At 35.2% G+C, this 57,671-nt stretch carries 55 protein-coding genes, 1 tRNA gene and 2 pseudogenes (2 of these 58 cut by a window edge); 26 read left to right on the top strand and 32 right to left on the bottom strand.

Features of this window, described 5'->3' with window-relative positions; translation table 11 throughout:
- The 3 genes from MG292_RS06070 to MG292_RS06060 form a co-directional block, all read left to right on the top strand.
- Positions 1-800, top strand: partial view of a DEAD/DEAH box helicase gene (locus MG292_RS06070; RefSeq protein WP_264533608.1) — the 3' end only. Its footprint begins 1,051 nt before the window's first position; the window shows 800 of its 1,851 coding nt (coding positions 1,052-1,851); its start codon lies beyond the left edge, outside the window; its stop codon occupies positions 798-800.
- A gap of 86 nt (positions 801-886) precedes the next feature.
- Positions 887-1,654 (top strand): carboxypeptidase-like regulatory domain-containing protein, encoded by a 768-nt coding sequence (locus MG292_RS06065; RefSeq protein ID WP_264533609.1) that lies wholly within the window; start codon positions 887-889, stop codon positions 1,652-1,654.
- Between the two features lie 37 nt (positions 1,655-1,691).
- Positions 1,692-2,423: a hypothetical protein gene (locus MG292_RS06060; protein ID WP_264533610.1), complete on the top strand. Its 732-nt coding sequence runs from the start codon at positions 1,692-1,694 to the stop codon at positions 2,421-2,423.
- A 57-nt stretch (positions 2,424-2,480) separates the two neighbouring features.
- Here the strand turns inward: MG292_RS06060 and MG292_RS06055 are convergent, their stop codons facing one another.
- Complete coding sequence (locus MG292_RS06055; RefSeq protein WP_264533611.1) at positions 2,481-3,944, bottom strand: aminoacyl-histidine dipeptidase; 1,464 nt, start codon at positions 3,942-3,944, stop codon at positions 2,481-2,483.
- Between the two features lie 100 nt (positions 3,945-4,044).
- Between MG292_RS06055 and MG292_RS06050 the strand changes: the two genes are divergently transcribed.
- From MG292_RS06050 to MG292_RS06040, 3 genes are all read left to right on the top strand, one after another.
- Positions 4,045-5,106 carry a DUF3810 domain-containing protein gene (locus tag MG292_RS06050; protein ID WP_264533612.1) on the top strand — a complete coding sequence of 354 codons (1,062 nt, stop codon included), beginning with the start codon at positions 4,045-4,047 and terminating at the stop codon, positions 5,104-5,106.
- A 122-nt stretch (positions 5,107-5,228) separates the two neighbouring features.
- On the top strand, positions 5,229-5,732 hold the full coding sequence (locus tag MG292_RS06045) for an RNA polymerase sigma factor (protein ID WP_264533613.1): 504 nt from the start codon (positions 5,229-5,231) through the stop codon (positions 5,730-5,732).
- Positions 5,729-6,343: a hypothetical protein gene (locus MG292_RS06040; RefSeq protein ID WP_264533614.1), complete on the top strand. Its 615-nt coding sequence runs from the start codon at positions 5,729-5,731 to the stop codon at positions 6,341-6,343. The genes MG292_RS06045 and MG292_RS06040 overlap by 4 nt, the downstream gene beginning before the upstream one ends.
- A gap of 28 nt (positions 6,344-6,371) precedes the next feature.
- Here MG292_RS06040 and MG292_RS06035 read toward each other — a convergent pair whose 3' ends face one another.
- Positions 6,372-7,181 (bottom strand): lysophospholipid acyltransferase family protein, encoded by an 810-nt coding sequence (locus MG292_RS06035; protein ID WP_264533615.1) that lies wholly within the window; start codon positions 7,179-7,181, stop codon positions 6,372-6,374.
- Between the two features lie 85 nt (positions 7,182-7,266).
- Positions 7,267-7,911, bottom strand: coding sequence for an NUDIX hydrolase (locus MG292_RS06030; protein ID WP_264533616.1), 645 nt, complete (start codon positions 7,909-7,911; stop codon positions 7,267-7,269).
- A gap of 92 nt (positions 7,912-8,003) precedes the next feature.
- Here MG292_RS06030 and MG292_RS06025 point away from each other — a divergent pair, with 92 nt between their 5' ends.
- Positions 8,004-8,447, top strand: a complete 444-nt coding sequence (locus MG292_RS06025) for a DUF4268 domain-containing protein (protein WP_264533617.1) — start codon at positions 8,004-8,006, stop codon at positions 8,445-8,447.
- Here the strand turns inward: MG292_RS06025 and MG292_RS06020 are convergent.
- The 11 genes from MG292_RS06020 to MG292_RS05970 form a co-directional block, all read right to left on the bottom strand.
- Positions 8,444-8,857, bottom strand: a complete 414-nt coding sequence (locus MG292_RS06020; protein WP_264533618.1) for a hypothetical protein — start codon at positions 8,855-8,857, stop codon at positions 8,444-8,446. The genes MG292_RS06025 and MG292_RS06020 overlap by 4 nt on opposite strands.
- 10 nt (positions 8,858-8,867) lie before the next feature.
- Positions 8,868-9,812: an NAD(P)H-dependent flavin oxidoreductase gene (locus tag MG292_RS06015; RefSeq protein ID WP_264533619.1), complete on the bottom strand. Its 945-nt coding sequence runs from the start codon at positions 9,810-9,812 to the stop codon at positions 8,868-8,870.
- Positions 9,813-9,818: 6 nt separating this feature from the next.
- Positions 9,819-11,420, bottom strand: coding sequence for a S8 family serine peptidase (locus tag MG292_RS06010; RefSeq protein WP_264533620.1), 1,602 nt, complete (start codon positions 11,418-11,420; stop codon positions 9,819-9,821).
- Positions 11,421-11,473: 53 nt separating this feature from the next.
- Positions 11,474-12,661 (bottom strand): tRNA 2-thiouridine(34) synthase MnmA, encoded by a 1,188-nt coding sequence (mnmA, locus tag MG292_RS06005; protein ID WP_264533621.1) that lies wholly within the window; start codon positions 12,659-12,661, stop codon positions 11,474-11,476.
- 59 nt (positions 12,662-12,720) lie between these two features.
- Positions 12,721-13,422, bottom strand: coding sequence for a toxin-antitoxin system YwqK family antitoxin (locus MG292_RS06000; protein ID WP_264533622.1), 702 nt, complete (start codon positions 13,420-13,422; stop codon positions 12,721-12,723).
- Between the two features lie 81 nt (positions 13,423-13,503).
- Positions 13,504-15,408, bottom strand: coding sequence for a membrane protein insertase YidC (gene yidC / locus MG292_RS05995; RefSeq protein ID WP_264533623.1), 1,905 nt, complete (start codon positions 15,406-15,408; stop codon positions 13,504-13,506).
- 43 nt (positions 15,409-15,451) lie between these two features.
- Entirely contained in the window at positions 15,452-17,065 is a 1,614-nt protein-coding gene (locus MG292_RS05990) for a CTP synthase (protein WP_264533624.1), read from the bottom strand.
- 144 nt (positions 17,066-17,209) lie between these two features.
- Positions 17,210-17,449 (bottom strand): DUF3820 family protein, encoded by a 240-nt coding sequence (locus tag MG292_RS05985; RefSeq protein ID WP_264533625.1) that lies wholly within the window; start codon positions 17,447-17,449, stop codon positions 17,210-17,212.
- Between the two features lie 7 nt (positions 17,450-17,456).
- Positions 17,457-18,641 (bottom strand): ABC transporter substrate-binding protein, encoded by a 1,185-nt coding sequence (locus MG292_RS05980; protein WP_264533626.1) that lies wholly within the window; start codon positions 18,639-18,641, stop codon positions 17,457-17,459.
- Positions 18,642-18,743: 102 nt separating this feature from the next.
- Positions 18,744-20,273 (bottom strand): glutamine-hydrolyzing GMP synthase, encoded by a 1,530-nt coding sequence (gene guaA / locus MG292_RS05975; protein ID WP_264533627.1) that lies wholly within the window; start codon positions 20,271-20,273, stop codon positions 18,744-18,746.
- A 58-nt stretch (positions 20,274-20,331) separates the two neighbouring features.
- Positions 20,332-21,024, bottom strand: a complete 693-nt coding sequence (locus MG292_RS05970) for a hypothetical protein (RefSeq protein WP_264533628.1) — start codon at positions 21,022-21,024, stop codon at positions 20,332-20,334.
- 217 nt (positions 21,025-21,241) lie between these two features.
- Between MG292_RS05970 and MG292_RS05965 the strand changes: the two genes are divergently transcribed.
- The 6 genes from MG292_RS05965 to MG292_RS05940 all read left to right on the top strand — a co-directional run bounded on the left by MG292_RS05965 (position 21,242) and on the right by MG292_RS05940 (position 27,063).
- Entirely contained in the window at positions 21,242-21,631 is a 390-nt protein-coding gene (locus MG292_RS05965) for a RidA family protein (protein ID WP_264533629.1), read from the top strand.
- A 123-nt stretch (positions 21,632-21,754) separates the two neighbouring features.
- Complete coding sequence (locus MG292_RS05960) at positions 21,755-23,002, top strand: chloride channel protein (RefSeq protein ID WP_264533630.1); 1,248 nt, start codon at positions 21,755-21,757, stop codon at positions 23,000-23,002.
- A gap of 70 nt (positions 23,003-23,072) precedes the next feature.
- Entirely contained in the window at positions 23,073-24,077 is a 1,005-nt protein-coding gene (locus MG292_RS05955) for a DHH family phosphoesterase (protein ID WP_264533631.1), read from the top strand.
- 3 nt (positions 24,078-24,080) lie between these two features.
- Positions 24,081-24,698 (top strand): gliding motility-associated peptidyl-prolyl isomerase GldI, encoded by a 618-nt coding sequence (gene gldI, locus MG292_RS05950; protein WP_264533632.1) that lies wholly within the window; start codon positions 24,081-24,083, stop codon positions 24,696-24,698.
- A 13-nt stretch (positions 24,699-24,711) separates the two neighbouring features.
- Complete coding sequence (locus MG292_RS05945; RefSeq protein ID WP_264533633.1) at positions 24,712-25,830, top strand: peptidylprolyl isomerase; 1,119 nt, start codon at positions 24,712-24,714, stop codon at positions 25,828-25,830.
- A 24-nt stretch (positions 25,831-25,854) separates the two neighbouring features.
- Positions 25,855-27,063, top strand: coding sequence for a peptidylprolyl isomerase (locus tag MG292_RS05940; protein ID WP_264533634.1), 1,209 nt, complete (start codon positions 25,855-25,857; stop codon positions 27,061-27,063).
- 179 nt (positions 27,064-27,242) lie between these two features.
- On the opposite strand, the gene MG292_RS05935 is transcribed toward MG292_RS05940, so the two are convergent.
- Positions 27,243-27,680, bottom strand: a complete 438-nt coding sequence (locus MG292_RS05935) for a hypothetical protein (RefSeq protein WP_264533635.1) — start codon at positions 27,678-27,680, stop codon at positions 27,243-27,245.
- Between the two features lie 259 nt (positions 27,681-27,939).
- On the opposite strand from MG292_RS05935, the gene MG292_RS05930 reads away from it, so the two are divergent.
- Together MG292_RS05930 and MG292_RS05925 are read left to right on the top strand one after the other, a co-directional pair.
- The gene (locus MG292_RS05930) at positions 27,940-28,632 is read left to right on the top strand and encodes a DUF6629 family protein (RefSeq protein ID WP_264533636.1); all 693 of its coding nucleotides are present in this window, start codon (positions 27,940-27,942) and stop codon (positions 28,630-28,632) included.
- Entirely contained in the window at positions 28,592-30,091 is a 1,500-nt protein-coding gene (locus tag MG292_RS05925) for a PAS domain S-box protein (RefSeq protein WP_264533637.1), read from the top strand. Before MG292_RS05930 ends, MG292_RS05925 begins: the two co-directional genes overlap by 41 nt.
- Positions 30,092-30,095: 4 nt before the next feature.
- Here the strand turns inward: MG292_RS05925 and MG292_RS05920 are convergent, their stop codons facing one another.
- From MG292_RS05920 to MG292_RS05875, 10 genes are all read right to left on the bottom strand, one after another.
- Positions 30,096-30,452: a hypothetical protein gene (locus MG292_RS05920; protein ID WP_264533638.1), complete on the bottom strand. Its 357-nt coding sequence runs from the start codon at positions 30,450-30,452 to the stop codon at positions 30,096-30,098.
- Between the two features lie 51 nt (positions 30,453-30,503).
- Complete coding sequence (locus MG292_RS05915) at positions 30,504-31,682, bottom strand: AIR synthase related protein (protein ID WP_264533639.1); 1,179 nt, start codon at positions 31,680-31,682, stop codon at positions 30,504-30,506.
- A gap of 149 nt (positions 31,683-31,831) precedes the next feature.
- Complete coding sequence (locus tag MG292_RS05910; protein ID WP_264533640.1) at positions 31,832-33,220, bottom strand: DUF4153 domain-containing protein; 1,389 nt, start codon at positions 33,218-33,220, stop codon at positions 31,832-31,834.
- A 52-nt stretch (positions 33,221-33,272) separates the two neighbouring features.
- Entirely contained in the window at positions 33,273-33,563 is a 291-nt protein-coding gene (locus MG292_RS05905) for a winged helix-turn-helix domain-containing protein (RefSeq protein WP_264533641.1), read from the bottom strand.
- Between the two features lie 8 nt (positions 33,564-33,571).
- On the bottom strand, positions 33,572-34,186 hold the full coding sequence (locus MG292_RS05900) for a hypothetical protein (RefSeq protein ID WP_264533642.1): 615 nt from the start codon (positions 34,184-34,186) through the stop codon (positions 33,572-33,574).
- A gap of 119 nt (positions 34,187-34,305) precedes the next feature.
- Positions 34,306-35,187 (bottom strand): bifunctional 5,10-methylenetetrahydrofolate dehydrogenase/5,10-methenyltetrahydrofolate cyclohydrolase, encoded by an 882-nt coding sequence (locus MG292_RS05895; protein ID WP_264533643.1) that lies wholly within the window; start codon positions 35,185-35,187, stop codon positions 34,306-34,308.
- A 128-nt stretch (positions 35,188-35,315) separates the two neighbouring features.
- Positions 35,316-36,674, bottom strand: a complete 1,359-nt coding sequence (ffh, locus tag MG292_RS05890) for a signal recognition particle protein (RefSeq protein ID WP_264533644.1) — start codon at positions 36,672-36,674, stop codon at positions 35,316-35,318.
- A gap of 148 nt (positions 36,675-36,822) precedes the next feature.
- Positions 36,823-38,601: an arginine--tRNA ligase gene (gene argS / locus MG292_RS05885; RefSeq protein WP_264533645.1), complete on the bottom strand. Its 1,779-nt coding sequence runs from the start codon at positions 38,599-38,601 to the stop codon at positions 36,823-36,825.
- A gap of 264 nt (positions 38,602-38,865) precedes the next feature.
- Positions 38,866-39,873, bottom strand: a complete 1,008-nt coding sequence (locus MG292_RS05880; protein WP_264533646.1) for a 3-oxoacyl-ACP synthase III family protein — start codon at positions 39,871-39,873, stop codon at positions 38,866-38,868.
- 80 nt (positions 39,874-39,953) lie between these two features.
- Positions 39,954-40,886, bottom strand: a complete 933-nt coding sequence (locus tag MG292_RS05875) for an ABC transporter ATP-binding protein (RefSeq protein ID WP_264533647.1) — start codon at positions 40,884-40,886, stop codon at positions 39,954-39,956.
- A 137-nt stretch (positions 40,887-41,023) separates the two neighbouring features.
- Here MG292_RS05875 and htpG point away from each other — a divergent pair, with 137 nt between their 5' ends.
- Together htpG and MG292_RS05865 are read left to right on the top strand one after the other, a co-directional pair.
- Entirely contained in the window at positions 41,024-42,907 is a 1,884-nt protein-coding gene (htpG, locus tag MG292_RS05870; RefSeq protein WP_264533648.1) for a molecular chaperone HtpG, read from the top strand.
- Between the two features lie 255 nt (positions 42,908-43,162).
- Positions 43,163-43,942, top strand: coding sequence for a hypothetical protein (locus tag MG292_RS05865; RefSeq protein WP_264533649.1), 780 nt, complete (start codon positions 43,163-43,165; stop codon positions 43,940-43,942).
- Between the two features lie 107 nt (positions 43,943-44,049).
- Here MG292_RS05865 and MG292_RS05860 read toward each other — a convergent pair whose 3' ends face one another.
- Positions 44,050-46,155 carry a TonB-dependent receptor domain-containing protein gene (locus tag MG292_RS05860; protein WP_264533650.1) on the bottom strand — a complete coding sequence of 702 codons (2,106 nt, stop codon included), beginning with the start codon at positions 46,153-46,155 and terminating at the stop codon, positions 44,050-44,052.
- Positions 46,156-46,614: 459 nt separating this feature from the next.
- On the opposite strand from MG292_RS05860, the pseudogene MG292_RS05855 reads away from it, so the two are divergent.
- From MG292_RS05855 to MG292_RS05820, 8 genes and pseudogenes are all read left to right on the top strand, one after another.
- Positions 46,615-47,029, top strand: a pseudogene (locus tag MG292_RS05855) (DUF2721 domain-containing protein).
- The gene (locus MG292_RS05850) at positions 47,029-47,925 is read left to right on the top strand and encodes an EamA family transporter (RefSeq protein ID WP_264533652.1); all 897 of its coding nucleotides are present in this window, start codon (positions 47,029-47,031) and stop codon (positions 47,923-47,925) included. Before MG292_RS05855 ends, MG292_RS05850 begins: the two are co-directional and overlap by 1 nt.
- A gap of 1 nt (position 47,926) precedes the next feature.
- The gene (locus tag MG292_RS05845; RefSeq protein WP_264533653.1) at positions 47,927-48,529 is read left to right on the top strand and encodes an alpha-ketoglutarate-dependent dioxygenase AlkB family protein; all 603 of its coding nucleotides are present in this window, start codon (positions 47,927-47,929) and stop codon (positions 48,527-48,529) included.
- A 31-nt stretch (positions 48,530-48,560) separates the two neighbouring features.
- Positions 48,561-49,382 (top strand): sterol desaturase family protein, encoded by an 822-nt coding sequence (locus tag MG292_RS05840; RefSeq protein WP_264533654.1) that lies wholly within the window; start codon positions 48,561-48,563, stop codon positions 49,380-49,382.
- Between the two features lie 84 nt (positions 49,383-49,466).
- Positions 49,467-49,745: a DUF2805 domain-containing protein gene (locus MG292_RS05835; RefSeq protein WP_264533655.1), complete on the top strand. Its 279-nt coding sequence runs from the start codon at positions 49,467-49,469 to the stop codon at positions 49,743-49,745.
- Between the two features lie 55 nt (positions 49,746-49,800).
- Complete coding sequence (locus MG292_RS05830) at positions 49,801-50,739, top strand: alpha/beta hydrolase (RefSeq protein WP_264533656.1); 939 nt, start codon at positions 49,801-49,803, stop codon at positions 50,737-50,739.
- A gap of 54 nt (positions 50,740-50,793) precedes the next feature.
- The gene (locus MG292_RS05825) at positions 50,794-52,653 is read left to right on the top strand and encodes a M61 family metallopeptidase (protein WP_264533657.1); all 1,860 of its coding nucleotides are present in this window, start codon (positions 50,794-50,796) and stop codon (positions 52,651-52,653) included.
- 111 nt (positions 52,654-52,764) lie between these two features.
- Positions 52,765-53,478 (top strand): DUF4369 domain-containing protein, encoded by a 714-nt coding sequence (locus MG292_RS05820; protein WP_264533658.1) that lies wholly within the window; start codon positions 52,765-52,767, stop codon positions 53,476-53,478.
- A gap of 99 nt (positions 53,479-53,577) precedes the next feature.
- Here MG292_RS05820 and MG292_RS05815 read toward each other — a convergent pair.
- From MG292_RS05815 to idi, 6 genes and pseudogenes are all read right to left on the bottom strand, one after another.
- Positions 53,578-53,651, bottom strand: a tRNA-Thr gene (locus tag MG292_RS05815).
- 76 nt (positions 53,652-53,727) lie between these two features.
- Positions 53,728-53,994: a hypothetical protein gene (locus tag MG292_RS05810; RefSeq protein ID WP_264533659.1), complete on the bottom strand. Its 267-nt coding sequence runs from the start codon at positions 53,992-53,994 to the stop codon at positions 53,728-53,730.
- A 56-nt stretch (positions 53,995-54,050) separates the two neighbouring features.
- Positions 54,051-55,019 (bottom strand): annotated as a pseudogene (locus MG292_RS05805) (type I phosphomannose isomerase catalytic subunit).
- Positions 55,020-55,042: 23 nt separating this feature from the next.
- Positions 55,043-55,510, bottom strand: a complete 468-nt coding sequence (locus MG292_RS05800; RefSeq protein WP_264533660.1) for a peroxiredoxin — start codon at positions 55,508-55,510, stop codon at positions 55,043-55,045.
- Complete coding sequence (locus MG292_RS05795) at positions 55,510-55,920, bottom strand: 6-pyruvoyl trahydropterin synthase family protein (protein WP_264533661.1); 411 nt, start codon at positions 55,918-55,920, stop codon at positions 55,510-55,512. Before MG292_RS05795 ends, MG292_RS05800 begins: the two co-directional genes overlap by 1 nt.
- A gap of 10 nt (positions 55,921-55,930) precedes the next feature.
- Positions 55,931-56,458, bottom strand: coding sequence for an isopentenyl-diphosphate Delta-isomerase (gene idi / locus MG292_RS05790; protein WP_264533662.1), 528 nt, complete (start codon positions 56,456-56,458; stop codon positions 55,931-55,933).
- A 151-nt stretch (positions 56,459-56,609) separates the two neighbouring features.
- Between idi and MG292_RS05785 the strand changes: the two genes are divergently transcribed.
- On the top strand, positions 56,610-57,671 hold the 5' portion of the coding sequence (locus MG292_RS05785) for a bifunctional methionine sulfoxide reductase B/A protein (RefSeq protein WP_264533663.1). 30 nt of this gene lie beyond the right edge of the window; only the first 1,062 of its 1,092 coding nucleotides appear in the window; the start codon lies at positions 56,610-56,612; its stop codon lies off the right edge, out of view.

The following is a 57,671-nucleotide window of genomic DNA, read 5'->3' as shown; positions in this document are numbered from 1 at the left end:
TGCGTAAGATTTCTTCTATCGAAAGAATCATCAAACAAAAATTTGAAGAAAAAACTATTCCTTCTGGAATTGAAATCTGCGAAATCCAATTATTACATTTAGCAAACAAAATCAAAGATACCGAAGTAGATCACGAAATTGACAACTACCTTCCGGCTATCAACGAAGTTCTAGAAGGATTATCTAAAGAAGAGTTAATCAAAAAAATGGTATCGGTAGAATTTAATCGTTTCATTAACTACTACAAGAAAAATCGAGACCTTTCTACACAATCTGCTGGTTCAGACCGAAGAGAAAGAGATGGAGCTTCAAGAGAACATAACAATGGTGGAGCTACTCGTTATTTTATAAACATTGGTGCAAGAGATGATTTTGATTGGATGCAATTGAAAGATTTCTTGAAAGAAACTTTAGAGCTAGGTCGTGATGATGTTTTCAAAGTAGATGTAAAAGAAGGATTCTCTTTCTTTAATACCGATGCTGAACATACAGATAAAGTGATGGAAGTACTTAACGGATACAACTTAAACGGAAGACGAATCAATGTAGAAATCTCTAAAAATGATGGTGGCGGAAGACGTGATCACAATGGTAGAAATTCAGGTGGATTTGGCGGCAGAAGTTCGGGTCCAAGAAGAGAAGGAAACTTTGCTCCAAGACGTGAAGGAGGATTTAGAAGCGAAAGAGGTTCGGCTCCAAGAAGAGGAGAAGGAAGAGAAAGCAGAGTTTCTGAAAGAGCACCAAGACGTTCTGAAAGCTTTGGCGATTCGTCAAGACCAAGAAGATCAAGAAGAGATTAACTAGTATTGTTAATTTTCTTATAATTATAGAAAAACTACAAAATATTCCCAACTGATTTATTACTTTTAAAGTCTTAAATCAGTTTATGAAATATTTTGTAGTTTTCTTTTTTATACTGCTTTCCGTACATCTTAGTGCACAAGAAGTAGAACCCTCCCAAAAAGTATCGGGAATTATTGTCAATGACAATACAAATGAACCTCTATCTAATGTTAACATTATCAATCTGAATAAGGTCCGTGGTGCTACATCGGATGCCAATGGGCGATTTGAAATCAGCGTACAAGTAAACGATACACTACACTTTACAATTTTAGGATTTCAACCGCTACGAGTTAGGGTAACCAATGACTGGATTAAAAATAAAAGTACCCGAATTCAATTGACCGAAAAAGCCATTGCTTTAGAAGAAGTTATCATTCGTCCTTTTAACTTAACTGGTTATCTTGAGGTGGATTCTAAATTAATTCCTACCAAAGAAAATTTCCGTTACAGCATTTCTGGTTTAACCCAAGGCTACGAAGCTGGAGAATATTCTCCCAATGCCTTTGGACGTGTCATGGGTTCTATATTTAATCCGGCTGATATGTTATACAATTTCTTCGGAAAAAAGCCTAAAGAGCTCAAGAAACTGAAAGAAATGAAAAAAGATGATACGGTTAGAAAACTTTTAGAATCCAAATACGATAGAGAAACAGTTACCGCTCTTTTAGGAATTGACACCAAAGAAATTTCGGAAATTTTACAACGTTGCAATTACTCGGAATCTTTTATCCAAACAGCAAACGATTTACAAATACTAGACGCCATAAGCGGTTGTTATGAAGAATATAAAGTTTTGAAAAAGAAATAATAACCCAACACTAAAACTACTCCCTCTCCCAATTCTTATGAAATTAAATAATCTTTTTATTTTAGTGCTGATCAATTTAAGCTCCTATTCAATTGCGCAATTAAAACCTTTAAATGTAACATTCTACTATCCTAAAGATTCTACTACCTTCAATCATGATTTTTTAAACGAACTAGACTATCAGTACGAAAGAGAAAAATTTGGAAAAACCACAATGATTATCCATTGTGAATCTGAAGTAGGTCATTTTGAATTTATTTTTAAAAAGAAAATTTTAAGTTTAGAACATTTTGGCGGGGACAGTACCAATGTGTATGGAATAAATGGTAAAATCACAAAAGAATACAACGAACCTTTTACTATTTCAAAGCATAACCTATACGCTTTTGTACTATTACATGATCACGGTGGAATTATCGAAAAAATTAAATTTCAGGATTTTGGCAATGAGGTCTATTGGCCTGAATTTGATTATTCTAACTGCTTTATAAGCGATGAAAACAAGGATGGTATTCCTGAATTTTATCTGACTTATTTAGGTGAAAGTGATGGTTTGGATCCTAAACCGTACAAACAAATTATTTACACCTATTTTAAAAACAGTCTAAAAAAAGAATTTATCAAATCCAAAGCAACTGCCTTTTATCCTGCTGGAAATCCAGAAAATACTTATCAAATTGAATACGATTCAAATTGGAAAAAATTCCCTAAATCCATTCAAAATAAAAGCATTTTAGTTCTCAAAAAACATCGAGAAAAATACAATTAAAAACACAAAGCCTCATCTATAAAACAGATGAGGCTTTGTGTTTCTTCTTTATAATAATTACTTCACTGGAATAGAAGCTAAAATCTCCACTAAAAATTTCCAAAATTTCTGAGCCGAAGAAATACTCGCTCTTTCGTCAGGGGAATGCGCACCGTGAATGGTTGGTCCAAAAGAAATCATATCCATTTCAGGATAATTAGCTCCTAAAATACCACACTCTAAACCAGCGTGACAAGCGACTACTTTGGCCTTTTCATTATTTTGTTTTTCATAAATTGAAGTCAGTACATCTAATATTTCTGATTTAGCATTTGGTGTCCAACCTGGATACGAACCCGAAAATTCCACTTCACAGCCCATTAGTTCAAAAGCTGAACGCAAGGCGTTAGCCAAATCCATTTTGGCCGATTCCACAGAAGAACGTGTTAGACATTGCACCGAAAGTTGGCCATTACCTAAAACTACTTTTGCAATATTATTTGACGTTTCTACCAAATTATCAAAATCGGCACTCATGCGATATACACCATTATGAGCGGTGTACATTGCGCGAACAAAATAAAATTGGGCAATAGAAGGCATGACTTTTGCCGGAGCTGTATCTAGTTTTTCGAAAACAATATCCAAATTAGGTTCAGTACTTTGTAATTCCAATTTAATTTCATTCACGATTTGCTGCATGTCAAATACAAAAGCCTCATCATATACCTCTGCAATAGTAACTTGTGCCACACTTTCACGAGGAATAGCATTACGCAAACTTCCTCCCTGGATGGAAGCTATTTGCAATCCAAAATTATCAAAACCATCAAACAACAAGCGATTCATAATTTTGTTAGCATTCCCTAATCCTTTATGAATATCCATTCCTGAATGGCCACCATTTAACCCTTTAACAGTAATCGTATATCCTACAGAACCTTCTGGCGTTGGCTCTTCATCATATTCAGCCGTAGCTGTCACATCAATTCCGCCTGCGCAACCAATGTCGATTTCATCATCTTCTTCAGTATCTAAATTTAAAAGGATTTGCCCTTGTAAAATTCCACCTTTTAAGTTCAAAGCGCCAGTCATTCCTGTTTCTTCATCAATAGTAAATAAGGCTTCAATAGCGGGATGCGGAATATCTTTACTCTCCAAAATTGCCATAATTGCAGCAACACCAAGTCCATTGTCTGCACCCAAAGTTGTACCACGAGCACGAACCCAATCGCCATCCACATACATATCAATTCCTTGGGTATCAAAATCAAAAACAGTAGCTGCATTTTTCTGATGTACCATATCCAAATGCCCTTGAAGCACCACTGGCTTTCTATTTTCCATTCCCGGAGTCGCAGGCTTTCGTATAATTACATTGCGAATATCGTCTTCAAAGGTTTCCAATCCTAATTGGTTTCCAAAGTCTTTCATAAAGGCAATAACTCGTTCTTCTTTCTTAGAAGGGCGCGGTACCGCATTCAAATTAGCAAATTGATTCCAAAGTACTTTAGGTTCTAAATTGCGTATTTCTTGGCTCATATAGTGTATTCTTTTTTAAGTATCAAACGAGCAAAGTTACAAAGTTTAAATTCGTTATGAATTGATATTGTGATTATATTTACATCGTAAAATACATTTTGTGAAACGCCAAAATCTACTTTCCTATTTTCTTTTGATTCAAATCATTTTGATTCCATTTCTTGGTCTTTTCCATGAAATGGTGGAACGATGGTACAGTAACGGACTCTATCCAATCATTTCAAAATCACTTCGAATGCTATTTGGGAACATTCCTTTTTCAGTTGGAGATCTGCTGTATTTTGTATTGATTGTATTCGGGATAAAATGGATTTGGACCAATCGAAAGTCTTGGAATACCCATTGGAAAAATAATATACTAAAAATAGTAAGTTGTTTTTCAGTGATTTATTTTGCGTTTCATTTGCTTTGGGGTTTTAATTATCATCGCCAACCTCTTTTTGAGAAAATGAAAATTGAACGGGACTACACTGATGCCGATTTATTGCTTTTCACCAAAAAATTAATTGCTAAAACGAATGCTATTCAGTTGGAAATAACACAAAATAAAAATTCGAAAATTGTATTTCCGTATTCGCAAGAACAAGTTTTTACAATGAATTTGAATGGTTATCGAACACTTGCAAACGAATATCCTTTTTTCAATTATTCTGAACTAAGCGCTAAAAAATCACTCTTTAGCTTGCCACTAACCTATATGGGTTTTGGTGGCTATTTGAATCCGTTTACCAATGAAGCCCAAGTGAACTACTTACTACCAATGTACCACTCGCCTACTACAAGTTGTCACGAAATGGCACACCAAATGGGTTATGCCAGCGAAAGTGAATGCAATTTTATCGGATTTATGGCATCGGTAAAAAACAAGGACTTGTATTTTAAATACTCCGGATATAGTTTCGCTTTGCGGTATTCTTTAGCCAATTGGCAAGTACGAAATAAAGCTGTTTACAAGCAATTAGTCCAAACTGTTCATCCCGGTATTTTACAAAATTATAAAGAGAGCAATGACTTTTGGAAAGCTTATGAAACTCCAATCGAAACAGGATTCCATTTGTTTTATGATACTTTTTTAAAATGGAACCAACAAAAAGACGGAATGGAAGGCTATAGTAAATTTGTGAACTTAATGGTCAATTATTACAAAAACAAACCCTTGTGAAATTAACAATGTCAAAAATCAAATTCAATATCAATTGCAAAAATTAAATGCAAAAATTGCGTCTTTGCGTCTTTGCGGTGAAATGATGTAACATAATCCCAAAATATACTACTAACCCCAATATGAAATCGGACTTAGAACACTCTTTTGTACAGCAACTGCGAGAGAATCAGAATATAATCCACAAAATATGTAGATTGTATACTGAGGATGAAGACGCGCACAAAGATTTGTTCCAAGAAATTACAATTCAGCTTTGGAAAGCCTATCCTAAGTTTAGAGGCGACAGTAAATTTTCAACTTGGGCGTATCGTGTTGCTTTGAATACTGCCATTACTCTATACCGAAAGACGAAGCGTTCCATAAACACAGTAGGCTATGAAGGCAATTCTCACTTTGTCCCCGAAGTTCAATACAATTACGAAGAAGAAGAACAACTCAAATTATTATACCAAGCCGTTTACCAATTGAATGACATAGAAAAAGCCCTCATTTTTATGTATTTGGAAGACAAAGATTACACTGAAATTGCCGAAACCTTAGGGATTAGCGAAGTGAATGCTAGAGTAAAGATGAACCGAATTAAAGGAAAATTAAAAAAACTATTAAATCCTAAAGGAATATGAAAGAGCTGGATTTACTAAAGAAAGACTGGCAAAAGAATGCAACTTCTTTTGAACAATTGAGCGAAAAAGATATTTATGCAATGATTCACAAAAAATCATCTTCAGTAGTGAAGTGGATTTTAATTGTGAGCATTTTAGAATTTGTTATTTTGAATGGGATCGGATTGTTATTAAGTGATGATAGAATGAAAGCTATAAATAGTAATCACCCTTACTTGCATATTGTTGACATTACAAATTATATCGTAATAACAAGTTTTATTTTTCTATTCTATAAGAACTATAAAACGATTTCTTCACTTGATTCATCCAAAAAACTAATAACTGGCATTTTACGAACAAGAAAAATTGTAACGTATTATATCTTTTGGAATATTATTATTGGTGGAATTGTGGGTGTTTACACTGGGATTGCCTCATTTAATGACGGATATAATTCGGCTAACCCATCACAATACAAAAAAGTATTAGATGAAAATAACTTTTTAGCTATTGGATTTATAATGATTGTTACTATGTTAGGAATTTGGTTGTTCTACAAACTTCTTTACGGCAATTTCCTAAAGAAATTAAAAGACAATTACGAAGAACTTCAAAAAATAGAATCATAAAAAAAGAGGCAATTGCCTCTTTTTTATACTAACATTCCCAATTTCGTAGCGAATTTAAACGTTCTTGCTCTTCGATCTCTTCAGCTGGAATTACTTTCAAGAAAGAAGGATGCTGCTCAATTGCATATTCTACTTTTTCAACAATTTCGTCAATGGTATCGTTTTCATAATCAATTGCTAAAGGTTCTTTGATGATAAATGATTGTAAGATGCCTTTCTTTTTCATTCGCAATCCTTTTTTATCAAATGAGCGTCTAAAGCCATCAATTACAATAGGCACTACAATTGGTTTATGCTGCTTAATAATATGTGCTGTACCTTTTCGAACTGGTTTAAAAGATTTGGTAGTGCCTTGTGGAAATGTAATTACCCAACCGTCAGCTAACGCAATTTTTATATTCTCCGTATCGTTTGGATTCACTTCTCTTTTCTCGGTCACATCAACCCCTTTAGATCGCCAAGTACGCTCTACAGTAATAGCGCCTACATACGCCAAAATTCTAGGTAATAAGCCTGCTTGCATGGTTTCTTTTGCAGCGACATAATAAATATTCATTTTAGGTTGCCATAAATACCCTACATTTTTAATGGAATCGGTACGACCACTCAAACTCGCATTGAACACATGAAACATCGCCACTACATCAGCAAAATAGGTTTGATGATTGGAAATAAATAAAACATTGGTATCTGGCAAGCTCTTAATTATTTCAGAACCTTCTATTTGCAATTCGTTAAATCCTCTGTAACGCCTGTGAGTCAAACATCCTAAAACTCGGATGAGCCACTTTTTAATAAATAGGATATGACCAAAAGGATTTCTCTTTAACAATCCCATAAATAAATTGTATTTTTAAATATTTAAAAAAAACAAACATACAAAATTTATTTTTGGGTGCAAATGAACCACTAGCCAGAAAAAATTATGAATTAAAAGCACTCACAAAGACTTCTTTCAACTCACTCAACATCATCGCAGTAGCTCCCCAAACAATATGACTTTCTATTTCAAAAGCAGGAACGTCAATTGAATTTGCATACGAAGTTTGCATCTGAGTAGTTACAATTAGGGTGTCACTCAAAAAAGTAGCTAACGGAAGTTCAATAATTTCTGCGACTTCTAAAGGATCTGGGCTAAATGTGATTTCTTCACTGCAAATTCCTAAATAAGGATACACCATAAAATTACTCGGCGGAATATACACTTCCGTAAATGACTTTACAATCTCAATTTTATCAGGATGAATGCCCACTTCTTCATACGTTTCTCGAATTGCAGTAGCTGCAAAATTCGCATCCTCTTTTTCGTACTTGCCCCCTGGGAAAGCGATTTGGGCAGAATGCACGCCTTTATACGAATTGCGAACAATCAAAACTAAATGAGTGAGTCCATTTTTTGGATAACACAGCATCAATACCGCAGCAGTTCTTGGATTTTTGTTTGCAAAAGAGGGGTTTTCCAAATTAGCCAAACGTTCCAAAGGAGCCATTTTAGCATGCGCTGCCGTTGCAGGGAGATTGGCTACAATTAATTTAGGAACAAACTGTAAAAATTCTTGAAAATCCATAATCAAAACCTATTTTTGCAGGAACAAACAACATATAAATATAGTTTAGAAAAAGCAAGTACGCAAACTTTCTGGTACCAAAACAAAAACCTATGTACAGTAAAGAGGAAGCTCAACGATTGAAACGCGAATTTTGGATTGCCTTCGCCGAAAAATATCCTAGAAAATGGCTGTTGTATGATACCAAAATCAAAGATTTTGCATTTAAATTTTATGTTGACAATAAAAAAGCACAAGTCCTTATCGACATTGAACCTCGCAACGACGAAAAGCGAATCGCCTACTTTGAAAAATTAGAAACTCTAAAAAACATTCTAGAAGAAGAGTTTGTATCTGATTTGGTTTTTGAAAAAAATTACTATTTGGAAAACGGTAAAACTATAAGCCGAATTTGGGTAGAACAAAACGGAGTAAGCGTTAGTAATCGGAATTATTGGGATACCATTTTTGACTTTTTCAACGAAAAAATGACCGCTCTAGAATTGTTTTATGCCGAATACGACGAATTCATTAAGGATATTGAAATCGCTAGTTAGTTTATATTAAATATATTGTACACTATAATTTGGTCACCGTAATTGATATATAACTGTTTCCTATTATCTTGTTTTTTTCTCACAATAAGTGATAGTGTACAATCCACTCCATCATTGTCTTTACAAATAAAACTATACACAATATCGGTTTCATTCTCAGTAACAGGGATATATTCCACAATTTCAAACAATTGAATCACTTGAGAATAAATCACAATTCTATTCTTATTGGTATCCAAAGAAACCATCATTTTTGACAATTCTAAATCAGACCAATTACCCCATTTTCCTTTTTCATTTTTTTCTAATACACTAAATCCAGAAGTACTAAATTGGTACACCTGCCCATAGGATTGTTGCCATCCTAGACTTAGGAAAAGAAAAAATAGATATCCAATTATTTTATTCATTCGTTAGAATTTAAAATGTCCATTGTGCGCACTCTTTTTGTGCCAATTGAAATTCAGTAATGATGTTTTCAAAAATTGTACTAACGGGTTGAATTTCATGAATCAAACCTGCAATTTGACCAATCTCCAATTCGCCATCGTCCAAATCGCCTTCAAACATACCTCTTTTTGCTCTAGCTCGACCTAACAATTGGATTAATTCTTCTTTGGTAGCGCCTTTAGCATACAATTCTTGTACTTCTTGGTAAAATTTATTCTTAATCAAACGAACAGGAGCCAATTCTTTGAGAGTCAATTGGGTGTCTCCTTCTTTGGCAGTAATAACCGTATTTTTAAAATTATCGTGAGCCGAAGACTCCACCGAAGCTACAAAACGACTACCCATTTGTACTCCATCAGCACCTAGCACCATAGCAGCAAGCATTCCTCTACCGGTAGCAATTCCTCCAGCAGCAATCAGTGGAATTGTAATTTTTTCCTTGATCATCGGGATCAAAGTAAGTGTAGTAGTTTCTTCTCTACCATTGTGTCCTCCCGCTTCAAATCCTTCTGCTACCACAGCATCTACACCCGCATCTTGAGCCTTTAGGGCAAAAGTAGAGCTACTCACTACATGCACAATCGTTATACCATTTTCTTTCAAATAAGGCGTCCACGTTTTGGGATTTCCTGCCGAAGTAAAAACAATTTTTACTCCTTCATCAACGATAATTTTAAAAATTTCTTCCACATTAGGATACAACATCGGTACATTTACCCCAAAAGGTTTTGAGGTAGCTTTTTGGCATTTCCGAATATGTTCTCTCAATACTTCAGGATACATAGAACCCGCACCAATTAATCCTAAACCACCCGCATTACTCACAGCACTGGCTAATTTATAGCCACTGTTCCAAATCATTCCTCCTTGAATAATGGGATATTTAATGTTAAAAAGAGCTGTTATTCTATTCATACCAAATTATTTTTTAATGATTTTACCCGACTTAGAAAATCCTTCTGATTCGAATGTATAAAAATAAATTCCTTTTGGCAAATCGGCTACAGAAAGTGTAACAAATCGATTAGCCACTTCTTGTGATTTTATTTTTTGTCCCAAAATAGAGTAAATGCCTATGGTTCCAATAGTTTTATTTTCTGGCAAATTAAATTGGATCACATCTGCACTGGGGTTGGGATACACTACAAAATCGTCTTTGGTCAATTGTCCATTGGCTAAAGCCAAACTAAAATCGGGTATTCCATAGCCAAATTGAGTATTTGGGCTACCATATCGATCCGCTGAAGCTTGAACCAATTGTCTAATTTCTTGATTGGTTTTATTTGGAAAAGCTTGCCAAAAACTAGCTATCATTCCCGCCAAAATAGGTCCTGAAAACGAGGTTCCACTGGCCGTGACTATATTCCCATACTCATCTGAAAGCACTGCCGCTTGACCTTGCGCCATAACATTGGGCTTGACCCTACCATCATAAGAAGGTCCAATTGAACTAAAACTGGCCAATACTTTTGAAGCGGTAACTGCACCCACTGCAATTACATCCGTTGCTTCTGCGGGTGCACCTACATGTGGTTCTAAAGTACCACCTTCATTCCCTGCCGATGCCACTACAATCATCCCTCTTGAAAAAGCAATATTAGCACCTTTAGAAATGAAATTTGTATTTCCCGACATATCAGCATAAGTGTGACTATAATTCGGATTGTCATAACCAAAATAACCTAAAGAAGTATTGATTACATCCACACCTAAACTATCAGCTTTCTCAGCAGCTTCCACCCAAAGTGATTCCTCAATGGGATTTTCAGAAGCGGTGTCTTCTGTAATAAACAAATAATAAGACGCATCGGGAGCAGTTCCCACCAAAGCGTTCTCTTTGTAGCCACCCATACTGGAAAGTACCATAGTGCCATGATGATTTCCAGAATAATAATTAGCAGAACGATGTACAAAATCATAACCTCCTAGAATTTTATTATGATCTCGTAAGCGTTGAAAAGGTTGCGCAGTATTCACCCCTGGAAAACCCGCATCCATAATGGCAATAATTTTATCTGAAGCCGTATAATTTTGTTGATGTAAAACTTGCCCATTTAGCATCTGGATTTGATTAGCCGAAGAGCCATAAGCAAAATCGACTTGTGTTTCCAATTTATTGCTAACGGCCTTAAGTTTTGCAGTACTAATCAATTTAGCTGTTGGATTTAACGAACGATTCGCAAATACTACTTTTTCAACAACTGCAAGATTTTTTAAAGCATTGATTGCAGTAACTGTGCCTCGAACATGCAAGGCATTCAACCATTTGGACTGAGCTTTTACCGTAATTCCGTTAGCGGATTTAATTTGGTTGATGTATAATTTAGGAATAGGGACATCTTTAGAGTCCAAAGGAATGTTTTGTCTGACTCTTCTATCTAAAGCTCTTTGCGAAAGCATTTGCAAAGGCGCATCAAAATACGTTTGTGTATTGGGTTTGGCAGTAAAATAAACCCAAGCATCTTCTTGTGAAAATCCTACTGAAGTGGTTAGCAATAAAAGAAATAGACAGACGATTCTCATAGATGACTTCTTTAACCATTCTAACGCAATTATTTTAAATTGGGTATACTAAACTAAGAAATTACTCCAGAACCCACTAATTCCTCTCCTAAATGCCAAGCTACAAATTGTCCTTCGGTAATCGCCGACTGCGGTTCTTCAAAAGCGACATACATACCAGTTTCAAATTGGTACAAAGTGGCTTTTTGTAACGGTTGTCGGTAACGAATACGCGCCATTACTTCCATCGATTCGCCTTTGGCTAAAGCCAAATCAGTACGAACCCAATGCAATTCTGAATTAGCAATAAATAACGCTTTTCTAAACAATCCTGGATGTTGGCTCGTCAAACCTGTATAAATGGTATTCGTTTCGACATCAGTTGCAATGATAAATAAAGGATCGATTGTTCCTCCTACATTGAGTCCCTTGCGTTGCCCGATGGTAAAATAATGAGCGCCTTGGTGTTTTCCCACTACTTTTCCCATTTCAGGAGTATATTTAATTTTAGTCGATTCAAATGCCAAACGTTCTTCTAACGAAAGTCCTTCGGGCTGAATGGACTGATACACGGGATGATTCTTGTCAATTTGAACAATCACACCTTCTTTTGGCTGTAATTTTTGTTGTAAAAATTCAGGCAAACGTACTTTGCCAATGAAACACAACCCTTGAGAATCTTTCTTTTCGGCAGTAATTAAATCCATCTCCGCCGCAATTTCACGCACTTCAGGTTTGGTTAAATTTCCGATAGGAAATAAGGCTTTTGCCAATTGTTCTTGCGATAACTGACATAAAAAATAAGATTGATCTTTATTAGTATCGGCACCAGCTTTCAATTGATAAACAGTTGTACCGTCCACCTCTATTTCACTTTTTTGACAATAATGTCCCGTAGCTACATAATCGGCATCCAGACTTAAAGCGATTTTCATGAAAACGTCAAACTTGATTTCGCGATTACACAATACATCGGGATTTGGAGTGCGTCCTTTTTCGTATTCATTGAACATGTAGTCCACGATTTTTTCTTTGTATTGTTCGCTTAAATCAACCGTTTGAAATGGAATTCCTAGTTTTTCAGCTACTAAAAGCGCATCGTTACTATCCTCTAACCACGGACATTCATTAGAAATAGTCACCGAGTCATCGTGCCAGTTTTTCATAAAAAGCCCAATCACTTCATAGCCTTGCTGCTGTAATAAATACGCAGCAACACTTGAATCAACACCTCCTGAAAGACCAACAACTACACGTTTCATTTCTAATTAATTAGGATTAAATGAGATGCAAAGTTACGAAACATTTGCTTGAATTGATTTTATTTAGTTGAGGAGATTTTCGATTTTTGAGACAAATCTGTACTGGATTTTTTAACCAATTTACCGTTTTCCAAAACTTCCCAAATTCCTGTTTTTAACCCTTTGGTAAACATTCCTTTTGCAACAACAGTTCCACTATCATTTCTAAAAATAGCTAATCCGTCGTACTCGTTATTCTTAAAGAACGATTCTTCTAAAACAATCCCACTTTCGGTATACTTTTTATAAGCACCTTGCTTTAGGTTATTCACGTAATTAATTTGTTCGGCTATTTTTCCATTAAGAAAATACACCGTTCGTACACCTTCTAATTTGCCGTTTTTGTAATTTTCAGTTGTCATTACAGCTGGTGAAGCATAATGATAGTATTTCCACTCCCCTTCAAAAAGTTTGTTGACTACTCTTCCTTCGCTCACTTTGTTTTTATTTTGATCATAAAAAATAGTGTAAGCCGAATTGTCTTTGGGGTTAAATTCACGCGTGGCAATCACATCTCCTTTTTGAGTGTCATCAAAAAATTGAAACACACCCACTTCTTTTCCATGTTCAAAAGTCCCTTGATAACGAGGTCTTTTTGATTCTTCATACACGCCTTTCCAAAGGCCGTGTTTCAATCCTTTAGCATCTAGCTTATTGTACTCATTTTGAGCGTGTAAAACGCTAAAAAGGAGGGATACTAAAAATACTATTATACTTCTCATATTTTATTATACTACGGAATTATTATACTGAAAATTAGTGTTGCAAAAAAAATCCCGAAATGAATCGAGATTTTTTTGAAATTATTTTTTGTTGCGTTGCGCTTTCTGAGCTTCGGCTTGTTCCATTGCTTCTTGCAGTTTTTGTTGGAACTTACTTGGTTTCTTTGGCGCTTTCAATTTATTCTCTTCAATTTGAGCGTGAATTTTATCACTATCAATAAAATACTTTTTAATTACAATCATAATTCCGATAGTAATCAAGTTCGAGATAAAGTTATACAAACTCAATCCCGCTCCATAACTATTAAAGAAAATCAACATCATCAATGGCGAAATATAGATCATGTATTTCATCATCTTAGCCATATCAGGCATCCCTTCTTGCTGTGGCGCTGCCATTTGTTGGTCACCTGAAGTCATTTTCATGTAGAAGAAAATTGCAATCGCGGCTAATATTGGAAATAAACTAATATGATCGCCATACAATGGAATTCGGAATGGCAATTGTACTACTTCGTCAAACGAAGATAAATCGTCTGCCCAAAGGAAACTTTTTTGGCGTAACTCTATAGCTGATGGGAAGAATTGAAACGAAGCATACATAAACGGCAACTGAATCAAGGCTGGAATACAACCTGCCATCGGATTTACTCCCGCTTTGTTGTATAGCTTCATCGTTTCTTGTTGTTTCTTCATTGGATCTTTTTTGAATTTTTCACCCAATTCAGTAATCTCAGGACGCAGTACTTTCATTTTAGCTTGAGACAAAAATGACTTAAACGTAATTGGCGACATGGCAATTTTAATCAAAATCGTAAACACGATAATTGCAATACCTAACCCTAAAAACGAACTAATAAAACCAAATAACGGTATAAAAATAAATTTATTAATCCACCCAAAAATTCCCCAACCTAGTGGAATAATTTTCTCTAAATTTTTATCGTATTTTTTTAATGTTTTATAATCTGATGGTCCAAAATACCAATTCATTTTATAATCCAATTCACCATTTGTGAAAGCCAAAGGCACATACGCCTTAAATTGTTTGGTAAAAGTAGTATCTACTGCTTCATCATTTACTAAGTTAGTCGAATGTAATTTTGAGGTAGCAAAGGGTGTATTAGTTAATAAAATAGAGCTGAAGAAATGTTGTTTAAAAGCGATATAATTCACTTTCTCAGGAGTTTCCTCTTTGTCCTTTCCCTGACCTACATAATCAATTTTGTCGCCTTCATACTCAAAATATATTTCTGCGTAACGGTTTTCATATGAAATACTCTTTTCATTTCTAAAAGTTTTCATATCCAATTCCAAATCCAAAGGTTTAGCGGTATTTAACACCTGATTCAATCCTTGGGAGCGCAAGTCAAACCCAACCATATAATCGTTTGGTTTCAAAATGTATTTGTATTCCAAATATTCATTAGCTCCTGCTTTCAATTTCATAGAAAGAATTTGATCTTCTCCTAACTTTGATAGACTAGGTTCAAAATACAAATCTTTGGTATTCAAGGCTCTGTTATCTCTTGTTTGTAATGTAAGATTCAAATTAGCATTATTATTTTTAATCAACTCGACTAACTGACCCGAACCTTTTTTAAATTTTTCGTATTTCTTTAGCACTGCCTCAACGATAAATCCTCCTTTGTTGGCAATTTTCAATCGTACCAAATCATTTTCAATAGTTGTGAAATTGTTTTTAGCAGAAGGCAATGTTGCTGAATAGGCAAAATTTCCTAAGTTTTTTTGCAATTGAGCCAATTGAGTTGAATCACCAGTAGTAGCAACAGCTACAGCAGCTTTTTCAATTGATTTTTGAGCTAATTCTTGAGCCTTAGCCGCCTTGGCAACCAATTCTTTTTTCGCTTTCTCAGCAGCTATTACTTTTGGATCAGGTTGATTTTGATACATAATCCAAATCAAGATTCCGAAAATCAATACAAAACCAATTATCGAATTCAGGTCTAATTTTTTTTCTTCCATTATACTTTTAAAATAGTTATTGTTTTTAAGAAACGGGGTTCAATTATTTTTTCTTTGCTTTTACTGCCGCTGCCACAAAATTTACGAAAATAGGATGTGGATTAGCTACTGTACTTTTATACTCGGGGTGGTATTGTACTCCAATAAAAAATGGATGATCTTCAATTTCTACAATTTCTACCAATCTGGTTTGTGGATTCGTTCCAGAAGCTAGCAATCCTGCTTTTTGCAATTGATCTAAATACGCACTATTGTATTCATAACGGTGACGGTGGCGTTCTGAAATAGAAGTTGTTCCGTAAATTTGATGAGCTAAAGTACCAGCTTTAATATCACAATTCCAAGCACCTAAACGCATTGTACCTCCTTTATCTGTAACTGTTTTTTGCTCTTCCATCAAGTTAACCACAGGATGAGGCGTTTTATCGTTCATTTCGGTCGAATTAGCATCTGTAAGTCCTAATACATTTCTTGAGTATTCAATTACTGACATCTGCATTCCCAAACAAATTCCGAAAAATGGAATTTTATTTTCACGCACATAGCGCACCGTTTCAATTTTTCCTTCAATACCCCTTTCACCAAAACCAGGCGCTACCAAAACAGCGTCCAATCCTGCTAATTTTTCTTTAACATTCAAGGCATCAATATATTCCGAATGAAGAGAAACTACATTAACTTTGGTTTCGTTAGCTGCTCCTGCGTGAATGAAGGCCTCCAAAATAGATTTGTAACAATCCTGCATTTCTACATATTTCCCAACCAAACCTATATTCACAATATGTTTTGGACTTTTTAATCGCTTCAAAAACGTATTCCAATTTTTTAAATCGGGAGCCGCTTTCTTAGGTAAATCTAATTTCTTCAAAGCCACAACATCCAATCCTTCTTCTAACATTAAGTTAGGCACTTCATAGATAGTAGAAGCATCAATCGATTGAATCACAGCTTCTCTTTTTACGTTACAAAACAAAGCTAATTTATTGCGAATTTCGTCCGAAATCTCATGTTCTGTTCTACACACCAAGATGTCTGCTTTGATTCCGCTTTCCATCAACGTTTTCACCGAGTGTTGCGTTGGTTTTGTTTTTAACTCTCCGGCTGCAGCCAAATACGGCACCAAAGTCAAATGAACTACGATTCCGTTATTTTCACCCAATTCCCAAACTAATTGACGCACTGATTCGATATAAGGCAACGACTCAATATCACCCACAGTTCCACCAATTTCAGTTATGACAATGTCGTAATCACCTGACTTACCAAGCAATTGCATTCTGTCTTTAATTTCATTAGTAATATGAGGAACCACCTGAACCGTTTTTCCTAAAAATTCTCCTCTACGTTCTTTTTCAATTACCGAAAGATAGATTCTACCAGTGGTTACATTATTCGCTTGAGAAGTGGGTACATTCAAGAAACGCTCGTAGTGTCCTAAATCCAAATCCGTTTCTGCACCATCATCCGTCACATAACACTCTCCATGCTCATAAGGATTTAGCGTTCCTGGGTCCACATTGATATAAGGATCGAACTTTTGAATGGTCGTTCTATATCCTCTTGCTTGTAATAATTTCGCCAAAGATGCCGCTATAATCCCCTTCCCTAAAGAAGAAGTTACACCGCCAGTAACAAAAATATATTTCGTTTGATTCATTCTGATTTAGTTTGTATTGTAGTTGTGTAAAAAACGTCGCAAAAATACAATTATAAATTGAGAAAATGCGAATTTAAAAAGGTGAAATTATGAAATTTTAAATTTGCATTAGACCTATTTATAAATCGATAATTTTATAGATTTTTACTCCTTAAATGGTTTTGAATACTGCTTTTTAATATTGCGAATTAAATCTTCTAAGCCGTTCAGTTTTAATTCATAAACCAACTGCAATTGCTGCCCTAATTCCCCTTTAGGAAAACCTTTGTTATTATACCAAACCACGTAATATTCCGGCAAATCAATCAAATGCCAACCTTCGTATTTCCCAAAAGGCATTTTGGTATGCGCTAGTTTAATGAGTTGTTTTTGATCGTTTTCCATATTGGTTTTACTTTGCCTCTTTAACTGTCATATCAGTATCGTAATACAAAATATACAATCCTTTGTTAGCATAACCTCCCGTTTCATTTTTAAAATAATCAAACCTACTCTCTACTTGTTCGGTTACTTGGTTAGAGGCACTCTCTAAAAAACTACTCGCTTGTGACAACCGCTTCAAAGCATCAAAAGTCACATCAAAACCTCGAGTAGCAAAAGTATTTGGCGTTACTTTATTTTTGAGTTTGTAATTTTTTTCAAAAACGGTAGCTTCTAGACTATTGTTTTCTCGCGTCATTGATGGATACAATAATTTTAGTTTTATCAAATCAGAAAACTCAATTTCGTCAGTTTCCAAAGTTTCATTAGGCTCCAAAATCACCAATTGGATTGCACAATCTTTTAGCTTTGATAAAAGCAGTTTTAAGGTTGCCTTAATCAAAACCGTACTTTCCGTCTCTAGCACAACATAATTTATTCTGTCTTTTTGCAATTTACTCGACAAACTTTCCGGAATTAATGCTCCCATCTCAGTTAAATTGACTAATCGAACATCTTTTTGAGTGTCTTGAATGTATTTTTTAACCGATACTTTCTTCTTATCCACCACTGCAATGACGTTTCCGTTTTTGGAACGCATAAAATCAAAAATAGCGGAACGAAGTAACGAAGGAGATGTAATCGTTTGAAACAAATTAGGATATGATTTTCCTATTTCTTTTGACAATGGTGAAATGACCGCTACTTGATTTGCACTTAACAGTTCAGCTGTTTTCTCTACATTCGATTGATAAAAAGGTCCTATGATTGCATTGTAATTTTCCAAATGATGGTCTGCAATAAGTTTGGTTACATTAGAATTACTTTTAGTTTCTTCTGAGTCAAAAATACTGACATCTACCTTGATTCCGAGTTGTTTAGCCGAGTCAATCGCCATTAATGCGCCCGAATAAAAATCCAAAGTCATGTTCAAAAACTTGTCTTTTTTTAAACGATTTACTACCGAATTAACAGTGTCGTTTTGTACTCTATTCAAATTAAAAGGCAATAACAAACCCAGTTTCTTTGTTTGATTTACCGAAGGTTTTTCTAACTGTAAGTTAACACTCTGATTTTGAGTTGTAGGGATTTCTTGCGCGCTAATTACATTAGCAAACAAAAGAGCAACACTACATATTTTGAAAAAACAGTTCATTTTATTTTGTTTTAAAACAATTCCTTAATAACAATCGAACGGTATCAAATTTATAACAAAATCTGATACCGTTTCAATTACAACTTTCAATTTAAGTGCTAATTATTCCCACTCGATTGTGGCAGGTGGTTTTGAACTAATATCATATACCACACGGTTCACTCCTTTTACTTTATTAATAATTTCATTCGAAATTTTCATCAAGAAATCATACGGCAAATGTACCCAATCTGCCGTCATACCATCAGTAGATTCTACAGCACGAAGCGCCACTACTTTTTCGTACGTACGCTCATCGCCCATTACTCCGACACTATTTACAGGCAATAAGATAGCTCCCGCTTGCCAAACCTTATCGTACAATCCCCAAGATTTCAATCCTTCAATAAAAACCGAATCTACATCTTGTAAAATTTGCACTTTCTCTGGTGTAATATCCCCTAAGATTCGGATAGATAATCCTGGTCCTGGGAAAGGATGTCTTCCTAATAATTCTGGATCAATTCCTAAAGTAGCCCCAACTCTTCGTACCTCATCTTTGAAAAGCATACGCAAAGGTTCTACAATTTGTAATTTCATATAATCTGGCAATCCACCCACATTATGGTGTGATTTAATCGTTGCTGAAGGTCCTTTTACTGAAACCGACTCGATTACATCTGGATAAATTGTTCCTTGTGCCAACCATTTTACATCTTCAATCAAATGCGACTCGTCATCAAAAACTTCGATAAATACACGTCCGATGATTTTACGTTTGGTTTCTGGATCACTCACTCCTGCCAATTCAGCCAAGAAACGATCGCCAGCATCTACTCCTTTTACGTTCAATCCCATTCCTTTGTACTGATTCAATACATTTTGGAATTCGTTTTTACGAAGTAAACCGTTATTAACAAAAATACAATACAAATTTTGACCAATTGCTTGGTTCAATAAAACCGCTGCAACCGTTGAATCTACTCCACCTGAAAGACCTAAAACTACTTTATCATCTTGTAGTTTTTCTTTCAGTTCGGCTACCATATCTGTAACAAAAGCATTAGGAGTAAAGTTTTGAGGTACCTCTGCAATGTTAACCAAAAAGTTTTCTAACATTTTTGTTCCTTCTGTCGAATGGAATACTTCTGGGTGGTATTGAATCGCATAGGTTGTTTCACCTTCAATTCGATATGCTGCAAATTCTACATCGTGTGTACTAGCTAATTTAACTCCATTAGTAGGTAATGCCTTAATACTATCACTATGACTCATCCAAACTTGGCTGTTGGGAGAAATTCCTTGAAAGAAAACTTCATCTTCTTTAATAAAAGACAAATTGGCTCTTCCATATTCTCTGGTGTTAGAAGCAGCAACTTCTCCACCACTAAAGTGGGCTAAATATTGCGCTCCATAACACACCGCTAACATCGGTAATTTACCTCTGATTTGAGACAAATCAGGATGTGGCGCATCTTCTGAACGAACAGAAAAAGGGCTTCCACCTAAAATTACGGCTTTGTATGGGGATAAATCTGTTGGGAAATTGTTGTAAGGAAAAATTTCGCAGAATATATTTAATTCGCGAACTCTACGCGCAATAAGCTGTGTGTATTGCGACCCGAAATCTAAAATAAGTACGTTGTGTTGCATGCGCAAAAATACTTTTTAAATTCGGAATTGAAAAATGGATTTTGAAAAAAATATTTTTTTATTCTTTAACTAATAAAATCGTTGCTTTAAAGCCTGTGCCAAGGTTCCATTGGCTTGCATTAATTAAGCTACCTTTATCATCATACACCCTGAATTCAGCCGTATTAGGCCCCGATGTTCCTTGATTTAACGCTTCGAAATCAATTTTATTAAACCCTTTTTCCAATACAATTTCAAAACCTTTAAACACCCCTTCAAGCACCACTTGAGATTCAATTACCTTATCATTCAAATACACCCTAATAATGTCACCATCAACATATTCAGCATCTCTGTAAAGGACTTTTGCTTTTTCGGATTTAGTTTTAAAATCACCAAGATTTTGATTTCTACGGTACACAATCGCACCAGGATCTTCGTCTTTTTTATTTAAACGTGCTTCCACTTCGGCTCCCGGTTTAATAAATTCATTTTTTTGAATCATCGAAAAAGTTTTCGACTGACCTAATTGAAAACTTTTTGACTGAGTTGGCTTAGTAAACTGAGCTTCTGGACTATTAAAAACATTAGGAGCCTTAATAGATGGAATATCAGAATTAGAAGGTATTACTTTTTTAGGTTCGGGAGCTTTTTTGGGAGCTATCGGAAACTTGGCCGCAGGAATTGCCTTGAACTTAGCACTAAACTCACTCTGAGCCTGTCCTTGCCATATACATCCTATAATTGCAATAAATACTACTAATTGTTTCATTGTAAACCCGTACCTAAAACTTGCACTTCACAAAAGTAACATAAATCTCTTTCATGATTACCGCATTAGAAATTTCTTAACAAAATACCCTTCAAAATTTCTAACAAATCATTTTAAAACATCGCATAATCTAACCATTTTTATCTTAAAACTAGCCCTATTATTAGTCGCATTATCGTAAATTGCAACACTTAAATTAAGCATTAAAACTATCAAAATGAAAAGAGAAAATATCTTGACAGGCTCACCATGGGAAGACAAAATGGGATATTGTCGTGCTGTTCGCATTGGGAATATCATTGAAGTATCTGGAACTGTTGCTATTGTCGATGGCGAAAAAGTAAAAGCTGACGACGCACATGCACAAACTTTAAATATTTTAGAACGTGTAGAAAAAGTATTAGAAGACTTAAATGTAAGCATGAAAGACGTCATTCGTACTCGTATTTTCACTACTGACATCAACTCTTTTGAAGCCGTTGCAACAGCTCACGCTACTTTTTTCAAAGACATTAAACCTACTACTGGTTTTTATGAAATCAGCAAATTAGTGGCTCCTGAATATTTGGTAGAAATTGAATTTACAGCAGTAGTTGCTGAAAAATAAGAATATATCTTCCAAAAAAATAGCGCCGTAACTAATTTGGTTACGGCTTTTTTTTATGCCGTTATTCAATGATTACTGAATTTAAACTATTTTTGAACCACATTTCATTCACTAAACCCGAATATGAACCTACCAAAAACATTTCATCTTTCTCTACAATGGCTGATTATTTGTGCTTTGATAGGATTGTTTTCAGGTTCGGCATCTGCTTTCTTTTTAGTGGCATTAGAGTGGGTCACTCAAATTAGAGAACATCACGCTTGGATCATTTGGTTATTGCCAATCGGAGGTTTGATCATTGGTTTGTTATACCATTATTATGGTGCTTCGGTAGTCAAAGGCAACAATTTACTTTTAGAAGAATATGAAAATCCACAGCAACCCATTCCTTTCAAAATGGCGCCTTTGGTACTTATTGGCACTTTAATCACACATTTGGGTGGAGGTTCAGCGGGTCGAGAAGGCACCGCAGTACAAATGGGTGGCGCTATTGCCGACCAATTTTCGAACTGGTTTCAACTAGACAAAAACGACCGAAAAACCATTCTTATTTTAGGAATTAGCGCAGGGTTTGCTTCTGTTTTCGGTACGCCTTTAGCGGGTGCTTTGTTTGCTTTGGAGGTGATGTACTTCAGTAAAATCAACCTTAAAAGTGTGATTTTGTCTTTTGCCGTGGCTTATGCTGCTTATTACACGGTGGAATTTTGGCAAGTACAACACACGCATTACAGTATTGCTACCCTTCCTGAAATGAATGGAATCCATTTGCTTTGGACTATCGGAGTAGGAATTCTTTTTGGCTTAGCCGCCTTGTTATTTTCCAGAACAACTCATTTTTGGAGTCGATTATTTTCAAGACACATTCCATATTCACCGATTCGGCCTCTAATTGGCGGAACTGTTTTAGCGGTAATCCTTTTTTTCATCGGAACGACTAAATACATTGGTTTAGGCGTTCCCGAAATCGTGAAAGCCTTTTCAACTCCGAACGAGTCCTATGATTTTCTCTTAAAAATACTCTTTACAGGTTTTACATTGGGCGCTGGTTTTAAAGGAGGCGAAGTAACGCCACTTTTCTTTGTGGGAGCTACCTTAGGAAGTGCTTTGTCTGTTATAGTCCCTCTACCAATCGCATTGTTAGCAGGCATGGGATTTGTTGCCGTTTTTTCTGGAGCTACACACACTCCTATTGCTTGCACGGTTATGGGAATGGAATTGTTCGGAATTGAAGGTGGTATTTTTATAGGAATTGCTTGTTTATCAGCTTATTTTGCTTCGGGTTCTATTGGAATATATCATTCGCAAATTGTGAAAGGACCTAAATACCATTTGTACCAAAAAATAAATCGCTTTCGATTGGATCTTTTCTAAACATGTGAAAATTAGGTTAATTATTTAAATGATTTTTCGTTTAAATTAAAAAAATGTAATTTCGCAATCTATGAAAAAACAAGACATTCAAGCGATTCAGGAACTATTAGCTACTCCTAAAAAAATTGCAATAATTCCACACCGCGGACCCGATGGAGATGCCATGGGTTCTACCCTAGGTTTGTACCATTTTTTACTTAAAAACAACCACCAACCTACTGTGATTTCCCCCAACGAAATGCCTCATTTTTTAGAGTGGCTTCCGGGAGCTAACACCGTAAAAATATACGAAAAAGACAAAGCTTGTTGTACCCAAATTTTAGAAGAAGCCGAAATCATTTTCACTTTAGATTTTAATGCTTTACACCGTACAGGAGAAATGGAAACGGTATTATGTACTCTCAATGTGCCTTTCATCATGATTGATCACCATCAATTTCCTGATGATTATGCTACCTATACCTACTCTGACACTAATTTTGGTTCTACTTGCGAAATGTTGTACAACTTCATTTCTTATTTAGGCAAGAAAGCAGACATTGACGAAAACATTGGAACCTGTATTTATACTGGAATTTTGACTGATTCAGGTTCGTTTCGTTTCCCAAAAACCACCGGAACCACGCACCGAATCATTGCTGATCTAATTGATTTAGGAGTAAAAAACACCGTGATTCCTACCTTACTTTTTGACAATAGTTCATTTGGACGTTTGCAAATTTTAGGTCGTGCCTTGCAAAACATGAAGGTGTATACCGAGCATAAAACAGCTTACACCTATTTGACACAAGACGAGTTGGATTCATTTGACCACGTTAAAGGCGATACTGAAGGTATTGTCAATTACGGATTGAGCATTAAAGGAATTATTTTTACAGCGATTTTCATCGAAAATAAAGAAGAAAAAATCATTAAAATATCGTTCCGTTCACAAGGTGATTTTGATGTCAATCAATTTGCCAGAGACCATTTCAACGGAGGAGGCCATATCAATGCTGCTGGAGGAAAATCCGAAACCTCGATGGAAGATACCATTCAGAAATTTGAAGATTTAGTCAAAAACTTACCCATCTAAATCATGAAAAACTTAAAAAACACAATTACTGTACTTCTATTACTAACAGTAATTACAAGCTGTCATAAGAACCAAGAAGCAAGAAAACCAATTTCTCACGCTTCTGGGACTTTTATGAAACAATCTGTGAATCGCAACAAAAAATTAATCGCGGGAGAAGAAGCTGAGATTGCAAGAGTAATTCGTCAAAACAAAAAAATCAAATTTATCGCTTCAAAAAAAGGGTTTTGGTATTCGTATGCTACTGTTAATATCGAAGATACACTTACCCCTAAAAAAGGAGATGTTGCTTTATTTGACTATGAAGTAAAAGATCTAAAGGGGCGCGTGATTTATTCGAAAAGCGAATTAGGACCTCAAACCTATTTTGTTGACAAGCAAAATATTATGACTGGTTTGCGTGAAGGAATTAAATTGATGCATCGCAAGGAAAAAGTCAATTTCCTTTTTACTTCACACATGGGCTACGGCTATCATGGTGACAATAAAAAAATTGGAATGAACAAACCGCTTTTGTGCATTGTTACCCTTCGTGATTTTATGTCGGAAGCCAATTACGATGAAAAAATGAAAGCCGAACCCAATCCGATTTCCAAAACTACAAACGATTCTTTAAACTAAATATTAATTTAAAATGAAAAAAAGCTTTTTATTTGCCTTAGCCATTATTGCTTCTTTTTACTCTTGTAAGGAAGAAAACAACAATTTACCGGATGGTTTGTATGCTAAAATTGAAACCAACAAAGGAGAAATTATCGTTCAATTGGACTATGAAAAAGCACCAATTACTGTAGCCAACTTTGTCACTTTGGCAGAGGGTAAAAACGAATTTGTTACCAATGAAAACATTAAAAACAGACCTTTTTATGATGGTTTGAAATTCCACAGAGTAATTGAAAATTTCATGATTCAAGGCGGGGATCCACTTGGAACAGGTTCTGGCGATGCGGGTTACCGATTCAAAGATGAAATTACCGATTTACGTTTTGATAAAGGTGGTGTTCTGGCTATGGCCAATAACGGTCCTGCAACCAATAGCAGCCAGTTTTTTATCACCCATATTGAAACACCTTGGTTAGATGGAAAACACACTATTTTTGGTCACGTAGTTGGCAACGGAATGGAAGCTGTAAACAAAATTCTTCAAGATGATTATATGAGTAAAGTAACCATTATTAGAAATGGAGATGACGCTAAAAAATTTGATGCTGTAAAAGTATTTCATGATTACTTTACTGTTGAGGCTGAAAATCAAAAGAAACAAGCCGCTATTGATGCAGAAAACAAACGCATTTTTAACAAAAAATACAAAACTGTTATCGATGCCAAAGTAAAATACTTTGCTGCTTTAAAAGCAAAAGCTACAAAAACAAAATCAGGCTTAGAATATGTTATTACTAAAAAAAGTGGTGGTACTAAACCTAAAGCTGGAACAGGAATATTCATCCATTATGCTGGCTTTTTAGAAAACGGAACGCTATTTGACAGCAGCATCGAAAGTATATGCAAAACCTTTGGAACGTTTGATTCTAACAGAGCTGCACAAAATGGCTACCAACCTATTCCTTTTCAAGCAGGTAAAAAAGACGGCATGATTCCTGGTTTTATCGAAGGAATTGAGCAACTTTCGTTTGGAGATAAAGCCGTGATTTTTATCCCATCAAAATTAGGATATGGAGAAGCGGGTGCTGGAGGAGTGATTCCGCCCAACGCCAATATCATTTTTGAAATTGAATTACTAAAAGCACAATAAATAGACTTAATACAATCAGAACAGATGAAATTTAAATTTTTAGCATTCTTATTTTTAGGAATTTTAAGTGTCCAAGCACAAAAATTAAAAAAAGGACTTCCAGCAAAAAAACCGGCCATTTCACAAATGGCGAGTCCAAAAACAACAGAAGGAATTTTTGCCAATATTGTAACCAATAAAGGAACTATTGTAGTACAATTAGAATTCCAAAAAACACCCGTTACTGTAGCTAATTTTATTAGTTTAGCAGAAGGAAAAAACGCTTTTGTAACCGATGAAAAATTAAAAGAAAAACCATTTTATGACGGATTGAAATTTCACCGTGTCATTAAAGACTTCATGATTCAAGGAGGTGATCCTGCTGGAAATGGTTCGGGCGGACCTGGTTATTCATTTAAAGATGAGTTTACCGATTTAAAACACAGCAAAGGAGGAATCCTTTCTATGGCTAATTCAGGACCAGCCACTAACGGAAGTCAATTTTTTATTACACACAAAGACACCCCGTGGTTAGATGGTGTTCATACCGTTTTTGGGCAAGTTACTCAAGGAATGGACGTAGTGAATAAAATTGAGCAAAACGATGTTATTACTAAAGTGACTATTACCAGAAAAGGCGCTTTAGCTGCTAAATTTGATGCTGTTAAAATCTTCTCTGATTACTATGCCAATAAAGCTGAAGACGCCAAAAAACAAGCCGCCATTGACGCTGAAAACAGAGCCAAACAAGCGGCTATCCAAGCTGAAAATAGACGAATTTATTTAGAAAAATACGGCAATGTTATCAAAGAAAAAGCAACGTATTTAGCAACTACTAAAGCTACAGCTACTACCACTGCTTCCGGCTTGCAATATGTTCTTTTGCAAAAAGGAACCGATGTAAAACCTGTTGCAGGAAGTACAATCTATTTTAAGTATGCTGGTTATTTTGAAGATGGAAACTTATTTGATAGTAACTTCGAAGACGTTGCTACAACTTTTGGGCAATTCAATCAAGCACGTGCCGATCAAAATGGTTACCAAGCTTTCCCATTTGAAGCAGGTAAAAAAGATGGTATGATTCCAGGATTTTTAGAAGGATTGAGTTTAATGAACATTGGAGATAGAATGTTATTATTCCTTCCTGCTAAATTGGCTTATGGAGAAAGAGGTGCTGGAGGAGTAATTCCACCCAATACTAATTTAGTTTTTGAAGTGGAAATTTCAGATAAGGCTCCTACTCCTAAACAATAATTTTTTTATAGAGACAAAATAAAGAATCCTCGACAATTGTTGAGGATTTTTTTATCTTTTTACCACATAGTAAACTATGAGAACAGTGAAACGTTTATCTATTCTTATCTATACGAATAAGTAGCCTATGTTTCTATGTGGTTAAAATAAATTTAATTATTAATTTTAGTTATAGAAATTTATTTGCCAAATTTCCAATCAAACTCATCTTTCGCATTGATGATAGCTCCGATTTCAAACTTCACAACTTCTTCAAATTCGGTTTGAAAAATAATCCAATTTTCTTCGTTGAAATAGTTTTCAAACGTATCAAATGCTTCTTGTGTGAATTTGGTAATGTTTTTTGGTGCCAAATCTTTTTTGACTTCACTTATTTTTTTACCGATAATTGTATTTCCAAATAATTCTAAATCAGCACCAGAAGCTACAATATATCCTAATTTAAAATCTTCTTCTTGATAAAACGTCAATCGTGCTTTTAGTTTATTGTACACTAAAATCTGATTATCATCTTCGTCTTTATAATTGCGGTCAGGCTTTCCATAAATGGCTTCTACATCTTTTTGTTTCATCCCAAAAAGCAGTTGATCAATGCCGTTTTTTAGATTTATTTTCATGTTTTTATATTTTCATACAAAGTTCGGGAAGTTTTATAACAATAAAAAATCACTCTCATCAAAAACAAAATTATTGCAAAATACTGATTTTCAATTGTTAAATTGGAAAACAATTCTTACTTTAGTTGTGTTTTGAATTACAAACAGTTCAATTCACCCCAAACTATTCTTGTTCATTTATAGAAAAACCTACCACAATGCATTAAACTAAAAGTAATGCATTATAAAACTTTTATTCATCTATTAAAAGATAATGCGTATGTGTTTTTCAGCCAATGTAAGTTTTGGGGCGAGTATCGTTTTAGCCTCTATTGGGGTAGCCTCTATTAAAAAGATACAACAACCCAATCAAGTTTATTTTGCTACAATTCCGCTGCTGTTTTCAATTCAACAAATAAGCGAAGGCATTGTATGGGTTTCATTGACAAATCCTGATTTCAATTTTCTCCAAAATCCATCAACCTATTTATTTCTGTTTTTCGCACAAGTTATTTGGCCCATTTGGGTACCGCTTGCTATCATGAAATTAGAACACTTCAAAAGCAAGCGACGTTTGCATTTATTCTTTTTAATTATCGGAATCGGAATTGCATTCTACTTAGGCATCTGTTTATTCCTATTTCCAGTACAGGCAAAAATAATTGGGTTTCACATTACTTACATTCAAAATTTTCCTTCTAGAGTGAGAAATTTTGGCGAATTGATGTATGGTTTGGCAACAATAATCCCTCCTTTTCTCTCTCAAATAAAAAAAATGTGGATTGTGGGAATGACGATTATGATCTCCTATATAATCACTGCATTCTTTTATGAAGAATACATACTTTCTGTATGGTGCTTTTTTGCTTCCATAATAAGCATTGCTGTGTTTTTCATTTTAAATGATAGCAAGAAAAAAAACGAAGGTTGGAATGGGTATCTCAATCCTCAAACTCAAATTAATCATCATTAATCTTATATATGCCATGAAAATTAGTTTTGAAAACAAAATAGTACTAGGCTTTATTATCAACGTTTTGGTTGTATTAAGCTTAGCTTGGACAGTATTCATCCGAATTAAAAATCAAAGCGCAGTGATTTCAAATCTAGTATTGAATTGGATTATTGGATTTTTATTTCTGCTTTCCATACTACTTTTAACTGTGGTGTATTTCATTATAAAGGCACAACTCCGAGCCAAAAACAATTCGCAAAAATTACTATTGGAAAACCAACAATTATTGCAATCAATAATCGATAATGCTTCCAGTCTTATTTCTATAAAAAAAATCAACGGCGAATATCTTTTAATCAATAAACGATACGCTGCTATATACCAAGTAAACGACACGAAAATCATTGGTAAAACAGATGCTGATTTTTTAGACCCTGAATTGGCTTATGCCAATAGAAATTCAGACATGGAAGTCGTAAAAGCCTTGAAAGAACTTCAAATGGAAGAAACGATACATCAAGACAACAAAAAACACACTTACTTAGCCTTAAAATTTCCATTGTACGATTCTACTGGAAGAATCTATGCTGTTGGGAGTATTGCTACTGATATTACTGAACGTAAAAAATTAGAAGAATCACTCGCTACATCTGATAAACTTTTTAATATGTCCACTGAAATGATGTTGATTGCGTCTTCGGAAAAATTTATAAAAGTGAACCCAGCCACTTCCAAGATACTGGGCTATACCGAAAAAGAATTACTAGAACAGCCTTTTCTAAACTTTGTTTATCCCGAAGACAAAAAAATGACGGAGCAAGAAGTAACTAAACTAAAACGAGGTGATATCACGATGCAGTTTAAAAACCGATACCTCTGCAAAGATGGCTCTATAAAATGGTTGCAATGGGCTACTTCTCCAGATACTACAACGGGGTTATTGTACGCTGTAGCTCAAGACATCACCACGCTAATCGAGTTAGAGAATGAACAAGAAAACACCATTAACCAGCTCTATGAAAACGAAGAAAAACTACGCATAATACTGGAAAACATCAATGATGGTATCTTAGTAGCCAGTGCTGATAACAAAACTATTTTGGCCAACACTATGGTTAACGAACTATTGGGTATTGAAGAAGATGAAAAAATATCCCCCAATCTTATCAATCATTTTGAATTATTTTATCCTGACGGAAAAACGATTTTCCCATCTCAAAACTTACCCATGGAAAGAGCTTTACTTGGAGAAGAAACGAATGATATTGACTTAATCCTTTGGAATCCCAATACTCAAGAGAAAAGAAGAGTCCTCATTAGTGGAAAACCATTAATTGACCATAACAATCGTGTAGTAGCCGGAATTATTACTATTAAAGATATCAGTCAATACAAAAAACTAGAAGACGAACTTAAAGAAACCGAATTAAAATACAGACAATTGATTGGTTTTAAAAAAGGAGATGAAAAAGAATAAAAATTTATTCATTCATTTCGTCAAATCGAACCGGAACTTGAGGATCGTAACACGGACATTTGAATTCTTCCAAAGTAGCAGCCAAAAGTTCCATTGTTTTTCCTTCGGTTCCATAACAATCGATGTGAATACTTTGTATTGTAGTCTTTACTTGAAAAGCACCTTTTCCTTTGGAATTTTTCCAACTGTTATCATCTACTTTTTCCCAACTAGAAAAAACACTGGCGATACGATTGAGTATCACAGTTACCGGTAGTTCTTCTAAACCCTCAACCATTTCTTGTTCTATCAAAGATTCATAAACCAATTGATGGTTCAAGTAAACTCCTTCCTGATACTGCCAAAATACTAATTCGTACATTTAAATAGTTTAAAAGTTTATGGTTTATTAATTTAGAAATAACAAACGAATTTAGTACTCAAAAGTACCGTACTCGCTAGAAATAGTTAATTTTTTAGAATCTGAAGCTTCCACTCTACCTACAATCTGAGCATCAACATTAAACGATTTTGAGATGGCAATAATATCTTGAGCTACTGTTTCAGGAACATACAATTCCATACGGTGACCACAATTGAATACTTGGTACATTTCTTTCCAGTCGGTTTTAGATTGCTCTTGAATCAATTGGAACAATGGCGGAACTGGAAATAAATTATCTTTTATAATGTGTAGATTATTTACAAAATGTAAAATTTTAGTTTGCGCTCCTCCACTGCAATGTACCATTCCGTGGATTTCTTTTGAAGAATAGCTATCTAAAATTTTCTTAATAATTGGCGCATAGGTTCTGGTTGGCGAAAGCACTAATTGACCTGCGTCGATAGGAGAATTTTCTACTGCATCTGTTAATTTTACCTGACCCGAGTAAATCAATTCTTCAGGAACAGCCGAGTCAAAACTTTCCGGATATTTTTGTGCCAGATACTTAGAAAACACATCATGACGTGCCGAAGTTAACCCATTACTGCCCATCCCTCCGTTGTAACTTTTTTCGTAAGTGGCTTGTCCAAAAGACGCTAAACCTACAATGACATCACCCGCTTGAATGTTGGCATTATCAATTACTTTGGCACGTGGCATTCGTGCTGTAACCGTTGAATCTACAATAATGGTACGAACTAAATCGCCTACATCAGCCGTTTCCCCACCTGTAGAATGAATAGTTACCCCAAAAGAATCCAATTCTTTAATCAACTCCTCGGTTCCATTGATAATAGCCGAAATAACTTCTGCCGGAATTAAATTTTTATTTCTTCCAATAGTAGAAGAAAGCAAAATAGTATCCGTAGCTCCCACACACAACAAGTCATCAATATTCATAATCAACGCGTCTTGCGCAATGCCTTTCCATACTGAAATATCGCCCGTTTCTTTCCAATACATATAAGCCAAAGACGATTTAGTCCCTGCACCATCGGCGTGCATAATCAAACAATAGTTGTCATCTTGGGTTAAGTAATCGGGAACGATTTTACAAAAGGCTTGCGGAAACAATCCTTTGTCAATATTTTTAATTGCATTGTGTACATCTTCTTTTGATGCCGAAACACCGCGTTGTGCGTATCTTTTTGAAGTATCTGAACTCATGTAGTTAGGTGTGTTGTCTGCCTTTCGGCAAAATGTATTTTCGGCAAAGATAATTAATTTTTTGGCTTTTGCCTAAGTAGAATACGATCCTAAATTCAAGTCCAAATAGAATAAAAAAAGCCTATCTATTAGCAGAAAGGCTTTTAAAATTAGTCATTCCATTTTAACGATTCATAATACAATGTTTGAGACAAAAACGAAGTCGATTGCTTGACCTTAATTTCTTCTTCTCTCAACACTTCATTATACCCTCCATTTAATTTATTTTCTTGGAAAAACTGTCGGCGCAATACATCATTAAAATTCAAATCACTCAAAAATACAGGCTCAACTCCTTTATTAACCGAAATATTATAGCTAGTAACCCAATTACCCCAATTAACAAAACTACATAGCAAAATCACTCCATAGCAATACCAAATCATCTGATTAAAAACATAAGCATTGGATTTTATTTTGGAGATTTTTACTGCAGTAAAGATTAAACTCATTGTTGCTAAAAACAAAAAAGCAAATACCCCTAAACGCTTATACGTCAAGCCAAAAGAGGCAATATATTCCGCGTTTATTAGTAGTGTACTCACAATTAAAAACCCATTCAATACCATCCAAATTTTGGCTAATATCTTCAAATTTGTTGCCTTGGAATCAAAATTAAATTCTCCTTTAAAATAGACTAAAACTACCACTATAGACAAGAAAATAGAAAACAATACGGCATTCACCCTTTCGTGAGTCGCAGCACTCAATTTAGAGCTTGCAATTGATTCAAAAAACTGTTCATAATTGAATGTCAATAAAAATACTAGCAATAGTAAATTCAAAAGGAAGAAGGTAATCTCACCACTTTTTCGTTTAAAATCTGTATCCAATATTGAAAATCCTGATCGATTAGAAACCATATGACCTTCATCTAATTCATTTTGTAATTTTGAATTGATGTCAAAACAAGCATCAGGTACCCAATAATTCCAAAAACTAAACGAAAAATAGGTTCCAAACACCACTACAAAAATGAGTTGATAGGGATTAAAATCAAAAGTGTAATTTGTAAACAAAGAAGAAAAATGATCACTCCCAAAAGAATATATTAAAAAGAAAACAGACAAAAACGACAACGGAATAATCATATAAGCTACAAGTATCTTTGCAAAATTGGTATTCATTCGTGTTTCAGGAAGCCATTTTGAAAATTGAAAAAAACGGATACTCGTTGCTAAAGAATTAATCAGTATAATGGGTACTACTTGGATACATTTTAATTGAGGGGTTTGAATACGAAATTGTAATACCAACACTGACAAAAAAATAGCTACCAAAGAAACAAAATCTCCGTACCAAGCAAAGGCTAAACACGATAGAATAGAAAGTACAACTAAAATTCGTTCCGCTGTACCTTTCAAATGTTGCTTAAAGGAATACACTAGAAGACCTATCAGAACCAGACCAAAAATAGCCAGATTAAGACCTATATCTTCATTAACAAAAAGCACAATAAAAGCTAGAATACTGATTCCAATTAAATGATGTTTTTTCATATTAAAAAAAATTAAAGTACTTTGAATTTCAAAGTTATTAAACAAAAAAATATTAGTTTTTCAAAAGATGTTCCAATTGATTCAAATGATTTGTAAAAGCCTGCCTTCCGGAATTAGTCACTCGGTAAGATGTTTTCGGTTTCTTACCTACAAACTCTTTCTTAATTTCAATATATTTAGCTTTTTCCAAAGCTGTTGCATGACTCGCTAAATTACCATCTGTACTATTGAGTAAGGTCTTCATTTCTGTAAAATCAATCCAGTCATTGACCATCAGCACTGACATAATACCAAGCCTAACCCTACTCTCAAAATCTTTATTTAACTTGTCAATAATTCCCATTAGGTCAATTATTTATATTTTTTGAACATCAATAGTCCATAAATAATATGCAATACTCCAAAACCCAATATCCAAAAAACAAGACCGTATCCTGGAAGGAAAAGAGACAAACAACCTAATATCAATTGGGTAAATCCTAAATATTTTACATCTGTCAAAGTATAACTTCCTGCATTTATCAAAGCTAACCCATAAAACAGTAACGTAACAGGTGCTAAAAGGACATATAATTGATGTAACAAAAGTGCTACTCCAAAAATAGCTCCTACCACCACTGGAATCGCAAGATGGAACAACATATTCTTGGTGGCACTAGTCCAAATAGGCAGATTATGTTGTTTACTTTTTTGTACCGTAAAAAATACTGCCGAAACTAGTGCAACAATTAAAATAGCAATTCCAACAGCAATTAATTGATTAACTAAATGTACAGGAAACTCCTTGTCAACCCCATCGAAATAAGCAATGCCATTTTGTTGAAAAAGCCTATACACATATATTCCACCCAATAAAGCTGCCAATCCAGCCGACACGCCAGACAAACCACTTAAAGAAATAAATCTTGACGATCGCTCCATCATGGAACGAATATGTGACAAATCGTCTTGATGTTTTTTACTCATAATTAAAGTACTTTGAAATGCAAAGTTATATTATTTTATAAAGCAACCAACAAAAAAGTTGTTTTTTTATAAAAAAAGCTGTTCAATTGAACAGCTTCATCTTATCATACTAGTAAAAATTATTTTCTTGCTCTAATTTGTCTCGCTAATAGTGTATTTTTCAACAACATAGCGATGGTCATTGGTCCTACGCCTCCAGGAACTGGCGTAATAAAAGACGATTTCTTGCTTACCTCATCAAAATCAACATCACCGGTAATCACATAGCCTTTTGGGTGCGATGCATCTTCTACTCTAGTAATACCCACGTCAATTACGACAACACCTTCTTTCACCATATCTGCTTTCAAATAATTAGGCACCCCTAAAGCAGTGATAATAATATCCGCATTCTTAGTAAACTCTTCAATGTTTTTAGTTCTACTATGCGTCAAGGTTACGGTAGAATCGCCAGGATAACCTTTGCGACTCATCAAAATACTCATTGGTCGGCCTACAATATGGCTTCTTCCAATTACTACCGTATGTTTTCCAGCCGTTTCTACTTGGTAACGCTCCAATAATTGCATGATTCCAAACGGAGTAGCGGGCAAAAATGTTTCCATTTCCAAAGCCATTTTACCAAAATTTGTAGGATGAAATCCATCTACATCTTTGTCAGGATGAATTGCCATCAATATCTTTTCTTCATTGATATGCTTTGGCAAAGGCAATTGAACAATAAAACCGTCCAGATTGTCGTCTTCGTTCAAATCGGCAATCTTAGCTAACAATTCGCTTTCGGTAATTGTTTCTGGCAAAGACACCAAAGTCGATTCGAAACCAATTTGTTCACAAGAACGCACTTTGCTGCCCACATAGGTCAAGCTCGCGCCATTATTCCCAACCAAAACTGCGGCTAAATGAGGTACTTTTTCACCATTGGCTTTCATTTTTTGAACCTCAGCTGCAATTTCTTGTTTGATATCTTCCGATGTCTTTTTTCCGTCTAGTAGTTGCATTGTATTGTGTTGTATTTAGTTTAGTTGTTTAGGAGTTTATCTGTTTAAACTTAAAAAAATAAACCCTTATTAGTGTGATGTAATTATACCCTTTTAATCTCTTAACCTTATAAACTTATAACCTTTTATTATCTCATCCCCGGCATTCCACCTGGCATTCCTTTCATTCCGCCCATCATCTTCATGAGGTTTTTGCCTCCAGGACCTTGCATCATTTTCATCATTTTGCTCATTTGCTCAAACTGCTTCATCAATTGATTCACTTGTTCGATTTTAGTACCAGAACCTTTGGCAATTCTTGTTTTGCGTTTCATATCAATCAAAGCAGGTTTGCTTCTTTCTTTAGGTGTCATTGAATAGATAATTGCTTCGATATGTTTGAACGCATCGTCTTCAATCTCAACATCTTTCATGGCTTTAGAAGCTCCTGGTATCATTCCCACCAAGTCTTTCATATTACCCATTTTTTTCACTTGTTGAATTTGCGCCAAGAAATCATCAAATCCGAATTCGTTTTTCGCAATCTTCTTCTGTAATTTTCTCGCTTCTTCTTCGTTGTATTGCTCTTGCGCTCTTTCTACTAACGACACAACGTCTCCCATTCCAAGGATACGTTCTGCCATACGATCTGGATAGAACACATCAATCGCTTCCATTTTTTCGCCAGTACCTACAAACTTAATTGGTTTGTTCACTACTGATTTGATAGAAAGCGCAGCTCCACCACGAGTATCTCCATCTAATTTGGTTAAGATCACCCCATCAAAGTTCAATCTGTCATTGAAAGTTTTAGCTGTATTTACGGCATCTTGACCCGTCATTGAATCCACAACAAACAAGGTTTCTTGCGGTTGAATCGCTTTATGAACGCGTTCAATTTCGTTCATCATTTCCTCATCTACTGCTAGACGACCTGCGGTATCGACAATCACTACATTAAAACCGTTGGCTTTAGCGTGTTTGATGGCATTTTGCGCAATTTCAACAGGGTTTTTATTTTCAGGTTCGGAATACACCTCAACCCCAATAGAATCTCCCACGACATACAACTGCTGAATCGCCGCTGGACGGTAAATATCACAAGCTACCAAAAGTGGTTTCTTTCCTTTTTTAGTCTGTAAATAATTAGCTAATTTCCCGGAAAAAGTAGTTTTTCCCGAACCTTGTAAACCCGACATCAAGATGACCGTTGGCGCTCCCGAAAGATTGATTCCAGCTACATCGCCCCCCATCAATTCGGTCAATTCGTCTTTCACCAACTTTACCATTAATTGCCCTGGTTGCAACGTAGTCAATACATCTTGACCCATCGCTTTGTCTTTTACTTTGGCAGTAAAATCTTTGGCAATTTTAAAGTTCACATCGGCATCCAATAACGCACGACGCACTTCTTTCAAAGTTTCCGCTACGTTAATCTCAGTGATTTTTCCGTGTCCTTTTAATACGTGAAAGGCTTTATCTAATTTATCGCTTAAATTACTAAACATACTATTTACTTTTTTTGAAATGCAAAGATAAACTAATTCAATAATTAGGCAATTCAATATTTATATAATTAAATGGCAAAAATCTGCTTGCAAACCAACAAAAAAACGACCTCTAAAGGTCGTTTTCATTTATACTAAAATTGCAATTTTACATTCTCTCCGGAACATTAATCCCTAACAAACTAAACGAAGAAGCAATGGTATCGGCTACTTTTTTAGACAATTGGACTCTGAATATTTTCTTTTCTTGGTTTTCTTCACCCAAGATAGGTACCGCTTGGTAAAACGAATTGTATTCACGAACCAACTCATAGGTATAATTGGCAATCAAAGCGGGACTGTGATTTTGCGCCGCATTTTGAATTACTTCTGGATACAATTCAATTTGTTTCAACAGTTCTTTTTCTTTTTCGTGCAAGTCGTTAGTTTTGGCTGTAGCCGAAAAATCGAAAGTCGCTTTACGAAGAATGGATTGAATACGCGCATAGGTATATTGAATAAACGGCCCTGTGTTTCCAGCAAAATCAACCGATTCTTCTGGATTGAACATGATTTGTTTTTTAGGATCCACTTTCAAAATGTAGTATTTCAACGCTCCCAAACCAATCGTGTTGTATAACTTGGCTTTCTCCTCATCCGAATAGCCTTCTAGTTTGCCTAATTCTTCTGAAATTTTTTGAGCCGTACTGGTCATTTCTTGCATTAAATCATCGGCATCTACTACCGTTCCCTCACGGCTTTTCATTTTTCCTGAAGGCAATTCCACCATTCCATAGGATAAGTGATACAAGCTCGAAGCCCAATCAAAACCAAGTTTTTTCAAAATCAAAAACAACACTTTGAAGTGGTAATCTTGCTCATTCCCCACCGTATACACCATACCTCCCACATCGGGATGGTCTTTCACACGTTGGATTGCCGTACCAATATCTTGTGTCATATACACCGCTGTCCCGTCGGAACGCAACACGATTTTTCTATCCAAACCTTCGTCAGTCAAATCAATCCAAACCGAACCGTCTGGATCTTTTTCAAAAACGCCTTTTTCTAAACCAATTTGAACTACGTCTTTTCCTAACAAATAGGTGTTGCTTTCGTAATAAAAACTATCAAAGTTAACGCCCAAATTACTGTAGGTAGTCGCAAAACCATCATACACCCATTGGTTCATCATTGCCCAAAGGGATTTTACTTCTTCATCTCCTGCTTCCCATTTTAGCAACATCTCTTGTGCTTCCAAAATGATGGGCGCTTGTTTTTTGGCTTCTTCTTCTGTTTTACCAGTAGCCATTAAGTCGTTGATTTCTTCTTTGTAGGCTTTATCAAAAGCTACATAGTAATTCCCAACTAATTTATCTCCTTTTAATCCTGTGGAAGCAGGCGTTTCTCCATTACCAAATTTTTTCCAAGCCAACATCGACTTGCAAATATGAATCCCACGATCGTTGATAATTTGGGTTTTGTACACTTTTTTACCCGAAGCTTTCAAAATCTCAGCCACCGAATAACCTAACAAATTGTTACGAACGTGTCCTAAATGCAAAGGCTTGTTGGTATTTGGCGAAGAATATTCCACCATTACTGCCTTGTCGGAAGGATTTGGTGTTACAAAACCATATTTTGGATCGTCTTTGATTCCATTAAAGAAATTCAAGTAGTACGAGTCGGAGATTACAATATTCAAAAATCCAGAGACCACATTAAAACGAGCTACTTCTGGAACGTTCTCCACCAAATAATTCCCAATTTGAGTTCCTAATTCTACCGGATTACTTTTCACCAATTTCAATAAAGGAAAAATAACCATGGTAATATCGCCTTCAAACTCCTTGCGGGTAGCCTGAAACTCTACTTTATCAACGGATACTTCAAATAAATCCTGAATCGCTTTTGTTATAGATGGAGTAAGAATGTGTTGTAATGACATTGAATCTGTTTTTTTAAGAGTGCAAATATAAGGATTTCAGAAGGAAATAGAATAGCCTTTTTTTGCATCGGTTTTGGTAAGTTAAAAAGAGCATTTATTTGTTTTTTTTCGACACAGATTACACAGATTACACGGATTTTATTATTGGAAATAATTCATAATTTTTTAAAAAAACCATTTAGAAATTAAGATTCATTAAGGGTTTAATGAGACTTAATTTCTAAATGGTTTACAATTTTAATAAAAGTAGTTACTATCCAACAACTACCATTTAATAATAGCACTTGCCCAAGTAAAACCGCTACCAAAAGCCGCTAAAACTACCGTATCGCCTGACTTGATTTTACCTTGTTCCCAAGCCTCCGTCAAAGCAATTGGGATAGAGGCTGCGGTGGTATTACCGTATTTCATCACGTTATTATGGACTTGTTCGTCTTTCAATCCGAATTTCTTCTGAATGAATTGCGAAATTCTCAAATTCGCTTGATGTGGAATCAACATATCAATATCAGCCACTTGCAAATTATTGGCTTCCAAACCTTCATTAATCACCTCAGCAAAACGCACCACTGCATTTTTAAACACAAATTGGCCATTCATGTATGGGAAATAACTTTCATCGTCTGGGTTGTTGTCTTTCAAAATATCCGTTACCCATCGACCGCCCATTCCGGGTGCTTTCACAATCAATTCTTCGGCATGAAGCCCTTCTGAATGCAAATGCGTAGATAAAATTCCTTTAGTCAGATCTTCTTCGCGACTTAAAACCGCAGCTCCTGCTCCATCACCAAAAATTACCGATACCCCACGACCACGAGTCGTCATGTCCAAACCTGTGGATTGTACTTCGGAACCAATGACCAAAACGTTTTTATACATTCCCGTTTTGATGTATTGATCGGCCACAGACAAAGCATACACAAATCCCGAACATTGGTTTCTAACATCCAAAGCTCCAACAGTACGCAAACCCAAATCGCGTTGCACTAAAACACCCGGTCCTGGAAAATAATAATCGGGGCTTAAGGTGGCAAAAACGACAAAATCTATGTCTTCTTTGGCCAAACCGGAACGCTCAATCGCAATTTTTGCCGCTTTGACTCCCATAGAAGTAGTCGTGTCTTGACCTGGCACAATATGGCGACGTTCTTGAATCCCAGTTCTTTCTTGAATCCATTCGTCATTGGTATCCATAATTTTTGATAAATCATCGTTTGTAACGGTATTATCAGGAACATAAAATCCTAATCCTGTTATCTTTGAGTGGTACATACGTGTAGTAGTATATTAAATTTAAAGTTTTTATTTGATTTCAAAATCTAAAGTACTAAATAAATCGGATTTTAAAAGTATTATGCTGTTTTATTCAAAAATTCCAATCGTATCGATGCGCCCGAGGGAAGAAAAGTATCATTTTCAAAAAATAGAGTTTGAGAACCTGAGCTAGCTTCAACCAAGTAATACCCCCCTTTAAAATAGGATTGTTGTACAACACATTTTAATTTCCCTTTAGGGTCTAGCTTGAGTTGATGAGGATAAACCAAATGTAGTTTTCCATTCAATTCTAATTCATTAACTTCTCCAAAAAGTGAGGCAATGTATTTATTTTGAGGACTTCTATAAAGGTTTTGAGGAGCATCCTTAACAATGATTTTGCCATGCTGCATTACAATAGTTTCATCCGAAAAGGACAAGGCATCCGTACTATCGTGGGTGGCGATGATACAGGTAATTTTCTTTTTTTTTAAATACTGAAATACATTTCTGCGCAACGCATTTTTCCTGAATGCATCGATTTGGCTAAAAGGTTCGTCCAGCAATAAAATTTGGGGTTCTAAAGCCAAAACTCTAGCCAAAGCGACACGTTGTTGCTGACCGCCACTCAAATATTGAGCTTTGACTTTGGCAAACTCAGTCATTTCAACCATTTCAAGTAGTTCCTGCACACGGGCTTTCTTTTTGTCGCGATAGATATTCGAAAGGAACTTACCTACATTTTCTTCGACAGTAATATACGGCATCAAATCAAAATCTTGTGCCAAATATTTAATGTAATCTTCCCCCGGAATCAAATTGTATTTGGGTCCTAAAATAGGATTTCCGTTATAATTGATAGTTCCCGAATCCAAATCATACAAACCATAAATCAACTTCAACAAAGTACTTTTACCGCAACCGCTTTCGCCAATGACAGCAATATTCTGCCCTTGTTCCGCCACAAAACTAAGCCCATTAATAACGGCTTGGTCAATGTAGGTAAAGGTAATATCCTTGAGTTCGAGCATGGTTTGATTTAAAGAAGCCAAATTTACAATGTTTAATTGGAATCCAAGAAGGGTTGCGACAATTTGTCACATTTTTAAAAATGGTATTCTATTTGAAAACTAAATTTTCATCAATTTAAACTTAAAATTTATACACTATGACAACTGGAAAAATTAATGTTTCGGTAGAGAATATCTTCCCTTTAATCAAGAAATTTTTATACAGCGATCACGAAATTTTCTTGCGCGAATTGATTTCAAATGGAACAGATGCTACCCTAAAATTAAAACACTTAACAAGTATTGGCGAAGCCAAAGTAGAGTACGGTAATCCCATTATTGAAGTAAAAATTGACAAAGAAGGCAAAAAACTGCACATCATCGATCAAGGTTTAGGGATGACGGCTGACGAAGTAGAAAAATACATCAATCAAGTGGCTTTTTCTGGTGCAGAAGAATTCTTAGAAAAATACAAAGATTCGGCTAAAGATTCTGGAATTATTGGACACTTTGGTCTTGGATTCTACTCGGCTTTTATGGTGGCTGAAAAAGTGGAAATCATCACTAAATCATTCAAAGACGAACCAGCAGCGCATTGGACTTGCGACGGTAGTCCTGAATTCACTTTGGAACCAGCTGACAAAACCGATAGAGGTACCGAAATTATCCTACATATCGCCGAAGATTCTTTGGAGTTTTTAGAAGAATTCAAAATCAGAGAATTACTAAACCGTTACAATAAATTCATGCCGATTCCAATTAAATTTGGAACCAAAACAGAAACACTTCCGTTACCAGAAGGGGCTGCCGAAGACGCAAAACCAGAGACTATCGAAGTGGATAATATCATCAACAACCCAAATCCAGCTTGGACAAAACAACCAACTGATTTAACCGAGGAAGACTACAAAAAATTCTACCACGAGTTGTACCCAATGCAGTTTGAAGAACCGCTATTCAACATTCACTTGAATGTGGATTATCCATTCAACTTAACGGGGATTTTGTACTTCCCTAAATTAGGAGCTGATTTGCAAATTCAGAAAGATAAAATTCAGTTGTACCAAAACCAAGTGTTTGTGACGGATAATGTAGAAGGAATTGTACCGGAGTTCTTGACGATGTTAAAAGGAGTAATCGACTCACCAGACATTCCGTTGAACGTGTCACGTTCGGGCTTACAAGCAGATGCTGCGGTGAAGAAAATCTCGAATTATATTACCCGTAAAGTAGCCGATAAACTAAAAGCATTGTTCAATGACAATCGTGCCGATTTTGAGCAAAAATGGAACGACATCAAAATCGTTTTGGAATACGGAATGCTGTCTGAAGATAAATTCTATGAAAAAGCAGGGGCATTTGTTTTGTACCCAACGGTAGACGACAAGTACTTCACTTTGGACGAATTGAAAGAAAACCTAAAAGAAAAACAAACTGACAAGAACAATAAATTAGTCTTGTTGTACGCTAATAACAAAGAAGCACAACATTCGTACATCGAAATTGCCAAAGAAAAAGGATACGAAGTATTGTTGTTGGATTCGCCAATTATCTCACACCTGATCCAAAAATTAGAAGGCGACAATAGCGAGATTAGTTTTGTACGTGTTGATTCAGACCACATTGATAATTTAATCAAGAAAGAAGACACGGCGATTTCTAAATTGTCTGAAGAAGAACAAACGAGTTTAAAAACGGTAGTAGAAACGATTGTGCCAAAACAAAACTACACGGTGCAATTAGAAGCCTTAGACAGTCAAGCAGCACCATTCATTATTACGCAACCAGAGTTTATGCGCAGAATGAAAGAAATGAGTCAAACTGGCGGTGGGATGTTTGGCATGGGCAATATGCCAGAAATGTACAACTTAGTGGTAAACACCAACTCGGATTTGGCCACCACAATTTTGAACACCGAAGACAAAACCACTCAAGAAAGCTTGGTTAAACAAGCCTTAGACTTGGCTAAATTGTCTCAAAACTTATTAAAAGGAGAAGCTTTAACGGCTTTTGTGAAACGTAGTTTTGAGTTGATTAAATAAACTCAAAAAACAAGCACTTTGTAAAGCTACCCGAAAGGGTGGCTTTTTTTTGTCTAAAAGCATACTTCAAATTATAAGTTCAGTTAATGATTTGTAAGAAAAATTTATATCTTTGAAAAAAGCGAGACCAACTTTCGCTAATCTTGCCCAAATAGGAGGATACAAGTTTGAAAGTTTCACATATAGACGAGTTAGCACTAATGCCCTCGTACAGAGTAGACAACTTTAACAAATGACAATTTCAGAGAAAAAATTATGAAGAGATTTTTTTTAATCACATTGACAGTTATTACGTTTTCAACTTTCGGACAAGAAACTGGAACGTATCAAAGTGACAGTATTTACAAAGCAAATAGGGTTAAGGCGAGACTCTGGTATTCAGGGACAAATAAGCAATTGGGGATAACAACGTTTTATGATACAAATGGAAGACTTATTAAATACCAACTTGAACCTTTCATGAACGGAGCTCAACGGACAACTCACTACACTTACGACTCAAATGATCTACTTATTGCAATGGTTGACACGACAAAAAATGGTGAACCGAATAAAGAACAAATTGATAAATTGAAGAAAATGGGACTCGACCCAAATAAATTCATCAAAAAAGATAAAAATAGACCGACAGTAGAAGTTGCAAAATACGAGTTGACATATTCGGGTGTCCAATTGATAAAAATAACAAAATACAACCCAGACGGCTCACTTGACATTGTTGACAACATTGCGAACAACGGAAAAAGAAAAGTTCGGGACTGGTACAGAAATGGAACGCTAACAGAGCAAAGTACAACTGAGTACTTGACCGAGTTTCATAAAGAGAAATTTTACGGATGGGAAATTAGGGATGGGGAAATGAGTAAATGGGACTATACATTTAAATATGAGTTTGAGAATGGTCGTGTTAAAAGCTTTGTGAGGTTTGACGGAAAAAATGAAATGGAAACGACAAAGTACTTTTATGACGACAAGGGACTTTTGATTAAAGCTGAAGGGTATGTTCCAGAATTCTTTGAATACGTTTACTATTAAGAGCCTCTCGCTGGCGCGAGCATCTTGCCCCCACGCTGTCGCGAGCATCTTATTCGTGCCTTGAGTAACAATAAAAAACCCTGCTAGTGACTAGCAGGGTTTTGGTTTTAATTCCCAATAATTCCGGTTTCTTCTTTTTTATCCTTGTTCAATAAAATAGGGGTTTCTCTCGCTAATTTATTTTTTGTTGGAATCTTGTAATTGATACTAAATCCAAAACGTCTCGAATCCATTTTGTTACTCAACAACAGCGACGTGTTATAAGAGTTGAATACAAATCGGTTCGAGTTAAAAATATCATCCGCATTAATGGAGATAGACAGCTGATCTTTCAAGAACTTTTTAGACAAGGACAAATCCACCGTATTGTTGAACGGTTTATTGGCAATAAAATAATAGTAATTCCCTTTGGCAGTGATGTAGCTAAAATTGGTTACGAACTTAATTTTACTTGGCAATACTATTTGCGACATTACATTATACACCCAAAATCCTTTGGTTTCTATAGCTGGAATTTGATGCAACTGATAAGCCGCGTACACAAATAAAAAGTTCATCTCATCCGGATTCACATTCATTTTCATCGTTTCGGCTAGGCCTTTGGTAAACAACATATATGGAATAGGCATTCCGATATTGAAATTATGTACTTTCAATTCCGAAATATTCTCATTGGTATTGGTTACCACATTGGAATTCAAATTCACTCTCTGAATCACTTGATTCTTAGCCGAACTTACAGAATAGCCAATAAAAGCATAATCATACGCACTCAACTTCACTTCGTAGTTATCATAAATAGTTGGTTGCAAGTTAGGATTTCCTTGGTTGCTGATAGTGGGATTTTGATAACTCGTATTGTTTGGATTTAACGCAGAGGTACTTGGCAACGTAATTTTCTTATTGTAATTCACATTAAAGAACACCGATTTGTTAAAATTGTACTGCGCACTGGCATTTGGAAAAAAACGAAACTGTTTGAAAGGGGTTAAGTCTGTATTGTTGGCTTTTCCAGAAATGCTATAATCTTCGGCTCTACCTCCAAGAATAAAGCTCATACTTTTGAACTTGGTTTGCAATTCAAAATAACCGGCAGTAGTTTTTCTTTGGTAATCCAAATTAGTCACACCTCTGTTTTGCGTTTGAAAAGACAAGCCCTCATGCAAACTTCCAAAACTTATTTTTCCTTCGTCAGAAAAAGCAATCGGTTGCGAATAATCAAATTTGAAATTGTAGAATTTTTGGTCTGAGGAATTGTCCAAAACCGGTAAGGCAACACCTAAAGAGTTCAACACAAAATCATTTTGATTGCGATTAAAATTGAATTTAAAATCCAATTTTTTTGTCTTGTCCTCAAAACGTTTTTGATAGGTCGCTACCGCATCTTGACGCCATCCTTTAGAATTTGAAGCATCTTGAGTAGAAAAACCAGGTCCATTCGATTGTGTATCACTTCCATTATTGTTGTAATTCACATCGTAGTTCAACAACAAACGGTCTTTTTTCAAATCAAAAGTCACGGCTGATTTTATAAAATTAGTCCTATTGGTTCTATCTGAATCAGTCGTAGAAAGAAGTCGCGTCCCTCCTATGATATCATTAACAAAAGAACTCCACATGGCACTTTCTCTGTAGTTTTGTCCCATATTCAACTGCCATCCAAAGTATTTGTTTTTGGCATTAAGCAAAACACTGTTATTGACTCTCCATCTCAATTGGTCGTAAGTGGTTACGTTAGTGCTATTGGTATAGGTAGCACTCAAAAAGTTCTTCGCATTTTTATTGGTAATAATATTTAAAATAGCCCCTCCCGAAGTAGCTGGAAACTCAGCACCTGGTTGGGTAACAATCTCAATTCTTTCAATAGCATTCGCCGGCATTCCTTCTAGAAATCCGTTCAATTCATTAGAAGAAATATTCAAAGGTCTTCCATCCATATACACATCCAATTGTTTCCCTTGGTACATCATTCCTGCAATATCCGAAGCAATTAAACCTGGTAATTTTTTTAATCCTTCCAAAACAGATCCCGAACTCAAACTCGGCTGATTGGCAAAATCAAAAATAGTTCGGTCAGCGCGTTGCTCGACAGCTTTCTTGGTTTTAGTAATGGTAACCTCTCTAAGTTCTTGAGGTTTTTTAGAATTTTCTTGAGCCGAAAGCTGGAAAAAAGCACAAAATAATAAAGTGGGAAATAGAATTGTTTTCTTCATTTTTTATTATAAATAATTTTATACCTGTATTTAGTAGAAGTACAACTCTTTTTGTTACAGAAAAAAATTAAATCTAGCTTACTTTTTAAAAACTCACTAAAAACAAATAAACATCTCCTACTTACTATTGTTTTGTTCCAATAAAAAAGTCATCTTTTTAAGTTGTCTTAAAAAGATGACTACAATTTAGTTGTACTAATTCACTAAATTATTAAAAACAAAACATTAATTAAGTAATTACACATCCAAAGTATGGTAGAACCTGTTGGATTATTTTTAAAAAAGTGCTTTAATTTTTTTTCAAATTTGGCAAATAAAAATCATAAGTTTTTATTTATATTTATAATCATAATCATAAAATAAATTTATAAATTGCTTTCTAACCAATTATCTGTTTATTCACTTATTTATTACGAAAAGAATCCCGAACTTTACACCCTGATTTAACACCAATTGAACATGACTTTAGAGATAGGAACGCCAGCTTTACTTTTTTCAGCCACATCATTAATTCTTTTGGCTTACACCAACCGATTTTTAACTATTGCGAGTATCATTCGTGGACTAAAAAAAGTATATAAAGAGAAAGAAAATCGCATGATTTTATTAGAAATTAAAAATCTTAACCTACGTCTTACCTTGATTCGTTACATGCAAATGGCAGGAGTATTGTGTTTGTTTTTGTTCTGTTTTTGCCATGTTATTATTGTTCTTTGAAGAGCAAGCCATCAGCATTTATTTCTTCGGGCTAAGTTTGTTAAGTCTCTTAATTTCGTTGGGGTTGTCATTTTGGGAAATCAGCATTTCAGTTAATGCCTTGCGTTTGCATTTGAGTGATTTATCAGAAATGGATAAAAAACAAATTCATTCCTAATGACCAACAGTTCAAAACTAAAAGGGGTTTTCCTTATTGCGCTTGGAGCAACCAGTTATGGCATGTTAGCTACTTTTGTAAAAATGGCCTATGCCGAAGGTTTCACCACGCCCGAAGTAACGATTGCGCAATTTATATACGGAATTACCGGAATCCTACTCATCAATGCGTTTCAAAAAGCTCAAAATAAAAACCAAGCTACCAAAGCGACTCCAAAAACGATGGCACAGCTACTACTGGCAGGAACTTCGTTAGGTATGACCAGTGTTTTTTACTATTTAGCGGTCAAATACATTCCCGTTTCTATAGCTATTGTGCTATTGATGCAAACCGTTTGGATGGGCGTAGTTTTTGAAATGATTTTAGAAAAAAAAATACCTTCAGGAAAAAAAATAATTTCGATGGTAGTGGTACTACTAGGAACGGCTTTGGCAACGAATATAATCGAAAATCAAATGGTATTCGATTGGCGTGGTATTCTGCTTGGGCTATTGTCTGCCGCTTCATTTACCACAACGATGTTTACTGCTAATCGGGTAGGTATTGGAATTTCCTCAGCACAGCGTAGCTTGTACATGTTGTTAGGCGGCGCGGTAATTGTCTTCGGATTTGCCATAGCCAACCAAACTGGTGCTTTTCATTTTGAAATTTTTGCCAAATGGGGCATTGTCTTAGCACTTTTTGGGACTATTATTCCGCCCTTATTATTCAACGCAGGGTTTCCCTTGACTGGAATTGGATTAGGCAGCATTGTTTCGGCTTTAGAGCTGCCCGTTTCGGTATTAATGGCCTATTTTCTGCTCAATGAAAATGTACACGGACTACAATGGTTAGGTATTGGTTTAATCATACTAGCTATTGTTATTATGAATAGTAATGTTAAAAAATTAGATTAAATTGGAATCACTTTTTAATTCTGAACCGCTACTACTTAACTTACCAGACGCTGAAATCATCTATTATCCGCAGTTTTTTGACAAAGAACAAGCAGATACCATCTATACCGAATTACTCCAAGAAATAGCCTGGCAACAAGATAACATCACAGTATACGGTAAAACTCATCCGCAACCGCGTTTGACGGCTTTGTATGGCAATGAAGGAAAACCGTATTCGTATTCCAATATCACGATGAAGCCACACCCTTGGAATAGTCTTTTAAAAAAAATAAAATATTACATCGAAGCTACAACAGAATGCTCATTCACAACCGTCTTACTCAATCAATACCGAGATGGAAAAGACAGTAACGGCTGGCATGCCGATAACGAAAAAGAATTAGGCATTAATCCAACTATTGCATCGCTGAGTTTTGGTGCCGAAAGGGTTTTCCAGCTCAAACACAATACTATTGCTGATGCCAAAAAGAACATTATCTTAGAACACGGCAGTTTATTACTGATGAAAGGAAGTACCCAACATTTTTGGAAACACCAAATCCCAAAAACAGCCAAACCTATGGGTGCCCGAATCAATTTAACCTTCCGAACGATTAAATAATTGTGTATATTTGGGTTCAAATCAGTTCATTATGAATACAATTATTGATTATTTCTCAACGATTCCCTCGGCACATCGAAGTCTAATTTTAGTAGGTGGAATCACTATCTTTTGGCTAATTGAAAATGCCTTCCCGCTCTTTAATTTTAAATACCGTAGATGGCATCATGCAGGGATCAATATCTTTTTTACCCTAACTACTATTGTTGTTAATTTTTGTTTGGCTTTCATTTTGTTGCAAGTGGCAAATTGGACTGTTACGAATCACTTCGGAATTTTGAACTGGTTGCCCGAAATGCACATTGGCCTCTATGCACTATTAGGTTTACTTTTGCTCGATTTAATTGGCGCTTATTTAGTTCATTTTATTGAACATAAAGTTAAATTTTTATGGCGTTTTCACCTCATCCATCATACGGATACTTGGATTGATACTACTTCGGCTAACCGTCACCATCCTGGCGAAAGTGTCATCCGATTTGTATTCACAACCCTTGGCGTAGTATTGGTTGGAAGTCCGATGTGGATGGTGTTTTTATACCAAACCTTATCGGTTGTTGCCACCCAATTCAATCATGCTAATATTGCTTTACCTAAAAAAGTGGATTTATTGTTGAGTTATATCATTGTGTCGCCAGACATGCACAAAGTACACCATCATTATCTTATGCCTTATACAGACAGTAATTATGGTAATATTTTTTCTATCTGGGACCGATTATTTGGTACTTTTATGATTTTACCCAGAGAAGAAATTGTATATGGAGTTGACACCCACCTACAACCTGAGGTACATAATAACTTAAAAAAATTACTGCAAATACCCTTTCATAAAAAAAATAAAAACAGTTAAAAAAGTAATTCTTTTTTTTATTAATATTGAAACATTAACCTATTAACAAAAAACTAACAACCCTATTTGAATTATTTTCACGCGATGAAAAAGAGTAGCCGTAAAGAACTAAGCTGGGAAGAGACGGAAAAATTGATGACTTTAGCCCTAGAAGAACGAAACCCTTTTGAAATTATAAAAAAAGAATTTGGTCTAGCCGAAAAAGAGGTTTTAGAAATTATGAAAAAGAAAATGCCTGCCGAAAAATTCGAAATGTGGAAAAAGAAAGCAGTAGCCAGCAAACCAAAACCAAAACCTGTTAAAATTGATGATTTTGACGAAGATTTGGACAGTAAATATTATATCAAAAATAAATTTGATTAACGAATCAACTCCTGATCCCAGGAGTTTTTTTATTCAGTAACAAAGCTATAAACACATGAAAAAAACCACATTACTTTTATTCTTATTATTTTCTGCAACTGGAATTGCACAAAAAACAGCTTTGTTTACTAAAGATACCCTAAGTGTCAATTCCTTATTAAAAGGAACACTATATACTCCTTTGAAGCAAAACAAAAAAAACAATCTAGTTATTTTAATTGCAGGTTCAGGTCCTACAGATAGAAACGGAAATCAAAAAGGAATGACTAACAATTCCTTACAATTGCTAGCCGAAGCATTAGCCAATAATAACATTGCCGTATATAGCTATGACAAACGGATTTTCGCTCAAATGGCAGCTGGCAATCTAGACGAAGCTAGTTTGTCTTTCGATACTTTTATAGACGATGCCAAGACGGTACTGCTGCATTTCAAAAAACAAAAAAAGTACCACACCATTACTATTGCTGGACATAGTGAAGGAGCTTTGATTGGTTTGGTAGCTGCCAATGGCAATGCCGATGCCTATATCTCAATTGCCGGAGCAGGACGTTCAATCGACGAGGTACTTTTAGAACAAATCGAAAAACAGGCTCCTTTTCTAAAAGAAGAAGTAGAAAAAAACTTGGCCACTTTAAAAAGCGGAAACACCTTCGAATTGAAAAACCCAATGCTCGCATCCCTATTCAGGTCAAGTGTACAACCCTATATAATTTCATGGATTAAATACAACCCACAAACAGAAATTAAAAAACTGCACATCCCAACTTTAATCATTAATGGAGACAAAGACATTCAAATAAATGTGAACGAAGCCCAATTATTGCACCAAGCAAAATCAGATGCCCAGCTCAAAATTATCCCTAATATGAATCATATTTTTAAAGAAATTAAAGGAGACGATACTGTAAATAAAGCATCTTACACGAACCCTGATTTACCAGTAATACAAGAATTACCATCTGTAATTACTACTTTTATCCAATCGTTATAAAATGTAACATTTTTTATAAAGAGAATACTAATAACCCAATCTAAATAATTCAAAATGAAAAAATCAATTATTGCACTTGCTCTAGTAGCATTTCTTTGGAACAGCAACGCTGTTAACGCACAAAAAAAAGCAATACCTTCTCAAGATATTAAAGTAGGTATCGACCTCATCGATGTAAAAGACGACAAGGTAAAAGTAACTGTTCAAGCACCCAAAATATCAGTAGATAAAATCACTTACAGTATCCCAAAAATTGTTCCTGGAACGTACTCTGAAGACAATTATGGAAAATATGTAGAAGATTTTAAAGCCTTTGACACAAAAGGAACTGTATTAACCGTTACCAAAACAGACGACAATACGTGGTCAATTTCGAATGCAAAAAATCTAGCTAAAATCACCTATTTAGTGAACGATACTTTTGATACTGAAAAAGGAGGAGGTTTTGGAACCGATATCTTTTCTCCAGCGGGTACCAATATTGACGCTGGAACTAACTTTATGCTAAATACTCACGGGTTTGTAGGCTATTTCCAAGACAAAAAAGACATTCCATACCAAGTGACCATCACACACCCTGAAACACTCTGGGGAGCAACCTCCATGATTGACACTGATGCTAGCAAAACCAAAGATGTATTCAACACACCGCGCTATGCAGAATTAGTAGAAAATCCAATTATGTATGCTAAACCTGACTACACTAGTTTCAATGTAAACGGAATGGACATTCAAATTGCAGTCTACTCACCTTCAGGAAAAGTAACTGCCGAAAGTATTACTCCTGAAATGAAAAAGATGATGATCGCTCAAAAAACGTTTTTGGGCAATATCAATTCAACTAAAAAATACAGTGTTTTACTTTACCTGTCTTCAATGAAAGATACTGATGCCAAAGGATTTGGCGCTTTGGAACACCCTACTGCAACAACTGTTGTTTTGCCAGAAATGATGCCGTTAGAAGAATTACAAAAATCTATGAAAGATGTTGTATCTCACGAATTCTTCCATATTGTAACCCCTTTAACTATTCATTCTAACGAAATTCAATTCTTTGATTATAATGCGCCTAAAATGTCACAACATTTATGGATGTATGAAGGAGTAACCGAATACTTTGCCAATTTGTTCCAAATCAATCAAGGTTTAATTGACGAAGCCGAATTCTATACGCGTATGGCAGAAAAAATAGAACAAGCCAAAACACTTGACGATACCATGCCTTTCACTATCATGAGTGCTAATGTATTGAAAAGCCCATACAAAGAGCAATATTTGAATGTATATCAAAAAGGTGCATTGATTGGTATGTGTATTGATATTATTATCCGTGAAAAAAGCAATGGAGAAAAAGGTATTCTCAACCTAATGCAACAATTATCAAAAGAATATGGCGTACACAAAGCTTTTAACGACAACGAATTGTTTGCTAAAATTACTTCGCTAACCTATCCTGAGGTAGGGAATTTTTTAAGTACCTATGTGTCGGGTTCAACGCCAATTCCATATGATGTTTTCTTGGCTAAAGTAGGTGTAAGTAAATCAAAAGATAAAAAACCAGGAAACGTATTCTTGAAAGGACAAACGCCTTACATTACTGTCGATAAAGCTACTAAAGAAATTGTAGTAAGACCCAATACCGATTTAATTGATTTCTACAAAAACTTAGATTTGAGAGCCAACGATATAATTATAGCTATTAATGATAAAGCATACAATCTAGACAACATCTACGATATGATTGGCGAAAGCGAAAATTGGAAAGAAAACGATGCGATTACCATCAAAATTAAAAGAGAGGGCAAAGAACAAGTACTCACCGGAAAAGTAAGTTTGCCTTACGAAGAAACCGAAGGTTTACAAGCAACTGATAGTACTAAAACTAACTTGAAAAACGCTTGGTTAAAAGGTTAAAAATTAAATTCATTTTATTTTTCCCAATCTAGAAATAGATTGGGATTTTTTTTCCAATTCAAATTCAGCTTTACAACAATTTTCATTACTTTGCGCCAAAATAAAACGACAATGAAAAAATTAAGTATCGCTTTCGTAACATCAGTACTATTATTCGCTTGTTCCGAGAAAAAATTAGAAAACAACCTACACCTTACTGGAAATATTAAAGGATTAAAAAAAGGAACATTATACGTTCAAAGAATACAAAATGATTCTTTAGTGGCTTTAGATACTATAGGTATCGACGGAAATTCTACCTTTGAAACCAATATAGAATTAAAATCTCCTGAAATGCTATACTTATTCCTTGATAGAGGGGTAAGTAATTCATTAGATAATAATTTATTATTTTTTGCTGAACCCGGAGAGGTAAACATCGAAACAACTCTTGAAAACTATATTGCAGATGCTAAGGTTTCAGGATCTAAAAATCAAGATCTATATTATGAATACAAAAAAGTAGATCGCCGTTTTCAAGAGGAGAGCTTAGATTTGATTGAAAAAAAATTCAAAGCAATGAAAAGCAAAAACAACTTAGAAATAGCCAACATCAGTGCAAAACAAGAATCAAACATAAAAAGAAAATACTTGTATGCTACTAACTTTGCCATCAACAATAAAGACCACGAAATAGCACCATATATTGCACTTTCTGAAATTTACGACATCAACATTAAATTCTTGGATACCATCCAAAAATCAATGTCTCCTAAAGTAGCTCAATCCCTTTATGGTAAAAAACTAACAGAATATCTTGCTTCATTAAAAAAGAAGCAACAATAAAATAAGAAACAAAACCTAATAAAAAATAAAACCGTCAAACAGATATGTTGTGACGGTTTTTTTTATAAAAAAAACCATAACTTTCGTTATGGTTTTTTGAGCCGATAGAGGGACTCGAACCCACGACCTGCTGATTACAAATCAGCTGCTCTAGCCAGCTGAGCTACACCGGCAACTTTACGGGTGCAAATATAATTCTGAATTTCATTTTTCCAAAATAAATCGGCACTTTTTTAGCTTTTTTTTGAACTATAATTCGTTGATTTTAGCAATCAATTGATTAGCAGTTTGTTCCAACTCTACGTTGATTTGTTTGAAGTGTGCTTTTTTATTTTCAACATTTTTTGCATTTACTTTTGCAATCAAAGTATCAAAAGCTGTAATCGCTTCATCAATTAAAGCATTCGTTTCTGGTGTTGGGGCTCCTGAAGTAGAAACTTCAAATAAATAAACTGCTTCAATAATATCTCCTAAAACGTAGTTGATGTCTTTCTTTAAATTTTTAACGTTTGCCATTTTTATGTAATTTTAATTTGCGTGTGCAAAAATACGCATAATCTTTCTATTCACTACTACGAAATGTAAATTTCTAAAATTGAAGAATTTCCACTCAATTGAAAAGCTGTTAATACAGCTGGAATTAATACCGTATCACCTTTAGAATACGAATAGTTTTGTCCCGCTAATTCCAGTTCAAAACTACCCTCTACACACATATACACCGTAAAGGTAGTTCCTGTTTTTTGAACTTCTATCTCCCCTGCTAACGGAATAAATTGAGTAGTAAAATAAGGACAATCAACTACTGGATTGGATTGATTACTATTTTTTTGATAGGTTTTTTGAGACGATACCGTATTGTAATTAATAGCATCTAAAGCCTATTCAACATGCAATTCCCGTTGATTACCATTAGAATCAACTCGATCAAAATCATACAATCGATAGGTAATATCTGAAGTTTGTTGAATTTCGGCAACCACCATCCCCGCTCCAATAGCATGTACCGTACCTGTTTCAATGAGAAACACATCGCCTTGCTGCACTTTAATTTCGTTAAGTGTAGTCACCAAGGTCTTATTTTCTAAATGTTTTAAATAAGTAGGCGCATCAATCGGTTCTTTAAATCCTGCAATTAATCTGGCATTGGTATCAGCCTGTAACACATACCACATCTCTGTTTTACCAAATGAATTGTGACGTTGTTTAGCCAAAATATCATTAGGATGCACTTGAACTGATAAATCTTCTTTGGCGTCTAAATACTTAAACAACAATGGAAATTGATTCCCAAAACGTTCAAAAACAATTGTACCTAAAATTTCACGAGGAAATTCAGCAAGTACAGAAGTTATGAATTGTCCTTCAAAAGCTCCATTAGCAATCGTACTCACATTTCCTTCAACCGTAGACAATTCCCAACTCTCCCCAGTTTGATTGGAAGTAATGGGCTTGTGAAGCAATGATTGTAGTTTTTCTCCTCCCCAAAGTCGCTCTTTGAAAATAGGATGAAACTGTAATGGATAGAGTGGTATTTTCATTTTGTTTTTAACCTAATTGAACGTTACATCTCTTGTGTAACTATTTTTTTAATCGCTTCGAGGGCTTTCGGGATGTGTTGCCCCGCTAACATACTATTGAATACCATTTGGACTACTCCTTTTGCATCTATAACATACGTAACTCGTCCTGGAAGTAGTCCAAAAAAAGCGGTTGGAACTCCAAATAATTTTCTTATTTTTTTGTCCGTATCTGACAAAAGTAAAAAGGGAAGCTGGTATTGAGCAGTAAACTTTTGGTGCGAAGCCAAACCATCACTACTAATTCCAATAACTTCTGCCCCTAAATCTAAAAAATCTTCATATTGATCTCTAAAACTACACGCTTGGGCAGTACAACCCGGTGTATTGTCTTTGGGATAGAAATAAAGCACTACTGTTTTTTTTCCTATTACAGAGGCACTATCAAAAAGATTACCTTGAGCATCTACCGCACTAAACTGAGGCACAACATCACCTACTTGAATGGCCATTATTCTCCTTTATACGTTACAAAATTACGAGCTGTTTCATACAAAACCACTTCCAAATCATGGGTGGCTTGAATGTGTTTTCTGATTTTATTCCAAATCACTACCGCTATATTTTCAGCCGTTGGATTCAAATCTTGGAATTCAGGAACATCCAAATTCAAATTTTTATGATCCATCGCATCTTCTACTTCTTTTTTGATAATATCCGAAAGAATTTTAACATCCATCACATAGCCTGTTTCTGGATCAATAGGTCCTGTAACACTCACTATCAATTCATAATTATGTCCATGAAAATTCGGATTATTACACTTCCCAAAAACAGCATCATTTTGCTCAAATGACCAATCTTTTCTATACAATCGGTGTGCCGCATTAAAATGGGCTTTTCGTGAAATCGTAACTCTCATTTGAATTAATTTAAAGTGTATGCTCTTCTAAAAAATGATAAAATTCATCAAAAATAATTTTGAACCAAATCGTATATAAATCTGGATGATTCTGAATATCGACCTTCACAGCCTCAATAGGCATCCATTTCCATGCTTCTACTTCATCGGGGTTAATTTTAGGGTCTTCATGGTAATACCCTATCATTACATGATCCAATTCATGCTCTGTCAAACCATTGTCAAAAGGAGCCTTGTATATAAAATGAAACAATTCTTTCAACTCAGTTTGAAATCCCATTTCCTCATACAATCGTCTACTTCCTGCTTGAATATTAGTTTCTCCTTCGCGTTGGTGACTACAACAGGTATTGGTCCATAACAGCGGAGAATGGTATTTGTGATGCGCACGTTGTTGCAACATAATTTCGTTCTTGCTATTCAATACAAAAACCGAAAAAGCACGATGTAAAACTGCTTTTTCATGCGCCTCCATCTTCGGCATTAACCCAATGGGCTCATCCCTTTCATTCACTAATATAACATGCTCTTCTAACATAAGATTGTATTAATCGTCAAAAATACAAAAAAGATAGAGCAAGAACACCAATTTTTATTTTTAGGCAAAGTTTAACTACTGTCTAACTAGTAAAATGGTATTTTTACATTGAAACTAAGAGTCGCTAAAGATTCTAAAAAAACAAACATCGATGAAATATTATTTTTTATTGTTCGTCCCTTTACTTATTTTTAATGCTTGTGGCCAAACAACAACTCAAAAAAAATCCAATACCTCAACTATGTCAAATACCATTTCTAAACCTGAAAACCCATACTATTCGAATACTGACACCACAAAATTAAACGTCTCAGATGCCGAGTGGAAAAAAATATTACCTCCTGATTTATATGCCGTAGCGCGTGAAGCTGACACTGAAAGAGCATTTACAGGAACCATGTGGAACGACGAAACAAAAGGAACCTACTACTGTGCTGTATGTGGATCCAGATTATTCCGATCCAATCAAAAATTCACTAGTAGTTGTGGCTGGCCAAGCTTTTTTGAGCAAGAAAATAAAGAAAGTATCATCTTCAAATTGGACAAATCCTTCGGAATGATTCGCACCGAAGCGCTTTGTGGCAGATGCAACAGTCATTTAGGCCATTTATTCAATGACGGCCCGGAACCCACTGGAAAAAGATATTGTATGAATGCCATTTCTTTAGATTTTGTACCAGACGCAATACCTACACAATCCAATTCAAAAATAGCCACCATTACTCTAGGTGGTGGATGCTATTGGTGTGTAGAAGCAGTATACGAAAATTTAAAAGGAGTCCAATCCGTTGTATCGGGTTATGCAGGGGGGCATACTGAAAATCCAACCTATGAAGAAGTATGCTCAGGAACAACGGGCCATGCCGAAGTAGTCCAAATTACCTACGACAAAACACAAACCAATTTAGACGAGATTTTCAAAGTATTCTTTACCGTTCACGACCCCACCACACTCAACCGACAAAGAGCCGATGTAGGCACACAATACCGTTCGGTTATTTTCTACAAAAACGAACAAGAAAAAAAAGAAGCGCAGCATATCATTACAGCTCTCACTAATGCCCGTGTATATGATAGTCCAGTAGTAACTACTATTGAACCACTTACCCAATTCTACAAAGCCGAAGACTACCATCAAGGATATTATGAAAAGAATAAAAACCAGCCGTACTGTAAAATGGTGATCCAACCTAAAATTGAAAAATTCGAAAAA

The sequence above is a fragment of the Flavobacterium keumense genome, assembly GCF_029866485.1.
GTDB lineage: Bacteria > Bacteroidota > Bacteroidia > Flavobacteriales > Flavobacteriaceae > Flavobacterium > Flavobacterium keumense.
This window is presented reverse-complemented; position numbering and strand designations above follow the sequence as displayed.

Coding starts and splice junctions, on each gene's coding strand:
- MG292_RS06065 (WP_264533609.1), top strand. CDS start 887: ATGAAATATTTTGTAGTTTTCTTTTTTATACTGCTTTCCGTACATCTT.
- MG292_RS06060 (WP_264533610.1), top strand. CDS start 1,692: ATGAAATTAAATAATCTTTTTATTTTAGTGCTGATCAATTTAAGCTCC.
- MG292_RS06055 (WP_264533611.1), bottom strand. CDS start 3,944: ATGAGCCAAGAAATACGCAATTTAGAACCTAAAGTACTTTGGAATCAA.
- MG292_RS06045 (WP_264533613.1), top strand. CDS start 5,229: ATGAAATCGGACTTAGAACACTCTTTTGTACAGCAACTGCGAGAGAAT.
- MG292_RS06040 (WP_264533614.1), top strand. CDS start 5,729: ATGAAAGAGCTGGATTTACTAAAGAAAGACTGGCAAAAGAATGCAACT.
- MG292_RS06035 (WP_264533615.1), bottom strand. CDS start 7,181: ATGGGATTGTTAAAGAGAAATCCTTTTGGTCATATCCTATTTATTAAA.
- MG292_RS06030 (WP_264533616.1), bottom strand. CDS start 7,911: ATGGATTTTCAAGAATTTTTACAGTTTGTTCCTAAATTAATTGTAGCC.
- MG292_RS06025 (WP_264533617.1), top strand. CDS start 8,004: ATGTACAGTAAAGAGGAAGCTCAACGATTGAAACGCGAATTTTGGATT.
- MG292_RS06020 (WP_264533618.1), bottom strand. CDS start 8,857: ATGAATAAAATAATTGGATATCTATTTTTTCTTTTCCTAAGTCTAGGA.
- MG292_RS06015 (WP_264533619.1), bottom strand. CDS start 9,812: ATGAATAGAATAACAGCTCTTTTTAACATTAAATATCCCATTATTCAA.
- MG292_RS06010 (WP_264533620.1), bottom strand. CDS start 11,420: ATGAGAATCGTCTGTCTATTTCTTTTATTGCTAACCACTTCAGTAGGA.
- mnmA (WP_264533621.1), bottom strand. CDS start 12,661: ATGAAACGTGTAGTTGTTGGTCTTTCAGGAGGTGTTGATTCAAGTGTT.
- MG292_RS06000 (WP_264533622.1), bottom strand. CDS start 13,422: ATGAGAAGTATAATAGTATTTTTAGTATCCCTCCTTTTTAGCGTTTTA.
- yidC (WP_264533623.1), bottom strand. CDS start 15,408: ATGGAAGAAAAAAAATTAGACCTGAATTCGATAATTGGTTTTGTATTG.
- MG292_RS05990 (WP_264533624.1), bottom strand. CDS start 17,065: ATGAATCAAACGAAATATATTTTTGTTACTGGCGGTGTAACTTCTTCT.
- MG292_RS05985 (WP_264533625.1), bottom strand. CDS start 17,449: ATGGAAAACGATCAAAAACAACTCATTAAACTAGCGCATACCAAAATG.
- MG292_RS05980 (WP_264533626.1), bottom strand. CDS start 18,641: ATGAACTGTTTTTTCAAAATATGTAGTGTTGCTCTTTTGTTTGCTAAT.
- guaA (WP_264533627.1), bottom strand. CDS start 20,273: ATGCAACACAACGTACTTATTTTAGATTTCGGGTCGCAATACACACAG.
- MG292_RS05970 (WP_264533628.1), bottom strand. CDS start 21,024: ATGAAACAATTAGTAGTATTTATTGCAATTATAGGATGTATATGGCAA.
- MG292_RS05965 (WP_264533629.1), top strand. CDS start 21,242: ATGAAAAGAGAAAATATCTTGACAGGCTCACCATGGGAAGACAAAATG.
- MG292_RS05960 (WP_264533630.1), top strand. CDS start 21,755: ATGAACCTACCAAAAACATTTCATCTTTCTCTACAATGGCTGATTATT.
- MG292_RS05955 (WP_264533631.1), top strand. CDS start 23,073: ATGAAAAAACAAGACATTCAAGCGATTCAGGAACTATTAGCTACTCCT.
- gldI (WP_264533632.1), top strand. CDS start 24,081: ATGAAAAACTTAAAAAACACAATTACTGTACTTCTATTACTAACAGTA.
- MG292_RS05945 (WP_264533633.1), top strand. CDS start 24,712: ATGAAAAAAAGCTTTTTATTTGCCTTAGCCATTATTGCTTCTTTTTAC.
- MG292_RS05940 (WP_264533634.1), top strand. CDS start 25,855: ATGAAATTTAAATTTTTAGCATTCTTATTTTTAGGAATTTTAAGTGTC.
- MG292_RS05935 (WP_264533635.1), bottom strand. CDS start 27,680: ATGAAAATAAATCTAAAAAACGGCATTGATCAACTGCTTTTTGGGATG.
- MG292_RS05930 (WP_264533636.1), top strand. CDS start 27,940: ATGTGTTTTTCAGCCAATGTAAGTTTTGGGGCGAGTATCGTTTTAGCC.
- MG292_RS05925 (WP_264533637.1), top strand. CDS start 28,592: ATGGGTATCTCAATCCTCAAACTCAAATTAATCATCATTAATCTTATA.
- MG292_RS05920 (WP_264533638.1), bottom strand. CDS start 30,452: ATGTACGAATTAGTATTTTGGCAGTATCAGGAAGGAGTTTACTTGAAC.
- MG292_RS05915 (WP_264533639.1), bottom strand. CDS start 31,682: ATGAGTTCAGATACTTCAAAAAGATACGCACAACGCGGTGTTTCGGCA.
- MG292_RS05910 (WP_264533640.1), bottom strand. CDS start 33,220: ATGAAAAAACATCATTTAATTGGAATCAGTATTCTAGCTTTTATTGTG.
- MG292_RS05905 (WP_264533641.1), bottom strand. CDS start 33,563: ATGGGAATTATTGACAAGTTAAATAAAGATTTTGAGAGTAGGGTTAGG.
- MG292_RS05900 (WP_264533642.1), bottom strand. CDS start 34,186: ATGAGTAAAAAACATCAAGACGATTTGTCACATATTCGTTCCATGATG.
- MG292_RS05895 (WP_264533643.1), bottom strand. CDS start 35,187: ATGCAACTACTAGACGGAAAAAAGACATCGGAAGATATCAAACAAGAA.
- ffh (WP_264533644.1), bottom strand. CDS start 36,674: ATGTTTAGTAATTTAAGCGATAAATTAGATAAAGCCTTTCACGTATTA.
- argS (WP_264533645.1), bottom strand. CDS start 38,601: ATGTCATTACAACACATTCTTACTCCATCTATAACAAAAGCGATTCAG.
- MG292_RS05880 (WP_264533646.1), bottom strand. CDS start 39,873: ATGTACCACTCAAAGATAACAGGATTAGGATTTTATGTTCCTGATAAT.
- MG292_RS05875 (WP_264533647.1), bottom strand. CDS start 40,886: ATGCTCGAACTCAAGGATATTACCTTTACCTACATTGACCAAGCCGTT.
- htpG (WP_264533648.1), top strand. CDS start 41,024: ATGACAACTGGAAAAATTAATGTTTCGGTAGAGAATATCTTCCCTTTA.
- MG292_RS05865 (WP_264533649.1), top strand. CDS start 43,163: ATGAAGAGATTTTTTTTAATCACATTGACAGTTATTACGTTTTCAACT.
- MG292_RS05860 (WP_264533650.1), bottom strand. CDS start 46,155: ATGAAGAAAACAATTCTATTTCCCACTTTATTATTTTGTGCTTTTTTC.
- MG292_RS05850 (WP_264533652.1), top strand. CDS start 47,029: ATGACCAACAGTTCAAAACTAAAAGGGGTTTTCCTTATTGCGCTTGGA.
- MG292_RS05840 (WP_264533654.1), top strand. CDS start 48,561: ATGAATACAATTATTGATTATTTCTCAACGATTCCCTCGGCACATCGA.
- MG292_RS05835 (WP_264533655.1), top strand. CDS start 49,467: ATGAAAAAGAGTAGCCGTAAAGAACTAAGCTGGGAAGAGACGGAAAAA.
- MG292_RS05830 (WP_264533656.1), top strand. CDS start 49,801: ATGAAAAAAACCACATTACTTTTATTCTTATTATTTTCTGCAACTGGA.
- MG292_RS05825 (WP_264533657.1), top strand. CDS start 50,794: ATGAAAAAATCAATTATTGCACTTGCTCTAGTAGCATTTCTTTGGAAC.
- MG292_RS05820 (WP_264533658.1), top strand. CDS start 52,765: ATGAAAAAATTAAGTATCGCTTTCGTAACATCAGTACTATTATTCGCT.
- MG292_RS05810 (WP_264533659.1), bottom strand. CDS start 53,994: ATGGCAAACGTTAAAAATTTAAAGAAAGACATCAACTACGTTTTAGGA.
- MG292_RS05800 (WP_264533660.1), bottom strand. CDS start 55,510: ATGGCCATTCAAGTAGGTGATGTTGTGCCTCAGTTTAGTGCGGTAGAT.
- MG292_RS05795 (WP_264533661.1), bottom strand. CDS start 55,920: ATGAGAGTTACGATTTCACGAAAAGCCCATTTTAATGCGGCACACCGA.
- idi (WP_264533662.1), bottom strand. CDS start 56,458: ATGTTAGAAGAGCATGTTATATTAGTGAATGAAAGGGATGAGCCCATT.